The organism is Mycobacterium sp. 1081908.1, from assembly GCF_001673535.1.
In the GTDB taxonomy this organism is placed as follows: domain Bacteria; phylum Actinomycetota; class Actinomycetes; order Mycobacteriales; family Mycobacteriaceae; genus Mycobacterium.
The window spans coordinates 1-44,346 of sequence record NZ_LZLY01000049.1 but is presented as its reverse complement, the minus strand read 5'-3'; the positions used below and the strand labels follow the sequence as shown (position 1 = coordinate 44,346).

At 66.7% G+C, this 44,346-nt stretch carries 13 protein-coding genes and 2 pseudogenes; 1 reads left to right on the top strand and 14 read right to left on the bottom strand.

Annotated elements, in window-relative coordinates; all coding sequences use genetic code 11:
* The 13 genes and pseudogenes from A5655_RS07265 to A5655_RS07200 all read right to left on the bottom strand — a co-directional run.
* The coding region (locus A5655_RS07265; RefSeq protein ID WP_067007448.1) for a non-ribosomal peptide synthetase at positions 1–22,486 on the bottom strand (22,486 nt) is incomplete at its 3' end.
* The gene (locus A5655_RS07260) at positions 22,483–31,389 is read right to left on the bottom strand and encodes a non-ribosomal peptide synthetase (protein ID WP_082978536.1); all 8,907 of its coding nucleotides are present in this window, start codon (positions 31,387–31,389) and stop codon (positions 22,483–22,485) included. The genes A5655_RS07265 and A5655_RS07260, both read right to left, overlap by 4 nt.
* A 41-nt stretch (positions 31,390–31,430) precedes the next feature.
* A complete protein-coding gene (locus A5655_RS07250) occupies positions 31,431–31,640 on the bottom strand; it encodes an MbtH family protein (RefSeq protein ID WP_067007439.1) in 210 nt (69 codons plus the stop codon).
* A 352-nt stretch (positions 31,641–31,992) separates the two neighbouring features.
* Positions 31,993–32,907, bottom strand: a complete 915-nt coding sequence (locus A5655_RS07245; RefSeq protein ID WP_067007436.1) for a hypothetical protein — start codon at positions 32,905–32,907, stop codon at positions 31,993–31,995.
* Positions 32,908–33,256: 349 nt separating this feature from the next.
* Positions 33,257–35,878, bottom strand: a complete 2,622-nt coding sequence (gene dnaB, locus A5655_RS07240) for a replicative DNA helicase (protein WP_067007433.1) — start codon at positions 35,876–35,878, stop codon at positions 33,257–33,259.
* 532 nt (positions 35,879–36,410) lie between these two features.
* Positions 36,411–36,869 carry a 50S ribosomal protein L9 gene (gene rplI / locus A5655_RS07235; protein ID WP_067007430.1) on the bottom strand — a complete coding sequence of 153 codons (459 nt, stop codon included), beginning with the start codon at positions 36,867–36,869 and terminating at the stop codon, positions 36,411–36,413.
* Positions 36,870–36,899: 30 nt separating this feature from the next.
* Entirely contained in the window at positions 36,900–37,154 is a 255-nt protein-coding gene (gene rpsR / locus A5655_RS07230; RefSeq protein WP_066935440.1) for a 30S ribosomal protein S18, read from the bottom strand.
* A 43-nt stretch (positions 37,155–37,197) separates the two neighbouring features.
* Positions 37,198–37,719 carry a single-stranded DNA-binding protein gene (locus tag A5655_RS07225; RefSeq protein WP_067007427.1) on the bottom strand — a complete coding sequence of 174 codons (522 nt, stop codon included), beginning with the start codon at positions 37,717–37,719 and terminating at the stop codon, positions 37,198–37,200.
* A gap of 98 nt (positions 37,720–37,817) precedes the next feature.
* On the bottom strand, positions 37,818–38,108 hold the full coding sequence (rpsF, locus tag A5655_RS07220) for a 30S ribosomal protein S6 (protein ID WP_067007424.1): 291 nt from the start codon (positions 38,106–38,108) through the stop codon (positions 37,818–37,820).
* Between the two features lie 126 nt (positions 38,109–38,234).
* Positions 38,235–38,876 (bottom strand): DJ-1/PfpI family protein, encoded by a 642-nt coding sequence (locus A5655_RS07215; protein WP_067007421.1) that lies wholly within the window; start codon positions 38,874–38,876, stop codon positions 38,235–38,237.
* Positions 38,833–40,519: pseudogene (locus A5655_RS07210) on the bottom strand (glycosyltransferase family 87 protein); the annotation flags it as partial. The pseudogene A5655_RS07210 and the gene A5655_RS07215, both read right to left, overlap by 44 nt.
* Entirely contained in the window at positions 40,516–43,047 is a 2,532-nt protein-coding gene (locus tag A5655_RS07205) for a transglycosylase domain-containing protein (RefSeq protein WP_067007415.1), read from the bottom strand. The pseudogene A5655_RS07210 and the gene A5655_RS07205, both read right to left, overlap by 4 nt.
* A gap of 55 nt (positions 43,048–43,102) precedes the next feature.
* Positions 43,103–43,528 carry a DUF5318 family protein gene (locus tag A5655_RS07200; RefSeq protein WP_067007412.1) on the bottom strand — a complete coding sequence of 142 codons (426 nt, stop codon included), beginning with the start codon at positions 43,526–43,528 and terminating at the stop codon, positions 43,103–43,105.
* 112 nt (positions 43,529–43,640) lie between these two features.
* On the opposite strand from A5655_RS07200, the gene A5655_RS29350 reads away from it, so the two are divergent.
* Entirely contained in the window at positions 43,641–43,991 is a 351-nt protein-coding gene (locus A5655_RS29350) for a DUF1707 domain-containing protein (RefSeq protein ID WP_082978535.1), read from the top strand.
* Here the strand turns inward: A5655_RS29350 and A5655_RS07195 are convergent.
* Positions 43,880–44,290 (bottom strand): annotated as a pseudogene (locus A5655_RS07195) (hypothetical protein); the annotation flags it as partial. The gene A5655_RS29350 and the pseudogene A5655_RS07195 sit on opposite strands and share 112 nt — an antisense overlap.
* Positions 44,291–44,346: the final 56 nt, after the last annotated feature.

Below are 44,346 nucleotides of genomic sequence, written 5' to 3'. Positions count from 1 at the left end.
ACGGTTCACCGGTCAGGCCGTGGCGCGGGCCCAGGTCGGCGGCTTCCTTGATGCGCCGGGCGGCTTCGGCGCGGGTGTCGAGTTTGCCGTTGACCGTCAAGGGAATCCGATCCACCCGGATGACCGCGGCGGGGATCATGTAGTCGGGCAGCCGTTGGGCCAGCGCGGTGCGGGCTTGGGCGGGATCGGCCGTGCCGGTCACATAGCCGACCAGCCGTTTGTCGCCGGGGCGGTCCTCGCGGGCGATCACCACCGCCCGATCGACCTCCGCCACATCGGCCAGGGCGGCGGCCACTTCGCCGAGCTCGATGCGGAACCCGCGGATTTTGACCTGTTCATCGGCGCGGTCCTGGTAATCGAGCTGTCCATCGACGCGCCACCGGACCAGGTCCCCGGTGCGATACATCCGCGCCCCGGGCGGGCCGAATGGGCATGCCACAAACCGGGATGCGGTCAACCCACTACGACGCCAATACCCGGCGGCAACGCCGGCGCCGGCCACATACAACTCACCCACCACCCCGGTCGGCACCGGCCGCAACCACCCATCCAGCACAAAAAACGCCGCCGCGGCGATCGGCGAGCCGATCGGCGGTGTCCCCGCCCCCGCCGTCAACGCCGGTGTGGCGCACGCCCACATCGTGGTCTCCGTCGGGCCGTAGGTGTTGATCACCACCCGCCCCGGCGCCCACCGCTCCACCACCTGCGCCGAGCAGCGCTCCGCACCCAACACCAACGCCACCGGCCCCAACCCCGCCGGATCCAACATCGCTGCCGCCGACGGGGTTTGGCTCAACACACCGACCCGCTCGCCAACCAGCAGCGCCTGGAAGTCCTCCGGGGAGCGGGTCACCGACTCGCCCACCACCACCAGCCGCCCCCCATGCAGCAGCGCACCCCAGATCTCCCACACCGAGGCGTCGAACGCCAAGGAATGACACTGCGTCCACACCCGACCCGGCTGCGTCAGGCCCCCATCCAGCGACTCGAACAGCTGCGTCACATTACGGTGCGTCGCCGCCACCGCCTTGGGCACACCCGTGGTACCCGACGTGTAAATCAAATGCGCAACATCATCCGGGGCTGGACCGGGCAAACCGGTGCACGGATAGCCCCCGACCCGTGGATCGGTGACATCGAGCACCGCAACGCCGAACCCGGCCAGCCGCCCGCGCAGGCCGGTGGTAGTGAGCACCACCACCGGCGCAGCATCGGCGAGCACAAACCCAATACGCGCCGGCGGATGCTCAGGATCGATCGACACATAGGCCGCCCCGGTCTTAAGCACCGCCACAATTGCGGTGATGGCTTCGACTGAACGGGAAAGCAACAGTCCCACCCGCGAACCCCGGCCTACCCCCTGCTCAACGAGCAGGTGCGCCAACCGGTTCGATGCCTCATCAAGCTCGCGATACGTCCGCTGCTGCCCCGCGCAGCTGAGCGCCACCGCACCCGGCGTGCGGGCCACCTGGGCGGCAAACAACACCGGAATCGACGTCCCCACAACGGTTTTACTCAACGCCGCCCGGTTACCGACAGCATCCAGCCGGGCATGGTCCTGCTGATCGAGCAAATCAACCGCCGACAACCGCCGCCGGGGATCAGCGCACATCACCGCCAACACCCGCCGCAACCGCTCAACTAAGGCGGTGATGCTGTTCGGGTCGAAGACCTCGGTGGCGTACTCGATCCGCAGGCCCAGTTGCTGACCCGGCAACACCTGCAGTGTCAGCGGGTAATGATTGAACTCACGACCGCTGATCGCGGTGATCGTCAATTCCCCGGCATCCTGCGAGGAACCCAAGGGATAGTTCTCATAAACGAACAAGGTGTCAAACAGGCTGTCGTGTCCGGTAATTCGGTGAATCTCACTCAGCGGCAGATGCTGGTGATCCACGGTGTCGTTATGAACTCTTTGTAACTGCGCCACCAGGTCCTCGGTGGTAATCGCCGGACTCAACGTCGCGCGCACCGGCACCGTGTTGATCAACAAACCCACCATCGATTCCGCACCGGCAACCTCGGCCGGCCGGCCCGACACCGTGGTCCCGAACGCGACGTCACTTTGACCGGTCAACAAACCCAACAACTGCGCCCACGCCCCCTGCAGCACAATGTTGACGGTGGAGTGTTGTGCACGGGCCAGCCCCTGCAGCGCCTCGGTGACGACGTTAGACAGCCGCGCCGAGTGCACAGCGCGCGCGGCGAACCCCAACCGCTCCGGCCGACCCACCAAAGTCGGCGCCCCAAACCCCGCAAAAACAGTGCGCCAGGCGCCACGCGCGGCCTCAACATCCTGACCGGCCAGCCAAACCAGAAAGCGTCGATACGGCACCGGCGGCGGAAGTGCTTGGCTCCCATACACGGCCACGATTTCCCGCAGTAGAATCTGCAGCGACCACCCATCCAACACAATATGGTGATTGGTCAACACCAGCCGATAATCCTCGACACCAGTGCGGATCAACACCACCCGCAACGGACACTGCTGGGCCAGATCAGCAATCCCGACACGCTCTTCCGCACAAATCCGCTCAATCTGCTCCCCGGGATCCGCCCCATTACCCGTCAGATCGATAAACCGCCACGGCAGCACCGGATCAGCCGGTACCACCTGCACCGGCTCGGCGAGCTCACGGTGGACGAATCGGGCTGCCACGTTCGGATGACGAGTCGCCACGGTCCGCACCGCCTGATGCAGGCGGTGCGGATCAACCCCACCGGACAAGGCGATATCCAGTTGCACCACATACGGATCTGTGGAACCGTCCGAGTCGCTGGTATGGACGAGCAATCCCCGCTGGAGCGGGGTCAAGGGCAACACATCAGCGACCTGATAGACGCGTTCGAGGGCTTCGATCTGCGTTTGGCTCAGCTGCGTGAGCCGGACAGTCTCATCGAGCTGGCCCTCGGCTCCGGCGGAAACCCTGGCTACCCGAGCTACTCGCTCCACCGTGCGCTCGACGAAAATGTCGCGCGGCCGGCATAGCACCCCTGCCGCGCGCGCTCGCGCCGCCACCCGGATCGACAAGATGCTGTCGCCGCCGAGGTCGAAGAATGATTCATCGATGCCGACACGCTTGAGCCCGAGTACCTGCGCGTAGATGTCGGTCAGGATTTCCTCGACGTGGGTGGTGGGGGCGCGGTAGCGGTCAGTGTCGGCGTAACCCGGGGCCGGCAGGGCCTGGGTGTCGAGTTTGCCGTTGGAGGTCAATGGGATCTGCTCCACCGCGATCACGGCGGCGGGGATCATGTAGTCGGGCAGCCGGTCTGCCAGCGCCGTGCGGGCTTGGGTGGGGTCGGCCCGTCCGGTGATGTAGGCGACCAGGCGCTTGTCACCCCGGCGGTCTTCGCGGACGACGACCACCGCCTGCTTGACCCCACCGTGCGCGGTCAGCGCGGCGCGGACTTCTCCGAGTTCGATGCGATGGCCGCGGAGTTTGATTTGGTCGTCGGCACGCCCGACATAGTCCAGCTGCCCATCGGTGCGCCACCGCACCAGATCTCCGGTGCGATACATGCGTGCCCCGGCGCCACCAAACGGGCAGGCCACGAACCGAGACGCGGTCCATGCGCTGCGGCGCCAGTATCCGGTGGCCACCCCCGCACCGGCGACATACAACTCGCCGACAATGCCCACCGGCACTCGACGCAGCCACCCGTCCAGCACGAAAAGGCCCGCGCCCGATATCGGCGACCCGATCGGGGCCCCTGCCCCGGCGGAAAGAGGCGCGCTCATCGACGCGTACACCGTGGCCTCGGTCGGTCCGTAGGCATTGACCATCACGCGCCCCGGCGACCACCGATCGGCCAGCTCGCGCGGACAGGCCTCCCCGGCCACCACCAGTGTCACGCCGGCCAGCCGGTCGGGGTCAAGAACGGCCAAGGCCGACGGCGTGAAGTCGGCGTGCGAAATGCGCTGCCGGGCAATTAGGTTCGTCAACTCTTCGCCTGGTAAGCATTCGTCTGCGCCGGGAATCACCGCGGCCGCCCCGGTCAGCAACGCGCACCACAGGTTGCCCACCGACACGTCGAAGACCAGCGGAGCGAACTGCAGGATCCGACTCTCCGGCGTAATGTCAAGCCGTTCAGCACAACTGGCCACCAGATCGGCGATGCCGGCGTGGGTGACGGTCACGGCTTTGGGGATACCGGTGCTGCCCGAGGTGTACATCAGATACGCAATGCCATTTGCGTCCGGCGCCGGTAGTGCGGTGCCGGGCTGGGCTTTGAGGGCGGCGTCGTCAACATCGAGGACCAACAGGTCGGACCCGCGTAACCGCGACCGCAGCCCCGTGGTGGTGATCACGGCGAGCGGAGCGGCGTCGGTAAGGGCAAACTCGATGCGCGCTTTGGGGTGTTTGGGCTCCAGGGGCAAGTAGGCCGCCCCTATTTTCAGCACCGCCAGGATAGCCGCGATCGCCTCCACCGATGGAGACAGAAGTAGCGCCACTATGTCCCCCGGGCCCACCCCGTGACCAAGCAGCCAGTGCGACAGGCGGTTTGCCGTCTCGTCGAGCTCGAGGTAGGTCCTCGAATCTCGCCCACATACCAGTGCCACCGCGTCCGGGGTGCGGGCCACCTGGGTGGCGAACAACTCCGGAATCGACAGCGCTGCATTGGTAGGGGCTAGTGCAGCGAGGTTGCCAACAGTATTGAGGTGGGTGCGCTCGGCGTCCTCGAGCACATCAACGCGGGAAAGCCGCTGCCCCGGGTCGGCGCACATCGCTGCCAGCACTCGCTGTAAGCGTTCGGCCAACAACTCGATGCTGGCTGCGGTGAACACCTCGGTGGCGTACTCGACTCGAAGTGTTAATTGCGGGCCGGGGATCACTAGCAGGGTCAATGGGTAGTGGTTGAACTCGCGGCCACTGATCGCGCTGATGGATAGCCCCGGGACATTCGATGTGGCTGAGGTGTCCAGCGGGTAGTTCTCGTAGACGAACAAGGTGTCGAACAATGCCTCGTTTCCGGTGAGGCGGTGGATAGCACCCAGCGGCAGGTGCTGGTGTTCAAGCGTGTTGTTGTAAACGCTTTGCAATTGCGCCAACAGGTCCGCGGTGGTGGAGGTCGCGGTCAGCACCGCGCGTACTGGCACGGTGTTGATGAAGAGGCCCACCATGGATTCGGCGCCGGCCAATTCGGCCGGCCGCCCCGAGACCGTGGTGCCGAACGCGACATCCTGCCGGGCGGTCAACAGGCTCAACAGCTGCGCCCACGCCGCCTGCAGCACGATGTTGAGGGTGGTGTGCTGCGCGCGCGCCAGCTCGGCGATCGCCCCGGTACTGGCCGTGGTCAGCTGAAACGATTGTGCGCAGCGCTCGGCGAACTCTAATCGCTGCGGGGGACCCACCAGGGTGGGCTCCTTATAGCCGGCGAACAGGGTGCGCCACGCGCGGTGGGCGGCCTCAACATCCTGGTCGGCCAGCCACGCCGCATAGCGGCGATACGGCACCGGCGAAGGCAGGGGCTGGCCGCTATAGTCGGCGAAAATCTCTCGCAACAGGATCGGCAGTGACCAGCCATCGAGCACGATGTGGTGATTGGTCAAAACGAGCCGGTATCTTTCGTGATCGGTGCGGATCAGCGCGAGCCGCAACGGGCACTGCTGAGCCAGATCAGCGATGCCGGCGCGCTCGTCGGCACAGATTTGTTCGATGTGTTCCGCGCGATGCGCGCCGTCGTTGGCCAGGTCGATAAACCGCCACGGCACAACGGGATCGGCCAGAATCACCTGCACCGGCTGGTCGAGCTGTTCGTAGACGAATCGGGCCGCCACGTTGGGGTGGCGAGTGACGACGGTTTGCACCGCCTGACGCAGACGATGCCGATCGATCCGACCGGCCAGCGCGATATCCAGTTGCACCACGTAGGGATCGGTAGAGCCGCGTGGGTCACTGGAGTGAATCAGCAAGCCCTGCTGCAACGGGGTCAGCGGCAACACGTCAGCGATCCGGTAGGCCCGTTCGAGGGCCTCGATCTGGGGCTGGGTTGACCGCGCGAATGTGAAGTCCGACGGGGTGAACCCACCTCCGCCATCCAGCACGTGCGCGCAGATGTCGGCGAGCGCCTCAAACCACAGCCGGCTAACCCGGCTGACCTCGGCGGCATCGACTTTGGACGATGCCCAACTCCACTCAGCGCGCAGCTGCGGACCGGAGCCGGTGTCCACGGTCAGAGCGTTGAGCTCCACAGTATGCGTCAGCGGCATGGCCACGGCGGCTTGGGCGGGATCGCTGAACGGCGCGCCGGGCTGCACGATCTGCCAGTCCTCAGTGGGGACCGAAGCGTCAGCCGCCACTTTCAGCCGGCCCAGGTAGTTGAATCCGATCGGCGGGTCGGGTCCGCTCAGGTCGACGTCGGTGTTCAGATAGCGCAGTACGCCGTAGGTCCACCCCTGCGGCAAGGCCCGAAGTTGCTCCTTGGCGTCCTTGATGACCACCCCGAGGGTTGCCCGGGAGTCGTGATCCACGACCAAAGCCACGGGGTATTTCGTGGTGAACCACCCCACCGTGTGCGACAGATCGATGTTGGCGCCCAGTTCTTCATGGCGGCCGTGGCCCTCCACGCCGATGCCGATCGGCGCAGTACCGCAGTTCAGGAATCCCGACCATGCCAACCCGAACGCGATCAGCAGAATGTCTTGCACGCCAGCATGAAACGCCGCCGGTACCTCGCCGAGCAACATGCGGGTGGTCTCGACGTCCAACTGCACCGACAGCTGGCCGGCGGTCGCAAACGTATCCACCGCCGGATCGACCGCCGGCAGTAAGGGGCGCGCCGCCATGATCTGCTGCCACCGGTTGGCCTGGTCCACAACTTGCGGGCGGCGGGCATGCTCGGACAGAACCGATGCCCACCGGCGAAACGAGGTGCCCCGCCTTGGCAGCGCAGGCGCCTGCCCGGCGCGGTGCTGACCCCACGCGGTATTGAGATCATCCAGCAACACCTGCCACGAGACGGCATCGACGGCCAGATGGTGAATCATGAGCACCAACTGTCCGGTAGCGGTCGCCCACAGCGCGCTGAGCATCATCCCGGTCCTCGGATCCAATCGGGACCGCGCGGTAACCAAGGCCTCGTCGGAGAACACCTCGACGGTTCGCAAACACCTGCGGGCATCCAACAATTTCGGCGGCTGCACGTCTAACGTCCATTGCCCCGTCGGTCCGCCCGCACTGACGCGAAGGCCTAATATCGTGTGGCGATCCACCAACGCCTGCAGTAACACCACCACATCGGCCTCACGGATCCCGGCCGGGGCCTGCAGCAGCATGGTCTGATTGAACTGATCGACCGGTCCCTGCACGCCTTGCAGCCAGCACATGATCGGCGTGGAAACCAGCTGCCCCACACCGTCATCGATCTCGTCGTCGAGTTCGGCGATCACCCGGGCCAGCCGGGCCACCCCGGCCACGGTGCGTTCGGCGAAGATATCGCGCGGCCGACACAGCACCCCGGCGTCGCGAGCGCGCGCCACGACCTGGATCGACAGGATGCTGTCGCCTCCGAGGTCGAAGAATGACTCGTCCGCGCCCACCTGGTCGAGGCCGAGCACGTGGGCGTAGATGCCGGCCAAGATCTCCTCGACCGGGGTTGAGGGGGCGCGATAACGCTCGGTGCTGCCATAGTCGGGGGCAGGCAGGGCGGCCTTATCGAGCTTGCCGTTGACGGTCAGCGGTAACCGGTCTAAGCCGATCAGTGCTGCCGGCACCATATAGTCGGGGAGCCGCTCGGACAGTGCGGTTCGTAGCTGCGAGACCTCTACTGCGCCAGTGACATAGCCGACCAGGCGCTTGTCGCCGGGGCGGTCCTCGCGCGCGATGACCACCGCCTGCTCGACTCCGGGGTGTTCGGCGAGCGCGGCCGCCACCTCACCCGGCTCGATGCGGAATCCGCGGATTTTGACTTGCTCATCGGCGCGGCCGAGATAATCCAGCTGGCCATCGGTGCGCCAGCACACCAAATCCCCCGTGCGATACATCCGTGTCCCGGTCCCACCGAACGGACATGCCACGAACCGGGACGCGGTCAATCGGGCCTGGCGCCAATACCCCGCGGCCACCCCGGCACCGGCGACGTACAGCTCGCCCACGACGCCGACGGGGACCGGACGCAACCACCCATCCAGCACGAACAATGCGGCGCCCGACACCGGCGAACCGATCGGCGCGCCGGACCCCTCGATCAGCGGCACGCTCATCGACGCGTATACCGTGGTCTCGGTTGGACCGTAGGCATTGATCACGGTGTTGCCAACGGCATACCGGTCTGCCACCTCGCTAACGCAGGCCTCACCGGCCACCACCAGCGTGACGCCTGCCAACCGATCAGGCGGAAGGGCGGCCAACGCCGATGGTGTGAAATCCGCATGCGTAACGTGCTGCCGGGAAATCAGGTTCACCAATTCCTCACCCGGAAGTGCCTCATCGGCCTCCGGAATCACCGCAGCGGCCCCGGTCAGCAACGCGCACCACAGGTTGCCCACCGATACGTCAAAGATCAGCGGAGCGAACTGCAGGATTCGACTCTCCGGCGTAATCTCAAGGCGCTCAACGCAAGTGGCAATCAAATCGGCGACGCCGGCGTGGGTGACCGCCACTGCCTTGGGGACACCGGTGCTGCCCGAGGTGTACATAAGATACGCGATGTCGTCGGGGCATGGCGCGGTCGGGGCGGCCCTGGGCTGGGCGTCGACCGCCCCGGAGGTGACATCGAAGATCAACAAGGCCGACCCCTCCAGCTGCGACCGGAGGTCTGTGGTCGTGATCGCGGCGATCGGCGCGGCGTCGGCGAGCATGAACTCAATCCGGGCCGGCGGATGCCCCGGATCGATGGGGAGGTAAGCCGCCCCGGTTTTCAGCACGGCCACGATGGCGATAACGGCGTCGGCGCAATGGGGCAGCAGCAGCGCCACCACATCGCCGGGCCCGACCCCATGGCCGGCTAGTAGGTGCGCCAACCGGCTGGCGGCTTCCTCAAGTTCGTGGTAGGTCAGAAACTGTCCGGCGTAGCTGACCGCGATCGCGTGCGGGGTGCGGGCCACCTGCGCAGCGAACAGCGCCGGAATCGGCACCGGTACAGCGGCATTGATCAGCGTGGCGCGGCGGGTCGCGACGTCGAGCCAGCTGTGTTCGTGCGCGGCGAGCAGATCCATCGATGACACCGGGCGAGTGGGGTCGGCGCACATCGCTGCAAGCACCCGCTCCAGCCGGTCGATGAGGGCAGCGATGCGGTGTCGATCGAAGACCTCCGTTGCGTATTCGACTCGCAGGCCCAGTCGGGTTCCGGGCGTCACTTGCAGGGTCAGTGGGTAATGGTTGAACTCGCGGCCGTTGATCGCGGTGATCGCCGTCCCCTGGGCATCCAGCGAGGACTCCAGGGGATAGTTCTCATAAACGAGCAGGGTGTCAAACAGCGCTTCGTGTGCGGTGATTCGGTGGATGTCGCTGAGCGGTAGGTGCTGGTGTTCGACGGTTTCGTTGTGGGCGTTTTGCAGCTGGGCCAGCAGGTCTGCGGTGGTGGTGGCGGGAGTCAAGATCGCCCGCACGGGCACGGTGTTGATGAACAGCCCCACCATGAACTCCGCGCCGGCCAAATCGGCCGGCCGTCCAGAAACGGTGATCCCGAACACGACATCGTGCTGATTGGTCAGCGCGCTGAGCAGCCGCGCCCACGCCGCCTGCAGCACGGTGTTGAGGGTGGTGTGCTGGCGGCGCGCCAGGTCGGTAAGGGCTTGGGTGGTGTGGGTGGGCAGCTGCACGCGGTACACCTCGCGCGCGGCGAAGCCGAGCCGATCCGGCGGGCCCACCAGCGTTGGTGAGTCAAAACCGGCGAACAGCGTGCGCCAGACGCCGCGGGCGGCCTCGATGTCCTGGGCGGCCAGCCAGGACATAAAGCGGCGATAGGGTACCGGCGGCGGAAGTGGTTGGCCGCCATAGGCGGCGAAGATTTCCCGTAGCAGGATCGGCAGCGACCAGCCGTCGAGCACGAGGTGGTGGTTGGTCAACACCAGCCGATAGCGCTCGGGCGCAGTACGAATCAGCACCGCCCGCAGCGGGCACTGGTGGGCGAGCTCTGAGATCGCCGCGCGCTCGGCAGCGCAGATCTGCGCGACGCTCTCGTCTGGGTGCGCGCCGTCTTCGGTCCGGTCGTTAAATTGCCACGGCACAATGGGATCGGCCACGATAACTTGGACCGGCTCGTCGAGCTGCTCGTAGACGAATCGGGCCGCCAAGTTGGGGTGGCGAGTAAGCACGGTTTGTACCGCTTGATGCAGACTGTGGGGATCAATGCGGCCGGCCAAGTCGATTTCGATTTGCACCACATAGGGTTCAGCGGGGCCGTGCGGGTCGGCGGTATGGACGAGCAAGCCTCGCTGCAGCGGGGTCAGCGGCACGACATCGCTGATCTGGTAGGCGCGCTCGAGGGCCTCGATCTGAGCCTGGCTAAGCCGGGTGAAGGCGAAATCCGAGGGAGTGTGTCCGCCGCCGCCGGCGCTGACGTGGGCGCAGATGCCCCTCAGGGCCTCAAACCACAGCTGGCTGAGTCGGCCGATCTGGGCAGCATCGAGTTTGGAAGGCGCCCAACTCCAATCGGCGCGAAGGCTGGGGCCGGCGTCGGTGTCGACGGTGAGGGCGTTGAGCTCCACGGTGTGCGGCAGCGGCATGGCCACCGCCGCGCGGGCGGGGTCGCTGTACAACGCACCCGAATCCAGGATCTGCCATCCCTCAGCAGATGCGCCGGGACTCCGCGCGCCGCCCAGCCGGCCCAGATAGTTGAACCCGATCGTCGGGTCGGGCCCGCTCAAATCGACGTCGCTGTTCAGATAGCGCAGCACACCGTACGTCACGCCCTCGGGTACGGCGCGAAGCTGCTCTTTGGCGGCTTTGACGATCGCGCCCAGCGACGCCTCGCCGGCGACGACCTGTGACCAACTCAGACCACTGACCGCGAGCGCCACCGGGTATTTGGTGGTGAACCACCCCACCGTGTGGGACAGGTCGAGATCCGGTCCGAGTTCCTCGTTACGGCCATGACCCTCCACGTCGATACCGACCGGCCCGACGTGTACGGTCAGGAATTCCGCCCACGCCAAGCCGTACGCGATGAGCAGGATGTCTTGCACGCCAGCATGAAACGCCGCAGGCACCCGCCCCAGGAGCAGGTGTGTGGTAGCGGCATCCAATGACACCGAGAGATGGCCCGCGGTCAGAAACGTATCTACCGCGGGATCGGCCGCAGGCAATGCCGCAGGGGTCGCCATGATCTGCTGCCAGAGGCGCGCCCGGTCCGTCACGTCCGGGCGACGGGCGCACTCGCCCAGCACCGATGCCCACCGGCGAAAGGAGGTCCCCTGGATCGGCAGCGCCACCGGCTCATCACTGCGGTGCTGCTTCCAGGCGATGTTGAGATCGTCCAGCAGGATCGGCCATGACGCCGCGTCGATGGCCAGGTGGTGAATCACCAACGCCAGCTGACGCGTCGCGGTTATCCACAATGCGCTGAGCATCACCCCAGCAGTCGGGTCCAGCCGGCGCCGCGCTCTCACCAACGCCTCGTCGGTCAACACATCGACGGTGTGCACGCACCGACGGGCATCGACCGCTCCCACCTCGGGCACCCGTAACGACCAGTCCGGGGCGCCGATTTCATCGACCTGCAGCCGCAACATGGCATGGCGATCCAACAACGCCTGAACCAACACCAACACATCGGCCTCAGTGACTCCCGGCGGGGCCTGCAGCAGCATGGTCTGGTTGAACTGCTCGAGCGAACCCCCAATGCTTTTCAGCCAGCACATGATCGGGGTAGCGGCCACCTGCCCGACGTCGTTGTCAACCGGGCCGACGCCTCCTTCGGGCACCCGGGCGACGCGGGCCACTCGGGCAACGGATTGCTCGACGAAGATGTCGCGCGGCCGGCACAGCACCCCAGCCGCACGCGCGCGGGCCACCACCTGGATCGACAAAATGCTGTCCCCACCCAGGTCGAAGAATGACTCCTCGACGCCGACCCGGTCCAGGCCGACGACCTGGGCGTAGATGTCGGCCAAAATCATCTCGACCTGGGTCGCCGGGGCGCGATAGCGATCGGCATCGCCGTAGTCAGGGGTCGGAAGGGCGCTCGCGTCGAGTTTGCCATTGGCAGTCAACGGCAGACGCTGCACCTTCACCAGTGCCGCTGGGATCATGTATGCCGGGAGTCGCTCGCTCAGCGCAGCGCGTAATTGCGAAACCTCAACTGTGCCAGTGACATAGCCGATCAGGCGCTTGTCACCGGGGCGGTCCTCGCGGGCAATGACCGCTGCCTGATCCACCCCGGGGTGTGCGGTCAGCGCTGCGCTCACCTCCCCCAGTTCGATGCGGAACCCGCGGACCTTGACCTGCTCGTCGGCACGGCCGACGTAATCCAATTGGCCATCGGCGCGCCAGCGCACCAGATCGCCGGTGCGATACATCCGCGTCCCAAGGCCGCCGTACGGGCAGGCCACAAACCGTGACGCCGTCAACCCGGACCGGCGCCAATATCCGCACCCCACTCCCGCGCCGGCCACATACAACTCCCCCACCACTCCCACCGGCGCCGGATGTAACCACCCATCCAGCACGAACAACGCGGCCCCGCTCACCGGGGCGCCGATCGGCGCCACCCCCGAACCCGGCGCCAGCGGCGCACTGGTGGTGACGCACATCGTCGTTTCGGTCGGGCCGTACGCGTTGATCATCACCCGCCCCGACGCCCACCGATCCACCAGCTCGGCCGGGCAACGCTCGCCAGCCACCACCAGCGCCACCGAACCCAACCCGTCATCGGACAACATCCCCAGCGCCGACGGCGTCTGGGTCAGCACTTCTACCCGCTGCTCAATCAACAACTCGCGCAAGCGATCCGGCGACGTGGTCACCTCCTCGGGTACGACCACCAACAAGCCGCCCCGCAGCAAAGCTGCCCACATCTCGCCCAGCGACGCGTCGAACGCGTACGAATGACACTGGCTCCACACCCGCGCGGGACTCGGGCCGAATTCGGGGCCCAACGCAGCGAACACCGAATCGCCGACGAATAGTTGTGTGACGTTGCGGTGGGTCACCGCTACCCCTTTGGGGATGCCGGTGGTGCCCGAGGTGTAAATCAGGTGGGCGATGTCATCGGGGGCCGGCGCCGGCGGTGCGGTAATGGGTTGGATGCCAACCGCGGGCCCGCCGAGGTCCGTGATGTTGATGACCTTGACGTGATGGCCGTCGAGCCGCTCGGCCAGACCATCTGTGGTGATCGCGGCGATCGGCGTGGCGTCAGCGAGCATGAAACCCACCCGTGCCGCCGGCAGCGTCGGGTCGATCGGCAGATAGGCGGCACCCGCCTTGAGCACCGCCAAAATCGCAACGATCGCCTCGGCCGAGCGGGAAACCAGCAGTGCCACGCACTGCCCGGGGCCCGCGCCATAGCCAGCCAGCAAGTGCGCCATCTGGTTTGCCGTTTCATCGAGCTCCCGGTACGTCATGGACCGGCCCTCGAAAGTCACCGCCACCGCCGCCGGGGTTCGGGCGACCTGCGCGGTAAACAGCTCCGGAATAGACACCTCGGTTGTCGGCTCGCTCAACGCCGCACGATGGCCGAAGCTTCGCAGCCGAGCGTGTTCCGCGGCTGCCAGCAGATCCACTGACGACAACCGCCGGCTCGGGTCGGCGGTCATCGCCATCACCACCCGCTCCAACCGCCCGATCAGCGCCTGGATGCTGGCCCCGTCGAAAACGTCGGTGCGAAATTCCACGGTGCCGTAGATGCCGGCAGGCTCACCGGCTTCGGTCCAGCCCTCGACCAGAGAGAACACCATGTCCATGCGGGCGGTGTGGGTGTTCGCGAGCACCGGAGTTGCGCGCAGATCGCCCATCGCCAACCCGGCAGTAGGGTCGGTGTTCTGCCACGCCAGCATCACCTGGATCAGCGGGTGATGGGTCAGGCTGCGGGTGGGGTTGAGCCGCTCCACCAGCACCTCGAAGGGCACGTCTTGGTTTTCGTAGGCGGCCAGGCTTCGCCGGCGCACTTGGGACAGCAGTGCGGCGACGGTGGGATCACCGGCCAGATCGACGCGCAGCACCAGGGTGTTGACGAAAAAGCCCACCAGCTCGTCCAGCGCCGGATCGCCGCGCCCGGCGATCGGGAACCCCACCGCCACATCGCGGCTGGCGCTGATCTTGGAGAGCAGCACCGCCAGGGCGGCCTGGATCACCATGAAGCTGGTCACGTTGTGCTCGCGGGCGACCCGCGCCACCTGATGCTGCAGCTGTACCGGCCAGTCCACAAACGCAGTGCCGCCCCGATAATCGGCGGCGGGCGGGTAGGGCCGATCGGTGGGCAGTTCGAGTCGTTCGGGCAGCCCGTCGAGGGCATCCTGCCAAAACTCGAGCTGTGCGGCGACGGGGCTGTCGCTGTCATCAAAATCGCCCAGCTGCCCGCGCTGCCACAACGCGTAATCGACGTACTGCACCGCCAAGCCGGCCCAGCCCGGAGTCCGTCCCGCGCGCCGGCTGGCGTAAGCCACACTTAGATCGCGCGCGAGCGGGGTGATCGACCAACCGTCGGCGGCGATGTGGTGGACCGTGACCACCAGCGCGTGATCGTCGTCGGCGACGCAGAAAAGCGTTGCCCGAAAAGGAATTTCGGTGGCCAGGTCGAAGCTGTGGGCCGCCGCCGCGTCGACGGCGTCGTCGAGCCGGTTCACCGACCAGCCGGTGGCGTCGACAACGTCCCAACCGAAATCAGCCCGCTCGGCGGGCAGCACCAGCTGTTGAGGTATCCCGTCGAAGGCCGGGAACAATGTCCGCAGGCTCTCGTGGCGGCTCACCACATCGGCCAGTGCCGCTCCCAAAGCGTCGATATCGAGGCGGCCACCGAGCCGCAACGCCACGGTTATGTTGTAGACGGGTGAGGGTCCGTGCAACTGGTCGAGGAACCACAACCGCTGCTGGGCATACGACAACGGGATCCGTTCTGGGCGCGGCATCGCCCGCAACGGCGGGCGGGCCCGTCCGCCACGGTGGCGGCACAGATAGCCGGCGAAATCACCGACCGTGGATGCCTCGAACAGAAATCGCACCGGCACTTGCCTGCCCAACGCGAGCTGCAACCGTGCGCTTACCCGCGTGGCCGACAACGAATCCCCACCTAGGGCGAAGAAATCGTCATCGAGCCCGACCCGGTCCACGCCGAGCACCCCGGCGAACACCCCGGCGACGATTTTTTCGGTTTGGGTCTGCGGCGGCCGATAGGGTGTGGCGGCAAAGACGGGCGCCGGCAAGGCCTTACGGTCGATCTTGCCGGAGGGGGTCATCGGGAACTCGTCGAGCACCACGATCTGTGTCGGCATCATGTAGTCGGGCAGCCGCTCGCTCAACCGCTGACGGACCGCGCTGATCTTGCTGTTGGTGCGCGGGTCGTTGGCGTGGGTACCGCGTTCCTGAGGCAGGTAGAGGTCGGTCAGCGCGCCGTCAGAATCGTTGGCGGTCAAGAAGACGGCGTCGAGGGTTCCCGGGTGGGATCCCCAGGTGACCGCGACGCGGTAGCCGTTAGATTCCCCGAGGCGGTGCAATTCTTCGGGGACAACGGCGTCGGGAGTGGCGCTCGCTTCGGCTAGTGATCTACCGGCGGCGAGGGCCCGATCGACGGCGACGTCGGAAACCACGCCGGCGCGAGGGATATCGGTGACGCGCATTGCGGTGGGGTGTTGCGAAATCAACCGGGCCTGCAGCCCGCCCAGGCCCACGCAGTCCGCCCATGCGCAGGCGGGTGCGGAGGCCATGGAACGCACGGGAGCGGGGGCCTTGTGGACGGTGACGTCGTAGCGATACCGAGTCAGTTCGTTGTCGGCCGACCCGCGTTTGACTTGGATTTCGAGCCCGGATGTCGCGGGGTGGTTCTCCGCCCAAGTGGTGAAAAACTCTGGAGCTAAAAGTAATTCGGTTTCGCCGAGCATGGCGCGCTGGGCGCGCTGGCGAATCTCGGCGGTGTCGGTGGTGCTTGCCCGTGCGAGCGCCACAGCGGTGTGAAACGCACCCTGCAGGGCGTGGTTTCGCACGTCGCCGATAAACAGTGCCCCGCCGGGAGCCAGCAGATCCATCGCGTTGTCGATGACCTCGGCCAGATAGCCCGCGTTCGGGAAGTACTGGATGACCGAGTTGAGAATGATGGTGTCGAAGTATTCGTGCGGCAGTTCCTCGGTGACGTGGGCCGGCTGGGCCAGCAGCTGAACCCGGTCACGCCACGGGATTTGCCGCCGCTCCAGCCAGCCGGCCAGGTTATCGATCGCCACCGCCGACACGTCGGTGCCGACGTACTGCTCGCACAGCGGGGCGATCTGCGACAGCACCAGCCCCGAGCCCACGCCGATCTCCAGCACTCGCCGCGGACGCAGGGCCACGATCCGATCCACCGTGGCAGCACGCCACTCCGCCATTTCCTCGAGTGGAATCGGATCACCGGTGTAGCTGCTGTTCCAGCCCCGAAAATCCATCCCTGACTCGGGCACCGAAACCTCGGCGCCGTAGAGCTCGTCGTACATTCGCTGCCACTCTTCGACGATTTCAGCGTCGTGCTCATCGGTGGCCGTGTGCTCGACGGTGATGTAGGCGACGAGGTGGGCGCCGGTCGCGCTGCGGTGCACGCTGGCGGCGGCCTGGCGCACCTGAGGGCAGGCCAGCAAGACGTTTTCGATCTCGCCCAGCTCGATTCGCTGCCCGCGCAGCTTGATCTGAGTGTCGGCGCGACCCAGATAGTCCAGGGCGCCGGCGGGAGTCCAGCGCACCAGGTCGCCGGTGCGGTACATGCGCGACCCGGCGGCACCGAACAGGCCCCCCAACGGGTTTGCCACGAACCGTTCGGCGGTCAACGCCGCCTGGCCCACATAGCCCCGCGCCAGCGCGGGCCCGTCAAGATACAGCTCGCCCACCACCCCGACCGGGGCGGGGTTCAGCCGCGCGTCGAGCACCACCGCGCGCATTCCCGGGAGCGGGGTGCCGATGCGGACCGGCTGTCCCGCCGACAGGGGTGCGATGGTGGCCCAGATGGTGGCCTCGGTGGGGCCGTAGCCGTTGAACATCCGTCGACCCGGTGCCCACGCAGCAACCAACTCGTCCGGGCAGGCCTCCCCGCCCACGATCAGGGTGGACAAACGGTCCAGCCGGCTCCGATCCAGCGACGACAGCACCGTCGGGGTCATCACCGCCGCGTTGACGCGCTGGTCCTGCAGCAGTGCGGTCAAAACCGCGCCGGCGTACACCGCCGGCGGTGCCACCACCAACGCCCCGCGCGATCCCACCGCCACCAACAACTCGCCGATCGCGGCGTCAAATGTCGGCGCGAGCCCCATCAGCATTCGGGTATCCGCGCCCAACCCGAACACCTCGCGGTGCGCCGCTGCGATCCCCAGCAGGCCGGCGTGGGTGACTGCCACCCCTTTGGGGGCGCCGGTGGACCCCGAGGTGAACATCACGTATGCGGTGTTGTCCGGTCGGAGCGCCGCGAGCCGGTCGGCGTCGCTGATCGCCTCCGCGCGGCGTTCCGGTTCGTCGGGACCGTCCGAGACGCGTAAGCGCAGTAGCGGGCGCGACCGCGCCCCGGGCACGGTTTCGGCATCGCAGGTCAAGACGCACACCGCCGCCACGGCGTCGAGCACCGTGGCGATCCGCTCGGCCGGGTGAGTCGGATCCACCGGCACATACGCGCCGCCGGCTTTCAGCACCGCCCACCACGCGACCAGCAACTCGACGCATCGACCCATCGCCACGCCCACCGCGCGCTCCGGACCCACGCCCGCCCCGATCAGCTTCCGCGCCACCCGCGTTGACCACTCATCGAGCTCGCGATACGACAACGCCCGCGCGCCGTCGACCACCGCCACGGCGTCCGGGGCGGCCGCCACCGCTGCGGCCAACAGGTCCGGTGCCACCCCGACCGGCGCCGCGAGCCCCGCACCCGACCAGCCCGACAACACGAGATCGCGCTCACCGCGATCCAGCAACGGCACCTCTCCGACCACCACCGACGCGTCGGCCACCACCGCCTCGATCACCCGCCCGAACCAGGTGACCAACCGCTCGACGCTGGCGCGCTCAAAGAGATCGGTGGCGTACGACACTGTTCCGGCGACCATCGGCGCAGCCGGATCCTCGGAGGGCACCTCCGCCAAATCGAAATCGAGATCCCACTTGGCGGGGCGGGTGAACGCCGCGAACGGCTCGACGCTGACCCCGTCGATGTCCACCTCGGTGCGCGCATTGTTCTGGAAGACGATGGCCACCTGGAACAGCGGATGATGCGCAGTGGAGCGCACCGGGTTGAGTTGCTCGACGAGCCGCTCGAAGGGCACATCCTGGTTGCTGTAGGCATCCAGCGCCTTGTGGCGCACGCGCCGCAGCACGTCGCTGAAGGGCTGCGCGGCATCGAGATTCACCCGCAGCACCCACGTGTTGACGAAGAACCCGACCAGATCATCGAGCGCCGGGTCCAAGCGGCCGGCGATGGGCGCGCCCATCACCACGTCGTCGCCGACCCCGACCCGGTGCAGCAACACCGCCACCACCGCCTGCAACACCATCGAGGCCGTCGCGTTGTGTGCCGCGGCAACCCGCTTGACCTCCGCCCACACCGGAGGGTCGATGCGCAGCTCCACCTGATCACCGCGGTAACTGGGCACCGACGGGCGCACCCGGTCCGTCGGCAGCGACACCAGTTCCGGCAGGTCCGCCAACTCCTGAAGCCAGTACCGCAACTGCCCAGCGATCACGCTGTCCGGATCTGACTCCGTTCCCAGCGAGTCCCGTTGCCACAGTGTGTAGTCCACGTACTGCACCGGCAACGGCGTCCAGCGCGGGGAGCGGCCCTGCCGTCGCACCCGATATGCTTCGGACAGGTCCCTGAACATCGGGCCCATTGACCAGCCGTCAAACGCGATGTGGTGCACCACAATCCCCAGCACATGCTGCTCGGGACCCACCGAATAGAGCTGCGCCCGGATGGGAATCTCCGACGACAAATCGAACCGGTGTTCCGCCATCGCCGCCAGCTCGGCGGCCGCATCCGGCTGCGACAACGACGCCACCGCCGCGTCCCCGCGCCGCCACATGCCGGCCCTGGCCGGCAACACTTCCTGGTGCGGCACCCCATCAACGTCGGGGAATATCGTGCGCAGCGATTCGTGGCGAGCGATGACGTCGTCGAGAGCCGCGCCAAGCGCCTCGACGTCCAGCGCCCCGCTAATCCGAAAAGCGGTAGGCATGTTGTAGGTCGCAACCCCGCCTTCGAACCGGTCGAGGAACCACAACCGGCTCTGCGCAAACGACAACGGCACCAGCTCGGGCCGCTCGTGAGCCACCAATGGTGTACGCCGGCCCGCGTCCCCACCGATTTGGGCCGCCAACTCGGCGATCGTGGGTGCGTCGAACAAGCTGCGCACCGAAAGCCCGGCACCCAAGCCGGTGTTCAGTGCGGCGATCACGCGCATCGCGGACAATGAATCCCCGCCCAGGTCGAAGAACGACTCATCGACGCCGACCCGGTCCAAGCCCAATACCCGGGCGTAGACGTCGGCCAGGATCTCCTCGACCGGGGTGGTCGGGGCGCGGTAGCGATCGGTGTCGGCGTACTGAGGGGCCGGCAGGGCCCGGATGTCGATTTTGCCGGTGACGGTCAACGGGATCTGCTCCACCGCGATCACAGCGGCGGGGATCATGTAGTCGGGCAGTCGCTCGGCCAGCGCGGCACGCGCTTGGGCGGGGTCGGCGGTCCCGGTGATGTAGCCGGCCAGACGCTTGTCACCGGGGCGGTCCTCACGGACAACGACCACCGCGTGCTCGACCCCGGGCAGCGCGCTCAGCGCCGCGCGGACTTCTCCGAGTTCGATGCGGAACCCGCGGATCTTGACCTGTTCGTCGGCGCGCCCGGCGTAGTCCAGTTGACCATCGGTTCGCCAACGGACGAGATCGCCGGTGCGATACATGCGCGCCCCGGGCGCCCCGAACGGGCACGCCACAAATCGCGCCGCCGTGAGCCCTGCGCGGCGCCAGTAGCCGCAGGCCACCCCGGCGCCAGCGACATACAACTCGCCGATCACGCCGGCGGGCACCGGACGCAGCCAGCCGTCCAGCACAAACAGGGCGGTCCCTGACACGGGCGAGCCGATCGGGGCGCCCGACCCCGGGGTCAGGGGGGCGCTCATCGACGCGTACACGGTGGTCTCGGTCGGGCCGTAAGCGTTGATGAGCGTGCCGGCCACGCCGTACCGATCCGCCAGGTCCGGGGGGCAGGCCTCGCCGGCCACGACCAGCGTCACCCCCCGGAGACGGTCAGACGGCAGGGCGGCCAACGCCGTCGGCGTGAAATCTGCGTGCGAAATACCCTGGTGCGCTATAAGATCCAGCAATTCATCGCCCGGAAGCGCCTGGTCGTCGTCGGGGATCACCGCAGCGGCCCCGGTCAGCAGTGCGGACCACAGATTTGCCACCGAAACGTCGAAGGCTAACGGCGCGAACTGGAGGATCCGACTCGCGGGCGTAATCGCAAGCCGTTCAACGCACGTGGCCACCAGGCCGGCGACGCCGGCATGGGTGACGGCCACGCCCTTGGGGACACCGGTGCTGCCCGAGGTGTAAATCAGATAAGCGACATCCTCTGCCCGAGGGGCGGCGAGCGGGGCGGTAGTGGGCGCGCACGCGACGGCGGGGTCTGCACGGGCACCGACGTCGACGACGGGGACGTCAAACGGTGCCAGCCGCCCGGCCAGAGCAGCGGTGGTGACCACTGCGGTCGGCGCAGCGTCAGCAAGCACCACGGCGATGCGCGCCTGAGGATACTTGGGGTCCAACGGCACGTAGACGGCTCCGATTTTCAGCGCGGCGAGGACCGCCACGATTGCTTCGGCCGAACGGGAAAACAGCAGCGCTACATGGGAACCCGGGCCCACCCCATAGCTACGCAACAGGTCGGCCAACCCGGTGGCCGCCTCGTCGAGGTCGCGGTAGGTCCACTGCCGTCCGGCGAAGCTGACTGCAAGAGCGTCGGGCGTGCGGGCCACCTGAGCGGCGAACAGCACCGGAATCGTCGGGCCTGCCGTCGTGGGCGGCCCGGTCAGCGCGGCGCGATTACCGACCGCGTCGAGGTGGGCGCGTTGTTGGTCATCAAGCACATCGATAGAGGACAACGCACGGGTGGGATCAGCGCACATTGCCGATACCAGCCGCTTGAGGCGGTCGATCAGCGCGGTGATGCTCGCCAGGTCGAACACCTCGGTGGCGTATTCGCTCCGCAGGCCCAGTTGCGGGCCAGGCAGCACTTGCAGGGTCAGCGGGTAGTGGTTGAACTCACGGCCACTGACAGCAGTGATGGCCACTTCACCGGCCTCCAGCGACGAGTCGACAGGATAGTTCTCGTAGACGAACAAGCTGTCGAACAAGGCGCTGTGGCCGGTGAGGCGGTGGATGTCGACGAGCGGCAGATGGTGATGATCGACGGTGTCGTTGTGGGCGATTTGCAGCTGCGCCAACAGCTGCGCGGTGGTGGTGGTCGCGGTAATGACCCCGCGCACGGGCACAGTGTTAATGAACAGGCCCACCATGGATTCCGCGCCGGGCAGATCGCCCGGACGGACGGAGACCGTGGTACCGAAGGCGACATCGTGCTGACCAGTCAGCGCACTGAGCACCTGCACCCACGCCGCCTGCAACACGATGTTGAGGGTGGTGTGCTGTGTCCGAGCCAGCTCGGTCAGCGCCTCGGTGGTGTGGGCCGAGAACGCGCTGGAGTGCACGGCGCGCGCGGCGAACCCTAACCGCTGCGGCGGTCCGACCAGGGTGGGTGCCTCAAAGCCGGCGAACATTGTGCGCCAGGCGTTGCGGGCGGCCCCGGCGTCCTGGCCGGCCAGCCAAGCCAGGAAACCGCGATAAGGGGCAGGGGCCGGCAGGGGCCGGCCGGCGTAGCCGGCGATGATTTCGCGCAGCACGATCTCCAGCGACCAGCCATCCAGCACGATGTGATGGTTGGTCAACACCAGCCGGTGATCCGTGGCGGCGGTGCGGATCAGCACCGCGCGCAGCGGGCACTGACGGGCCAAATCGGTGATCGCAGCGCGCTCGGCAGCGCAGATCTGGTCGATGCTCTGCTCGGGCTGCACGTCGTCGGTCAGATCGATAAACCGCCATGGCACAACGGGATCGGCCACAATTACCTGAACCGGCTCGTCGAGGTCTTCGTAGACGAAACGGGCCGCCACGTTGGGGTGGCGAGTTACCACGGATTGCACCGCGCGATGCAAACGGCGGTCATCGAGCGGACCGGTCATGGCCACGTGGAGTTGCATCGCGTACGCGGCGGCCAAGCCTTGCGGGTCACCGGCATGAACGAGCAGGCCCGATTGCAGCGGGGTCAGCGGCAGCAGATCGCGGATCCGGTAGGCGCGTGCGAGGTTATCGATCTGTCGTTGGGTCAGCCTCATGTCAACCCGCTTCGACGCAATGGCGTGAGCGCGAAGTCCGACGGGGTGAATCCGCCGCCACCGGCGCCGACGTGGGCGCAGATTCCGGCCAGCGCCTCAAACCACAACTCGCTCATTCGGTCGATTTGGGCGGCATCAAGTTTGGAGGACGCCCAGCTCCAGTCCGCACGCAGTTGTGGGCCCGCGGCGGTGTCGAAGGCGAAGGCGTTGAGCTCCACGGTGTGCGTCAACGGCATCGCCACGGCGGCGGCCGCGCCGAGGACCGACGGGTCGTCAGGGCAGATCCGCCAAATATCCCCCGCCCCTCCCACTGGGGCGCCCACCCGACCCAGGTAATTGAATCCGATCGGCGGGTTGGGTCCGGTCAAATCAGCGTCGGTGTTGAGGTAGCGCAGCACGCCATAGGTCCACCCATCGGGCACCGACCGTAGCTGTTCCTTCGCTTGCTTGACCGCACTGCCGAGCACCGCCTTGCCTGCTGTGACCTGCGCCCACGAAACACGCTCGACAACCAGGGCCACTGGGTATTTGGTGGCGAACCATCCCACGGTGTGGGACAGGTCGAGGTCGGGGGACAGTTCCTCGTGACGGCCGTGGCCCTCTACGTCGATGGCGATGGGCCCGGCGGTGTCCAGGAATTCCGCCCACGCCAAGCCGAACGCGATCAGCAGGATGTCTTGCACCCCAGCATGAAACGCCGCTGGTACCTCACCGAGCAGCAGCCGCGTAGTCTCGACATCCAATTCCGCCGACAGCTGGCCGGCGGTGGCATAGGTATCCAGCACAGCATCGACCGCAGGCAACACGGCCTGAACCGCTACGATCTGCTGCCAGGCCTGCAGCAGGTCGACCACCGTGGTCGTGCGCGCCTGCTCGGCCAGCACCGCGGCCCACCGCCGAAATGAGCTCCCCCGCATCGGCAAAACCGGCACCCGCCCGGCGCGGTGCTGCCCCCACGCGGCGTTGAGATCATCCAGCAAAATCCGCCACGATACCGCGTCGACGGCCAAATGATGGATCATCAACACCAGCCGACCGGTGGAAATCACCCACAGCCCACTGACCATCACCCCGGCCTTCGGATCCAGCCGCCGCCGCGCCCCCAACAACTCCTCATCGCACAACACGTCGACGGTGTGCACACAGCGCCGGGCGTCCACCGAGCCCGACGGCAGGGTCTCCAACACCCACCGGCCCGCTGGGCCTTCCGCGCCGATGCGCAGCCGCAACATCGCATGCCGATCCACCAACGCCTGCACCATCACCACAGCATCGGCCTCGCTGGCACCTAGCGGAGCCTGCACGGCCATCGTCTGGTTGAACTGCTCCACCGGCCCATCCACGGTTGCCAGCCAGCACGCCGCCGGTGTCGAAACCAGCTGGCCCACATCGTCATCGAGGCGGTCATCTGCACCGGCGACCACCCGCGCTATCCCGGCCAGGCGCGCCACGGTCTGCTCGACGAAAACATCGCGCGGCCGACACAGCACCCCGGCCGCACGCGCGCGCGCCACCACCTGGATCGACAAAATACTGTCCCCGCCCAGGTCGAAGAACGACTCGTCCACACCCACCCGATCCAGCCCCAGCACTTGGGCATAGATGTCAGCCAATATCTCCTCTACAGAACTGGTCGGGGCGCGGTAGCGATCGCCGTCGAGGTAGTCGGGCGCCGGCAATGCGGCCTTGTCGAGCTTGTCGTTGACCGTGAGCGGCAGCCGGTCCACAACCATCACAGCGGCCGGGACCATGTAGGGCGGCAGCCGCGCGGCCAGCGCCGCACGCAAAGGCGAAACCTCTACCGCGCCAGTCACATAGCCGATCAGACGCTTGTCGCCGGGTCGGTCCTCACGGACGACCACCACCGCCTGATCTACCCCGGGCAGCGCGGCCAACGCGGCTTGCGCCTCGCCCAACTCGATCCGAAACCCGCGGATCTTCACTTGCTCATCCGCGCGCCCGACGTAGTCCAACTGCCCATCGGTGCGCCACCGCACCAGATCGCCGGTGCGATACATCCGTGTTCCGGCCCCACCGAATGGACACGCCACAAACCGCGACGCGGTCAACCCGGCCCGACGCCAATACCCGACAGCCACCCCGGCACCGGCCACATACAACTCGCCCACCACACCGACCGGTACCGGCCGCAACCATCCATCCAGCACAAAAAACGCCGCTCCCGCCGCGGGCGAGCCAATCGCCGGCACTCCGCGGTCCGCCACCAGCGGCGCCGTGGCGCACGCCCACATCGTGGCCTCCGTCGGCCCGTAGGTATTGATCATGACCCGCCCCGGCGCCCAACGCTCCACCAGCTCGGCAGTGCAGCGCTCAGCGCCCATCACCAACGTCACTGGCCCTAACCGTTGCGGCTCCAACATCTGCATCGCAGAGGGGGTTTGACTCAACACATCGACCCGCTCCCGGGCCAGCAACGTCTGAAACTCCTCCGGCGAGCCGGCGACCGGTTCGGGCACCACCACCAGGCGCCCACCGTGGAGCAGCGCTCCCCAGATCTCCCATACCGAAGCGTCAAACGCCAAGGAATGACACTGGGTCCACACCTTGCCCGGCCGCGTTAGGCCCGCATCCAGGGAGTCAAACAGCTGCGTCACATTACGGTGGGTGGCCGCCACCGCCTTAGGCAGCCCGGTGCTACCGGAGGTATAGATCAAATGGGCAATGTAGTCGGGGCCTGGGGAGACCAGCGTGGTCCCAGGCGTTGCCTCGAGTGCAGAGCCGTCGAGCTCAATGACCGGTCGGTCGAATCCGGCGAGCCGGCTGGCGAGCCCCGGAATCGTCACCGCGACCTCGGGTGCGCCGTCGTCGAGCATGAATTCGATCCGGGCCGCGGGCAGCGCCGGATCGATCGGCTGATAAGCCGCCCCGGTCTTGAGCACCGCGACAATTGCTGTGATCGCCTCGGCGCAGCGGGGAAATAGCAGCGCCACCACCGCTCCCGGGCCCGCCCCATGGCCAACTAGCAGGTGCGCCAACCGGTTCGCCGAGTCGTCGAGCTCGCGGTAGGTGACCTGCTGTCCGGCGCAGCTGAGCGCCACTTGGTCCGGTGTGCGGGCCACCTGGGCGGCAAACAACTCCGGAACCGACGCTGAGGCAACGGTATTGCCACACGCTGCCCGGTTGCCGACCGCATCGAGGTAGGCGTGCTCGTCCGCGTCGAGCACATCCAGCGCCGAGAGCCGGCGCTGCGGATACGCACACATCGCCGCCAACACGCGTTGCAACCGCTCCGTGAGCGCCCTGATGTTGGCCGGGTCGAACGCCTTGGTGGCATACTCCACCCGCAGCGTTAGTTGCGCGCCGGGCAGCACCTGCAGCGTCAGCGGGTAATGGTTGAACTCGCGGCCACGGACCCCGGTGATGCTAACGTCGCCGGTTTTCAGCGAGGTATCGACAGGATAGTTTTCGTAGACGAGCAAGGTGTCAAAAAGCCTGTCCTGTCCCGTGACTCGGTGGATCTCGCGGAGCGGGTGGTGCTGGTGGTCGACTGTGTCGTTATGGGCGGCTTGTAGCTGGGCGAGCAGCTGCGCGGGGGTGGTGTTCGCGGTCAGGCTCGCGCGCACGGGCACCGTGTTGATGAACATACCCACCATCGATTCGGCCCCGGCCAGCTCGGCGGGCCGGCCCGACACCGTGATTCCGAACGCGACGTCACGGTGACCGGTCAGCGTGCTGAGCAGCTGCGCCCACGCGCCCTGCAACACCATGTTGACGGTGGTCTGCTCGGCGCGAGCCAGCCGGGTGAGCGCGTCGGTGCTTGCCGCAGACAGTTGCACGCAGTGCACGGCGCGCTCGGCGAACCCGAATCGCTCCGATGGGCATACCAAAGTGGGCTCCGTAAACCCGGTGAACAGATCGCGCCACGCGTTGCGGGCCGCCTCGACGTCCTGGTCGGTCAGCCAGGCCACGAAACTGCGATACGGGACCGGTGCCGGAAGTGCTTGGCCCCCATAGGCTGCCATGATTTCCCGCAGTAGGATCTGCAGCGACCAGCCATCCAACACGATGTGATGGTTGGTCAGCACCAGCCGATGGTCCTCCGTGCCGGTGCGGATCAGGACTGCCCGCAACGGACATTGCCCGGCCAAGCCGGCAAGGGCCGCACGTTCAGCGACGCACAGGGCCTCGATTCGCGCCTCGGCGTGTGGGCCGTCGCCGCTCAGGTCGATAAACCACCACGGCACAACGGGATCCGCCAGGATGACCTGCGCCGGCTCGTCGCGCTCCTGGAAGACGAATCGAGCCGCCACGTTGGGGTGGCGGGTCACCACCGTTTGTACCGCGGCATGAAAACGTTGCGGATCGAGCGGACCGGACAGTGCGATATCCAGTTGCACCACATACGGGTCGGTGGCGCCGTGCGGGTCGCTCGTGTGGACCAGCAACCCGCGCTGCAACGGGGTCAACGGCAACACATCGCTGATCCGGTAGCGGCCTTCGAGGTTTTCGATTTGGGCCTGACTTAGGCGTATCAACACGATATCCGACGGGGTGAACCCGCCGCCACCCGCGACCACATGGGCGCTGATTTCCCTCAGGGCCTCGAACCACAGCAAGCTGAGCCGGTTGATCTGGGCCCCATCGAGTTTGGAGGACGCCCAGTTCCAGTCCGCGCGCAGTTGCGGGCCAATGTCGGTGTCGACGATGAGTGCGTTGAGCTCCACGGTGTGCATCAACGGCATAGGCACCGCCGCGGCGGTGCCGAGGACTGCGGGGCTGTCATGGCAGATCCGCCAAACATCGCCCATGCCGTTCCCCGCGGTTCCTAGCCGCCCGAGGTAGTTGAACCCGATCGGCGGGTCGGGACCACCCAGATCCACGTCGGAATTCAGGTATCGCAGCAAGCCGTAGGTCACACCGGCTGGAAGGGCGCGAAGCTGTTCCTTGGCGTCCTTGACCAGCGCCCCTAACTGCGTCCGGTAATGGGGATTCACCATCAAGGCCACCGGATATTTGGTGGTAAACCACCCCACGGTGTCGGAAAGGTTGAGGTCGGGCGCCAGTTCCTCATGGCGGCCGTGGCCCTCCACGTCGATGCTGATCGGCCCGGCACTGTCGAGGAATTGCGCCCACGCCAGCCCGAACGCGATCAGCAGAATGTCTTGCACCCCAGCATGAAACGCCGCCGGCACACGGCTCACCAGCAGCCGGGTCGTCTCGACATCCAACGACACCGACAGCTGCCCGGCGGTCGCATAGCTATCCGTCGCAGGATCGACCGCAGGCAACGCCGCCGGGGTCGCCATGATCTGCTGCCACACGGGGGCCAGGTCCACCACTTCCGGGCGCCGCGCGTGCTCGGCCAGCACCTCGGCCCACCGTCGAAACGAGGTCCCCCGCACGGTCAACGCCGGCACCTGCCCCGCATGCCGCTGCTGCCAGGCGGTGTTGAGATCAGCCAGCAATATCCCCCAGGAGACCGCATCAATTGCCAGATGGTGAACGATGAGCACGAGTTGGCCCATGGAGGACACCCACAACGCGCTGAGCATCACCCCGGCGCTCGGATCCAACCGCCGCCGTGCCCCGACCAACGCCGCTTCGGACAACACGTCGACAACGTGTACACACTGCCGGGCATCCACCGTCGCGGGCGGGCGGGTCTCCAGCAGCCAGCCCCCAGTGCCGTTGTCGTCGACGCGCAGCCGCAACATGGGATGCCGGTCCACCAACGCCTGCAGCAGCGCCACCACATCGGCGTCGCTGACGCCCGCCGGCGCCGCCAGCAGCATCGTCTGATTGAACTGATCGACGGGGCCCTCGACCCTTTGCAACCAGCGCATGATCGGGGTTGAAACCAGCTGCCCTACACCGTGATCGACTTGGTCGTCGTCGCTGTCGGCCACCCGCGCTATGCGGGCCAGAAGGGCCACCGTGCGGGCGACGAAAACATCGCGCGCCCGACACAGCACCCCTGCCGCACGCGCCCGCGCCACCACCTGGATTGCCAAAATGCTGTCCCCGCCGAGATCGAAAAACGACTCCTCGACGCCCACCCGATCCTGCCCCAACACCTGGGCGAAGATGCCGGCCAAAGTCTCCTCAACCGCGCTGGACGGGGCGCGATAGCGATCACCGTCGGCGTAGTTAGGGGCCGGCAGCGCCGCCTTGTCCAGCTTGCCGTTGATGGTCAACGGAATCCGATCAACGGCCATCACCGCTGCCGGGACCATATAGTCGGGCAGCCGCTCGGCCAGCGCGGCGCGGACCGCATCGGGGTCGCCCGTACCGGCCACATAGCCGACCAGCCGCTTTTCCCCAGGACGGTCCTCACGGACAATAGCCACCGCCTGATCGACCCCCGCCGCCGCGACCAACGCGGCACGCACTTCCCCGAGTTCGATGCGGAACCCGCGGATCTTCACCTGCTCATCGAGACGACCGAGATAATCCAGCTGCCCATCGGTGCGCCACCGGACCAGATCGCCCGTGCGATACATCCGCGCGCCGGGCGCCCCGAACGGACACGCCACAAACCGCGACGCCGTCAGCCCGCTACGCCGCCAATATCCAGAGGCCACCAACGCGCCGGCCACATACAACTCCCCCACCGCTCCCACCGGCACCGGACGCAACCACCCATCCAGCACAAATAGCCCCGCACTCGCGACCGGCGACCCGATCGGGGCCCCTCCCCCGGCGCTGAGCGGCGCGCTCATGGACGCGTACACCGAGGTTTCGGTGGGCCCGTATGCGTTGACCATTAGCCGCCCCGGCGCCCACCGATCGACCAGTTCCGTCGGACAGGCTTCCCCGGCCACCGCCAACGTCACGCCGTGCAGCCGATCAGGGGTAAGGGCGGCCACCGCCGATGGCGTGAACTCGGCATGTGAAATATGCTGCCGCGCAGTCAGCTCCATAAGTTCGTCGCCTAGCAGCGACTCGTCGCTATCCGGAATCACCGCCACGGCCCCGGTCAGCAACGCACACCACAGACTCGCCACCGACACGTCGAACACCAGCGGAGTAAATTGCAGGATCCGGCTCGCGGATGTAATCACAAGCCTGTCAACGCAAGTCGCCACCAGATCGACGACGCCAGCATGAGTGACCGCCACTCCTTTCGGGAGTCCGGTGCTGCCCGAGGTGTACATGAGATGAGCAATGTCATCGGCGCTCGGCGCCGGCGGCGCGGTTCTGGGCTGAGCCTTCAAGGTCGGGTCGTCGACGTCGAGCACCAACAAGTCGGAACCGGCCAGCCGCGAACGCAGGCCTGCAGTGGTGATCGCGGCGATCGGCGCGGCGTCATCAACGAGGAGTTCGATGCGCGCCTGGGGGTATTGCGGGTCGAGGGGCAGGTAGGCCGCACCGGCCTTCAGCACCGCCACGATCGCGGTGATCGCTTCCACGGAACGGGAAAACAGCAGCGCCACAAACGAGCCGGGGCCCGCCCCATGGCCGATCAGCAAGTGCGCGAGCCGGTTTGCCGCCTCATCGAGCTCGCGGTAGGTCACGCAGCGCCCCCCGCAGCTGATCGCGACCGCATCCGGAGTATGGGCCGCCTGGGCGGCAAACAACGCTGGAATCGACACTGCAGCACCGGGATGGGTCAATGCGGCGCGGTTACCGACAGCATCGAGCCAGCCGTGTTCGGACTCGTCGAGCAGATCAATGGATGACAACGCCCGGTCCGAATCCTCGGACATCGCATCCAGCAGTCGTGCCAACCGCTCTACCAAGTCGGCGGCGTTGAGATTCCCGAATGGCCGCGCGGCACCGGCTGTGCCGAGAAACAGCTGATCGCCTGTCCTCGCGAAGAACAGGCCGAAGTACTCGACAGGGCCAAAGCTGTGACGCATTACCGAAGCCGACGCGTCACCGAAGGACTCCATCGCGGTGGGTGGCAGGACATCGACGGTTATCCGGTTCGTCGCCTGCTGACTGTCCAGGATTCTTACCGGAAATCTCTGATGCTGCAGCACTTCCTTTCTTCTCGAATCAACTTGTCTACAGAGGTCGGCAACCGTGTCCGCGCCCGTCATCGATATCGCAAGCGGTAGGGATCCGGCCATCATCCCGGCAAACGTTTTTGATTCCGCACACACTCTTCTGCTGACCGGCAACTCGAGGACCAATTTGGGACCGCCGGTCGACCAGCTGGATATCAGAAGCGCACAAGCTGCGGTGATTACCGATTCCTCGCGGACGTTCAAATCCTTTGACAGCCGCATGATTCGGCCGAGCGTCAAAGGTTTGAACGGCACCGCCCGGCTGGCCGGATTCGCGCCAGCTTCGGCCCCTACTTCCGTTTGTACGAAGCGCGACGCAGTTTCCGAGCGCAGATTGCTTAACCAGTACTGCCTGTCGGCGAGGAAATCTTCGGACGATTCGTAATCACGTTCGCATGCGAGGAGGGCACGCAGCGATCCAAAGGGCGACGCAGCGACAGGCTCGCCAGAAACGACCGAAGTGTAGATGGCCGCAATCCGGTTAGCGATAAGCGAGAGACCGACCTCATCGACCACGGCGCAGTGGCAGGATACGAACAGATAGAACTCGTCTCGCCGCGTCTGCAACAGCGCGAATCTGAACAGCGGACCAGACAACGGCATAGGAGTATGCAGCTGCGAGGTGGCGACGTTATAGGCTTCCTCGACCGGATCCCGGGAGCATCTCAGGTCATAGAAAGGAATCTCGAAATCCGGGTAGTCGGCAGGCCGCTGGTAGACCTGCCCGTGGATCTCGAAAAGGGCCACCCTGACGGATTCGGCTTCTCGCACGCATTCGCGAATGGCGGATTCCAGCGCACCACGTTCAACCGTGCCATCGATGACGACGAATTGGCTGAGTTGCGACTCGGCATCGAAGCCACCGATTTCGTGAGTAAGCCAGTGGTCAAGCTGCCGGCGTGTCAGGGGCAGCGGCGGCTCATCCAGCTCCATCCGACTCTCCACTCAACAGCCGGCTCAACCGACGAAGGCCTCTAGGTGAGCCGCTCGCGCAGAGTCTTCGAACGTATGTCGGGCCAATTCTGCTCGACGTGTTCTAGGCACGCCTGCCGAACGCCTTCGCCGAAGACCACCCGCCAACCGTCTGGAATCTCGGCGAAGGACGGCCACGGGCTGTGCTGCTCCTCGTGGTTAACCAGGACCAATAAACTGCCGTTGTCGTCATCGAATGGATTGATGCTCACGGTTCTCCTGATTGTTGGTAACGCCAGGAGCGCAACGACGCCGGGCCGCTCGAAGCATTGCGCCTCCATGTTTGCCCCACTGTAGCCGCGGTTTCTTTGGTTTGCTGCGGACTGACCAAGATAGCGCCGCCACTCGCGAGTGATCCCTTACCTGGGGTACGAAGCCCCACGTCAGGGTCGGTGAAACCACAAGTGCTGGGAGCCGGCACCCCGGGTGTAGCTTCGCGTAGCACCGTTGAGAACCGAGCATCGCCGTCTCGACCCTGGCTAGGTCCACAGTGATTCCCTGCCTTGCGCTCGGCTTAAAGGTGTTGGCATCGCCGGGGCCGAAGCGCTCAACAACGAGCACCAGTCAGTACTGGTAAAGCAGGATCTTGTGCGCGTCCCCGCCGGGCGAGACAAACAGCCGGTGCCCGACAGTGTCGACAAAGAGCCATTTGGGGTCGCTGGGGGACGACCCGGGAATATCGCCGAGCGACGCGAATTTCGTCGGGGTGTTGGTTGCGCCGGAGAGCATGTAGAGATCGTTCGAGTTGAAGAATGCGACGAATAATCGGCCATCCCCGGTGGACGCAAACTCGCTCGTCCATCCCGGGCCGCTGAACTCACCCTCTTGCTTGCCTGTGTGACCGTCGAGGACTGAAATTCTCGCGGGCGAGATGACCGGGAACTGACCGACCGTGATGTAGGCAGTGTCCGTCTTAGGCTCGAAGCCTAGGTCCTGTATTTCGCCGGGCCCGCCGACTGGGGTGCGCCATCTTTCCCTCAACATCAGGTCGGCACGCCCGACACTGGATGGGTTCGTATACAGGACGTCACCAGTCGCCGAGTCCACCGCGATCCGTTGAACCAACATATTCTGGCCCGCGACGTGCGGTGCGACGACGTTCTCGCGGACAATGCGGCCATCGGAATCGAACTGAACGAGGCACTCGCCCTTGTCGGACACTCCACCGCCATACACAATGCCGGTCGCCTGGCTGATCGCAAGCACTTGTGGAGAGCAGGACGGTTTGTCGCTGGTCGAAATAAGAGTGTCCGAGTCCGTACTGAATACCTTGATCGCCCCCGGCACGAGCGCGTAGCCACGCCTGAGCTTGTCATTGACGACGACGTGCTCGGGAAGGTCGCCGAGCGACGTGTCCAAACGCTCGATGGGCCCCGCCGGTGCCAACAGCGAGACGACGTATGCCCTGATTCGTGGCGGCCCCCCCTCGAGGCCCGTCGCGTACAACTTGTTCGTCGCGGTACTGAATGTCAGCTCCATGGGATGAAATGGCAGCGCTATGGCGCCGGTCAGCGGCGGCGGGCCAGTTGAGGAAATCGTTGCGGACCCAGCCGGTCTCGCGGGGTGCGGCGGCGTCTTGTCAGACGAGCACGCCACAAGAATTGCGGTCAGGGCGACCGCCGCTGGCCAGCGCAACTGCCGATTCCACATGGCGGCAATTGTCGCACCGGCAAGTTATGGGTATGCGCGACAGGACACGCCAACACCGCTTGTACACGAAACGCTCATACCGGGCATAGTCACCTATAGCCGCCTCAGCGACAGCATCCTCGGTGACACCGGCGAGACATGCCAATGAGATGGGCCCAAAATCAGACGGTGCAGGTTCTCACCTCGCCATGTTGGCGAACCGCGACAAGTGCAGCTGATGCGCGACGGTGACGGTCTTGGTCGGTCCGTTGCGGTGCTTGGCGAGAATGAAGTCCGCCTCTCCCCCACGCGGATCGTCGCGCTCGAAGGCGTCGGGCCGGTTCAGCAGGATGACCATGTCCGCATCCTGCTCCAGCGATCCCGACTCACGAAGGTCGGACAGCATCGGCTTCTTGTCGGTGCGCTGCTCGGGGCCACGGTTCAGCTGGCTGATCGCCACCACCGGGACCTCGATCTCCTTGGCCAAAAGCTTGAGATGTCTTGAGAATTCGGACACCTCGATCTGCCGTGACTCGACCTTTTTGCCGGAGGTCATCAGCTGCAGGTAGTCGACTACGACGAGCTTCAGGTCGGCCTTCTGCTTCAACCGACGCGCTTTGGCCCGGATCTCCATCATCGTCAGGTTCGGTGAGTCGTCGATATACAGTGGCGCCTCGCTGATTTCGCTCATCCGCCGCGCCAGCCGGGTCCAGTCGTCGTCGGTCATCCGGCCCGACCGCATGTCGGCCAGCTTGATTTTCGCCTCGGCCGACAGCAGCCGCATCACGATCTCGGACTTGCTCATTTCCAGCGAGAAGATGACGCTGGCCATCCGGTGCTTGATGGAACACGACCGCAAGAAGTCCAGTCCCAGCGTCGAGTTATGCGTGGGGATCATGGCGTTGCTCGCCAGGTACATGTGGCTGTCGTTGTCCACTTCGACACACCGCACGGGAACCGTCTCGATCGGGCGGACGTCGACAATGAAGCGGGACCCCGAGCGCTGGGTGTTAGCGGCGGCCCGACGTTCCTTGTGCAGCACAGCTTTTCGTTGCAAACCGAACACCACGTCGTCGGTGGAAAAAGTCAGCGTGTAGGCGATGCTGGATGACTCGCGGCGGCCGGGCACCCGCTTGGTCGAGGTCTGGCAGCGATAGCCGAGGCTGGCGATCAGCTCGGCGACATCACATACCAGCCGATGGTCAGTGACGGAGAATTGGACTGCGCCGCCGGCGGTCACGGTGCCGTCGGTATCGAGCAGGCCCGCGAGCAGCGCGCGCCGCTGTGTCTCCGACGCCCGCAGGTACTCGGTCGGAATGTGCTTGTTACCAAGTACCCCCAGCGTCCGCAGCCGCGCCTGCAACGTCCCAATAGCGTTGTGGCAGCTCTGACACAACCGCGTCCCCGACGACGGGCCCCCGCAGCGAGCGCAGGTCGGGCTTGGCACCGGAGCGGAGACAAATCGCGCCCGGCCGCCGCACGAGCGTCCGCACGTCCGCACCTGGCTGGTCTGGGGAATGAAGTCCTTGCCACACACCGCGCACTGACGCGGCGCTTGCTCGGGTCGGGCCGGTAGGCGCAGCTGGTAGCGGTAGGGGGAAGTCGACGGAACGGCTACGAAGCCGTCCGCTTCGATCCGCATGATGATCTCGGGATCGGCTGTCGTGATCTGTGCTGCGGCAGTGGTGCCGTCGCCGAGCCACGCGCCGAGAGTGTATGCGGGAACGAGTAATTCGCGTGCCGGTAGATCAAGTGCACGCGCGTTGACCACGCTGTGGTTCAGTCGTCGGTCCAGCGTGTCGCAGCGCACCGTGTCGGCGATCTCGGCCGTCGTGCGCACCGCGGCAAATGTCCGCTGATTTTTGTAGCGGTTGTACCCCACCGCCGCGGCTTGCGCCGACTTGCGGGATGCGCGGGTCTCGGTCAACCACTGATGCTCCGCGTCGGCGACGATCACTGTCCCGTCGGAGAACTCCACCTCGTAGCATGGCCGGCCCAGCATCACGTCGGTGGCCGCCACTACCCGCGTCGGCCGCCCGTCGTCACCAAGCAATTCGTCGCCGACGGCGACCTCACCCATCGTCGTCCAACCGGTCGGCGTGGGCAGCGGCGTGTCCAACGCGAGCGCCTTGCCCACGCCAGGCCTCGCCGCGACGATGATCATCTGTCCCGGGTGCAGACCGTTGGTGACCTCGTCGAGTTCGGTGAAACCGGTCGGGACACCGCGCGCGATGCCGCCGTTGGAGGCGATGGCGTCGATCTCGTCCATGGTCGGCTGCAGCAGGTCCTCCAGCGGAACGAAGTCCTCGGAGAGCCGACGGTCGGCGACGTCGTAGATCTCGGCCTGCGCGCGGTCGACGATCTCGGCCACGTCGGCGCCCTCGGCGCCCGCGTAGCCGTACTGCACGACCCGCGTCCCGGCCTCCACCAGCCGGCGCAGCAGCGCCTTCTCGGCGACGATGCCCGCGTAGTAGCCCGCATTGGCCGCCGTCGGCACCGTCGAGATCAGGGTGTGCAGATACGGCGCCCCGCCGATGCGGCGCAGCATCCCGCGCCGGTCCAGTTCCGCGGCGACCGTCACCGCGTCGGCCGGCTCACCGCGTCCGTAGAGGTCGAGGATCGCGTCGTAGACGTTCTGGTGCGCCGGGCGGTAGAAGTCGCCGGGACGCAGCCGTTCCAGCACGTCGGCGATGGCGTCCTTGCTCAGCAGCATCCCGCCCAGCACCGACTGTTCTGCGGCCAGGTCCTGCGGCGGCTGACGGCCGAACTCTTCGTTGGGCGGCGACCCCATGCCTGGCGCGAGGTCATCGACGACCGCCACGGACTCTCACCTCCCCTAGCACGAGTACTCGAACATATATTCGAACCGACGTTCAGAGCTTAAGTCAAGGCGCCGACACCCAACGACCACATGAACCGATGTCGCATCGCGCCGGGACGACCGTAAACGTTGCTGGCCAGTACTTAAAGGGGCCGTTGTTCATAACGCTGTGCATCGTGTGTGCATATCCTTCGACACCTGTGTTGAGCGGGGTGTGGAGAACCTGTGGATTAATTCGAGACACTGCTACATCACTGCTGATAAGAGCAGTACAACTCACCGCGTTTCGTGTGGACAGGAATCTCTACGGCGTGTCGCCGCAGGTTACTGCGCCGGGCGTGTTGGCTTTCGGCCAGATTTTCGCCGCGTTACCAGGGGGTTAAGCGGTCCACTCCGCGGCACCCCTGAAAGAGTTCGCCAGCCGAGCAAACCCGGCGGCCTTCTCAAGCCGCGCCGAAGCGCGCGGCACGCACCCAAAGCTCGGCGGCGGCCGATTCGTGGCCGCCGCCGGAGGGGAGCAAACGCTACTTAGTTAGCTGTCCGAGACGACATCGAGCGCGACCTCGGCGTCGATCTCGGGGTGCAGGTGCACCGAGACCGCGTAGGTGCCGACGGCCTTGATGTGCGTCTTGGGGAGCCGGACGACCCGCTTGTCGAGGTTGGGCCCGCCGGCCTTCTTGATGGCCGCGACAATGGCACCGGCGGTCACCGAGCCGAACAGCTTGCCTGTGTCGCCCGCGGCCTTCACCGGCAGGGTGACGGGGCCCAGCGCATCGATCGCCGACTTGATTTCGTTGGCGTGCTCGAGGTCGCGCACGGTCTTGGTCTCGCGGGCCCGGCGAATCTCGTCGGCCTGCTTCTGCGCGCCGCGCGAGGCCAGGATCGCCAAGCCGCGCGGGAGCAGGAAGTTGCGGCCGTACCCGTCCTTGACCTCTACCGCGTCGCCGACGGTCCCGAGGTGGTCGACGTCAGCCGTCAGAATCAGCTTCATTGTTTAGTACTTTCGGTTGGCTCTCGGCGGCTACCGCGTCGAGGAGGTGAAGGGCAGCAGGGCTACCTCGCGCGCGTTCTTCACCGCGATGGCGATGTCCCGCTGGTGCTGCACGCAGTTCCCGGTCACCCGGCGCGCGCGGATCTTGCCGCGCTCACTGATGTAGGTGCGCAGCAGCGTGGTGTCCTTGTAGTCGATCGCTTGACCCTTTTTGGCGCAGAAGACGCATTTGCGCGCCTTGATCGGCTTTTCCGGAGCCGGGCGCCGCTTAGTGGACTTGGCCATGTCTGTCTTTCTTTCCTTTAGTTACTGGTCTGAAGTTTTTGTTTTAGAAGGGTGGCTCGTCGTCGCCGCCGCCGAAGGACCCGGAGGCCGGGGCGCTGCCCCACGGGTCGTCCCCCGACCCGCCGCTCGGCTGGGCCGCCGGGGCCGCCGCCGGGCGAGAGCCGCCGCCTCCGCCGAAGCCGCCGCCCCCGCTGCCGCTGCGGCTGGCCTTGTTGACCTTGGCGGTGGCGTACCGAAGCGAGGGCCCGATCTCGTCGACCTCGACCTCGACGACGGTGCGCTTCTCGCCCTCACGGGTCTCGAACGACCGCTGCTTGAGCCGCCCGGTGACGATCACCCTGGCGCCCCGAGTGAGGCTTTCCGCGACGTTCTCGGCGGCCTCCCGCCAGATGTTGCACCGCAGGAACAGCGCCTCGCCGTCCTTCCATTCCCCGCTCTGGCGGTCGTAGATCCGCGGCGTCGATGCCACGGTGAAGTTCGCCACCGCGGCACCCGAGGGAGTGAACCGCAGTTCGGGGTCGGCAGTCAGGTTGCCGACAACGGTGATAGTGGTGTCACCAGCCACAGGTTCCTCCTCGTTCCACCCTGTCCGTCGCCTTTGGACGGGGGATAGACATCAGTGTGTTCCCGCTGAGCGTACGCAGCCCCGACGACACTCGGCAGTCAGTGCTTGTCGGTGCGCATCACCTTGGTGCGCAGTACCGACTCGTTGAGGCTGAGCTGGCGGTCGAGCTCGGACACCGTCGCCGGCTCGGCCTTCAGGTCGACGACGACGTAGATGCCCTCGGCGTGCTTGGCGATCTCGTAGGCCAAGCGGCGCTTGCCCCAGATGTCGACCTTTTCGACGGTCCCGCCATCCTTGCGGACAACGTTGAGGAACGTCTCCAAGGACGGGGCAACGGTGCGCTCGTCGAGCGTGGGGTCAAGAATGACCATGATTTCGTATGGACGCATGGAAACCTCACCACCTCCTCTGGTCTGTACGGCCGCGGTCGATCCGCGGCAGGAGGGTCGCCTGCGTCGGCAACCGCCCCAGGGTACCGGACGCGGGGCCGGCCGGAAAAATCGTCCGGCGGGGCCTCACTTCCGGCGTTCGGAGTATTCCTTCGCCCTGGCCCTCGTCGCGTCGTCGGTCTTGGCGAGCGCACCGCAGTCGAACGGCGGCTGCGGGTCGTATTCGATCAACAACTGAGCGGCCTGCGCGGCCTCGCGGTCAACCAGAAGCTCGACCAACCGCAGGGCCATGTCGATGCCGCTGGACACTCCGGCGGCGGTGATTATTCGCTGCGGCAGGTGCTCGACAACTCGTTCGGGCACATAACCCGCGCCCAACTCGTTCAACAAATCCGCAGCAGCGAAATGGGTGGTCGCGGTGAGCCCGTCGAGCAGGCCGGCGGCGGCCAGCAACAGCGCCCCGGTACACACCGAGGTGGTGAACGTGGTGTTGGGGTGCACCGACCGCAGCCAAGCCCGGATGGCATCGTCGTGGATGAGCTGGCGGGTCCCGATGCCGCCGGGCACCACCACCACGTCGGGAGCGCCGACTTCGTCGAACGCCGCATCGCAGGCGACGCCGAGCATGCCGTTTTCGGTGCGCACCTCGCCGCGGCGGTGCCCCACGAACACCACGTCGATGGACGGAATGCGCTGCAGCACTTCGTACGGACCCACGGCGTCCAGCGCGGTGAAGCGGGGAAACAGCGGAATCGCGACCAGGGTCATGGCGCCACTCCCGCCACTTCGGAGTCGGGATCGGGTGCCGGCGCCGCCGGGCGCCGCAGCCCCGGCGGACGCAGCCAACCGGGCAACCACCCGGGCGGGGCGTCGGAGGCGCGGTCGAATGGGCCGCCCGCCGGATCGTCGACGCGCCCGCCCCAGCGCACCAGGTCCTCCTCGGGCCGGTAGATCTGCCGGACGACGAGCACACACACCGCCACGACCGCGATGTCGCGCAGCAACACCGTCGTGGTGAAGAACTGCTCCGGCAGCCCGCGGTTCGGGTTGCCGTACAGGTAATACATCCGCGGCACCCACACCAGTGCGTCAATCGTCATCCAGGCCAACAATATTCGGCGATGCGGCAACGCCAGCACCGCCAACGGCACCAGCCACAACGAGAACTGCGGGCTCCACACCTTGTTGGTCAACAGGAAAACCGCCACCACCAAAAACACCAGCTGCGCCAGCCGCGGGCGGCGCGGGGCGGTGAGCGCGACGTAAGCGATCGCGACACAACACAACGCGAACGACACCGCGACGACGGCGTTCAACACGGTCGGTGGCTCCCAGAAGCCGAGCCCGGGATCGAAACCGCGCCAGCCGGTGAACGATTTCACCACGTTGTACACCGAGTCCATGTCGTCGCCGCGTCGCGTGTTGAGCCGGAAGAACTCCGACCAGCCGCGCGGAAAGAGCACCAGCACAGGCAGATTCACCAGTAACCAGGTCGCCGCGGCCGTCCCCGCCGTGCGGGCCAGGGCGCCGAGGCGACCGGTCCGGACACCCAGCACCAGCATCGGGCCCAGGAACAGCAGCGGATAGAGTTTGGCCGCGGCGCCCAACCCGATCAGCACCCCGGCCAGCACCGGTTTGCGCCGCGCCCAGGCCAACAGCCCGCCCATCGCGAAAGCCGTTGCCAGAGCGTCGAAGTTGGTGAATATCTGAAAGATCACCAACGGCGAGGCGGCCACCAGGGCGGCGTCCCAAATGCGGCGGCCCGACAGGCCCGCGGTCGCCCAGACGGTCGCCAGCCAGGCCAGCGCCAGGCCGAACGCCGCGACGTCGAAAAACATCACCACCTCGGCCACCACTGGCAGGGGCGCGACCTTGCTCAGCGCGGTATACGTCTTGGCCACCGCCATCGACACGTACTGGTAGACGCCGGTCAGCACCGGATACTCCATGTAGCGAACCGCGGGCCGGCCGTCATAGCGCGTCTGCGGCGCGCCGGTGCCGTCGGTCTCGATCCAACTCGACTTGTACGGAAACTTGCCCTGGCTCAACAACTCCGCGCCGTAGAGCGGCACCGTGTCGGAGTAGCACAACTCGTAGTAGGCGCGTTGGTTATCCCAGTTGGCCACCCGCTGGTCGCCAGTCCCCGAGCCGGTGCTCTGCAGGCACGCCGCCTTCGTCGACCAGCCGAGCGCCAGGAACACCAGCGCGATCAGGAACATGACCCGCACCGGAGTCATCACCCGCGTGCGCCCGATCAGCGCGTGCCGCCCCACCGGTCCCCCGACGGCATCGGCCAGCGCCGCGCCCAAAACGTCGGTGCGGCTGGGGCAATCGCGGTTGTCTGCGCTGCGGAGGTCGGCGGCCAGGGGCCGCGGTGCGATGGTGTTGTCCTGCTGCCGCGCGCCGGTCACGGCGGCGGCGGGGGCGCTTGCGGGCCGCCCGGTGGGACACCGGGTGGCTGCGGGCCGCCCGCGCCGGGCTGCGCACCTCCGGGCGGCGGCGGCGCGTTGGTGATCGTCGTCGGTGGACCGACCGGGATGGTGATGCCGGGCGCCACCTCGATGGTGGGCTGGATGACGGTCACCGCGGGCGGCGCCGGTGGCGGAGGTGCGGCGGGAACGCCGGCGTAGCCACCGATCTCGCTCGGCTTCGGGAACGTCTCGTTGGGGGTCCCCTTCAGGGCCCCGTCCATGGTCGCCTTCCAAATGTCCGACGGCAGCCCGGAACCGTAGACCTCCGCGCCCGAGGCCGTCACCAGGGGCACGTTGTCCTGCACGGTGCCCACCCAGACCGCCGTCGACAGCGACGGCGTGTAGCCGACCATCCAGGCATCCTTGTTCGCCTGCGTGTCGCCCAGCTGCACCGTCCCGGTCTTGGCGGCCGAGGACCGGCCACCGGCCAGGTTGTGGCCGCGCGAGTAGCCGGCGATCGGCGCCATCGCGGCGGTGACGTTGTCGGCGACGCCCTTCTCGATGCGGTTCTCGCCGTTGTTGTCCGAATTGCCGGCGTCGAACAGCACCTGGCCTTCGGCGTTGACGACCTTTTGCACCAGGTGCGGCCGGTGGTAGACGCCGGACGCCGCCAGCGTGGCGTACGCCGACGCCATGTCGATGGGCCGGGTTTGGTACTGGCCCAGCACAATTCCGTTGTTGGGCGGTCCGCCCTTGCCGTCCTCGGACAGCGTGTGCGCGACACCGGGGAAGCTGGTCGCGACGCCCGCCTGGTGCGCGGCGTCGGCGACGGCCTGCGGTCCGCCCTTGAGCTTGAGCATCAGCCGGTAATAGGCGGTGTTCAGCGAAAGCTTGAGCGCCTCGGCGATATTGCAGGTCCCACAGCTCTCGCCGTCGACGTTGGTGATCTTGATCCCGTCGACGGTGAGCGGGGAGCTGTCGACCTGATAGCCCAGGCCGATACCTTGTTGCAGCGCCGCAACCAGAGCGAACACCTTGAACGACGATCCGGTCTGCAAACCGGCCTGAGCAAAGTCGAAACCGTTGGCGTCCGAGCCGCCGTAGTAGGCGCGTATCGCGCCCGTGTGCGGATCGATCGACACCGCCGCGGACCGCATGTCCGGGTCCTGCCCGTCAAGGTATTTCGACACCGCCTTCTCCGCGGCCTGCTGGGCCTTCGGGTCGATCGTCGTGGTGACCTGCAGCCCCTGAGTGTTCAGGGTCTGCTCATCGATGTTGAACAGCTCCATCAGCTCTTTGGTCACCTGGCGCTCGATCAGCCCGTTCGGACCGGTGGTCTGGTTCTGCGCGCGCGCGGCATCGGGCGGCAATGTCGCCGGAAATACCTGCGCCGCACGGTCACTCGGCGACAGCGACTTGGTTTCCACCATGCCGTCCAGCACCCAGTTCCACCGGTCCGCGGCGCCCTTGGGGTCGACGGCGGGGTCCAGCGAGGACGGCCGCCGGATCAGGGCCGCCAACAGCGCCCCCTCGGAGACGGTGAGCTGGTCGACCGGCTTGTCGAAATAGGCCTTGGCCGCGGCCGAAATGCCGTAGGCGCCCCGGCCGAAGTAGATGATGTTCAGATAGGCCTGCAAGACATCGTCTTTGGACCACTCCCCCGACATCTTGGTGGCGATGACCAGTTCCTTGGCCTTGCGCATCAGTCCGCTGAACCCGTGCTGCGCCGAACCGACGAGCGCGTTCTTCACGTACTGCTGGGTGATCGTCGAGCCGCCCTGTAGCTCGCCGCCGAAGAGGTCGTTGTTTACCGCCCGCGCGAACCCGCTGAAGGAGATGCCAGGGTTGGTGTAGAAGTTGCGGTCTTCGGCGGCGATCACCGCCTGACGCACATGCACCGGCACCTGGTTGATGTTGACATCGACCCGGTTCCCTTCGGGCGGAACGATTTTGGCGATCTGAGAGCCGTCGCTCGCCAGGATCGTCGAAACCTGGTTGGTGCGGATGTTGCCGGGCTTGGGGACGTCGACGATGAAGTACGCCATCGCGAAGGTGACGATCGGCAGCAGCACCATTGCCGCAACGGAGATGTAGGCCGCGCGTCGCACCCACAACCAGTTGATCTGCTGGGTCCAGCTCCAGTCCACCCCCGGCCTGGGGGCTCTGTCGCCGGGCCCGCCGGGGCCATCGGACCGCCGGGGCGGCGGCGGCGGTCCGTCGGGCGGGCGGCGCCCGGACATCGGCTCGTCGCGGCGCGGCGCCTTCGCGGTCGCCCGTCCGTCCATCGCGGCCTTGACCTCTTCGAGCGGGTCGCTTTGCAAGGGCGCGGACGCGGGGCGATCCAGCGCGGCCTTCACCTCTTGGATCGGGTCGGCCCGCCGGGGGGCGCGGTCGTCGACGACGGGCGGCAGGATCGTGGTCAGCCGGTCATCGGGCGGAACCGGGCGGCGTCGGCCGGACGCTTGGGGCGCGTCGCGCCGGTCCGGATCCGAATCGGCCGGCCCGTCGGTGCTCGCGTGCTTGCCCACGCGCTCAGTCGCCGATTCGTTGAGGTCACCGGGCGACTGGTCGTGGCGCCCTTCGTTACTCAATGGCCGTGCGGGCGCCGTTGCGCGCCGTCCGGGTGCCGCCGGTGCCCTTGGGCGGGCGTGCCGCACCCATCACGTACGACTTCACGAGGTGGTTCCAGCTGCAGGTTCGGCACACCTCCACCACGTGGACGGAAAACTCCTGAAAGCGGGTCGCCAGCAGCACCAACTCTTCGGCGGTGCGCGCCGAACCCGACACCGCGCCGAGGTGGTCGCCGAACACCCACGACACCAGGGTCAGCTGCTCCTTTCGGCAGATCGGGCACATCACCTGGCTCTGTTTCCCGTGAAATTTCGCGGCGCGCAGCAAGTACGGGTTGGCGTCACACACCTCGGATACACCGGTGCGGCCCGAGTAAACCTCGGCGAGCAGGGAGCGCCGCCGAAGCGCGTAGTCCACCACTTGTCGCTGCAGTCGCACGCTGACCAGAGTACGTGGCCGCCCGCACCGCCGATACGCAACCGAGACCGTTGCGGGCATCGACCGTCGGCGTCCTCTGCCGAATCCGAACGCGACTTCTACGATCATCGGCGTGGCGAAATTGCTCGGGGCAACACCGCTCCGCGGTGCGGCGACCTCGACGACCCGCGCCAAGGACAGCGACCGGCAGGACGCCTGCCAGATTCTCGACCACGCCCTGAACGACGGCGAGATCTCCGATCAGGAGCACCGGGAACGCGTCAGCGCGGCGACCAACGCGGTCACCCTCGGCGACCTGCGGGCCTTGGTGGAAGACCTGCAGGCCGACAGCGCCGGATTGCGGTCGCCGGCGCGCACGTGGCCCACGGTGGCCGCGATGTCGAACTTGGAGAGGTCGACCGCGACGGGACCGTCGGCGGCGTTCTTGGCCGAACTGGTCGGGTCTCCCCACCCGCCGCGGTAGTCGTAGGCGAGCATGCGGCGGTCGTCGGAGGGGTCCGGGCGGTCGAGCCCCGCGTAGGTCGGGTAGATCACCAGCCGGAACCCCATGACGTCGCCGAACCTTTTGCGCGTCTGCTCCATCAGGCCGGTGAGCCCGCCGACCGACAGCAGCTCCGTGGGCGGCGTCAGCACCACCGGGCCGACCCCGTCGGGTTTGGCGCCGGGATCCGTCGTGAAATCCAGCGGCGAACGGGTGTTGCCGTACAGGCCCCAACCAATGCCGACGCCCAGCAGCACCGCCGCGATGAACGCGGCGCTCAACGCGCTGTCGACCAGCGTCATGATCGGGCTCGGCAAGGCCTACGGACCGCGGATGG

Coding starts and splice junctions, on each gene's coding strand:
- A5655_RS07260 (WP_082978536.1), bottom strand. CDS start 31,389: ATGGAGCTGGATGAGCCGCCGCTGCCCCTGACACGCCGGCAGCTTGAC.
- A5655_RS07245 (WP_067007436.1), bottom strand. CDS start 32,907: ATGGAGCTGACATTCAGTACCGCGACGAACAAGTTGTACGCGACGGGC.
- rplI (WP_067007430.1), bottom strand. CDS start 36,869: ATGAAGCTGATTCTGACGGCTGACGTCGACCACCTCGGGACCGTCGGC.
- rpsR (WP_066935440.1), bottom strand. CDS start 37,154: ATGGCCAAGTCCACTAAGCGGCGCCCGGCTCCGGAAAAGCCGATCAAG.
- rpsF (WP_067007424.1), bottom strand. CDS start 38,108: ATGCGTCCATACGAAATCATGGTCATTCTTGACCCCACGCTCGACGAG.
- A5655_RS07215 (WP_067007421.1), bottom strand. CDS start 38,876: ATGACCCTGGTCGCGATTCCGCTGTTTCCCCGCTTCACCGCGCTGGAC.